The 56,603-nt window shown below is 70.7% G+C and carries 50 protein-coding genes (2 of these 50 running past the window's edge); 17 read left to right on the forward strand and 33 right to left on the reverse strand.

The window, feature by feature from the left end; all coding sequences use genetic code 11:
- Together rfbB and ACFWCK_RS00250 are read left to right on the forward strand one after the other, a co-directional pair.
- Positions 1 to 627 carry the 3' portion of a dTDP-glucose 4,6-dehydratase gene (rfbB, locus tag ACFWCK_RS00245; RefSeq protein WP_378804020.1) on the forward strand. 372 nt of this gene lie to the left of the window's left edge, so only the last 627 of its 999 coding nucleotides appear in the window; the start codon falls outside the window, past its left edge; its stop codon occupies positions 625 to 627.
- Entirely contained in the window at positions 627 to 2,036 is a 1,410-nt protein-coding gene (locus ACFWCK_RS00250) for a sugar nucleotide-binding protein (RefSeq protein ID WP_378804021.1), read from the forward strand. Before rfbB ends, ACFWCK_RS00250 begins: the two co-directional genes overlap by 1 nt.
- On the opposite strand, the gene ACFWCK_RS00255 is transcribed toward ACFWCK_RS00250, so the two are convergent.
- From ACFWCK_RS00255 to ACFWCK_RS00305, 11 genes are all read right to left on the reverse strand, one after another.
- Positions 2,003 to 3,535 (reverse strand): DUF2142 domain-containing protein, encoded by a 1,533-nt coding sequence (locus ACFWCK_RS00255; protein WP_378804022.1) that lies wholly within the window; start codon positions 3,533 to 3,535, stop codon positions 2,003 to 2,005. The genes ACFWCK_RS00250 and ACFWCK_RS00255 overlap by 34 nt on opposite strands.
- Positions 3,536 to 3,589: 54 nt before the next feature.
- Positions 3,590 to 5,752, reverse strand: coding sequence for a hypothetical protein (locus ACFWCK_RS00260; RefSeq protein WP_378804023.1), 2,163 nt, complete (start codon positions 5,750 to 5,752; stop codon positions 3,590 to 3,592).
- A 118-nt stretch (positions 5,753 to 5,870) separates the two neighbouring features.
- Entirely contained in the window at positions 5,871 to 6,944 is a 1,074-nt protein-coding gene (locus ACFWCK_RS00265) for a glycosyltransferase (RefSeq protein WP_378804024.1), read from the reverse strand.
- Positions 6,945 to 7,003: 59 nt separating this feature from the next.
- Complete coding sequence (locus tag ACFWCK_RS00270) at positions 7,004 to 8,392, reverse strand: LCP family protein (RefSeq protein WP_378805028.1); 1,389 nt, start codon at positions 8,390 to 8,392, stop codon at positions 7,004 to 7,006.
- A 68-nt stretch (positions 8,393 to 8,460) separates the two neighbouring features.
- Entirely contained in the window at positions 8,461 to 8,928 is a 468-nt protein-coding gene (purE, locus tag ACFWCK_RS00275) for a 5-(carboxyamino)imidazole ribonucleotide mutase (RefSeq protein ID WP_233310741.1), read from the reverse strand.
- Between the two features lie 150 nt (positions 8,929 to 9,078).
- Positions 9,079 to 10,203, reverse strand: a complete 1,125-nt coding sequence (locus ACFWCK_RS00280) for a 5-(carboxyamino)imidazole ribonucleotide synthase (RefSeq protein ID WP_378804025.1) — start codon at positions 10,201 to 10,203, stop codon at positions 9,079 to 9,081.
- 122 nt (positions 10,204 to 10,325) lie between these two features.
- On the reverse strand, positions 10,326 to 10,889 hold the full coding sequence (locus ACFWCK_RS00285) for a PH domain-containing protein (RefSeq protein ID WP_378804027.1): 564 nt from the start codon (positions 10,887 to 10,889) through the stop codon (positions 10,326 to 10,328).
- A 98-nt stretch (positions 10,890 to 10,987) separates the two neighbouring features.
- Complete coding sequence (locus ACFWCK_RS00290; protein ID WP_378804028.1) at positions 10,988 to 11,656, reverse strand: O-methyltransferase; 669 nt, start codon at positions 11,654 to 11,656, stop codon at positions 10,988 to 10,990.
- Positions 11,657 to 11,687: 31 nt separating this feature from the next.
- Entirely contained in the window at positions 11,688 to 12,812 is a 1,125-nt protein-coding gene (locus ACFWCK_RS00295) for a CPBP family intramembrane glutamic endopeptidase (RefSeq protein WP_378804029.1), read from the reverse strand.
- Positions 12,809 to 13,891: a DUF1648 domain-containing protein gene (locus ACFWCK_RS00300; protein ID WP_378804030.1), complete on the reverse strand. Its 1,083-nt coding sequence runs from the start codon at positions 13,889 to 13,891 to the stop codon at positions 12,809 to 12,811. The genes ACFWCK_RS00295 and ACFWCK_RS00300 overlap by 4 nt, the downstream gene beginning before the upstream one ends.
- A gap of 13 nt (positions 13,892 to 13,904) precedes the next feature.
- Entirely contained in the window at positions 13,905 to 14,252 is a 348-nt protein-coding gene (locus ACFWCK_RS00305) for a GntR family transcriptional regulator (RefSeq protein ID WP_378804031.1), read from the reverse strand.
- A 101-nt stretch (positions 14,253 to 14,353) separates the two neighbouring features.
- Here ACFWCK_RS00305 and ACFWCK_RS00310 point away from each other — a divergent pair, with 101 nt between their 5' ends.
- Positions 14,354 to 14,824: a DUF4442 domain-containing protein gene (locus tag ACFWCK_RS00310; RefSeq protein WP_233310548.1), complete on the forward strand. Its 471-nt coding sequence runs from the start codon at positions 14,354 to 14,356 to the stop codon at positions 14,822 to 14,824.
- Here the strand turns inward: ACFWCK_RS00310 and ACFWCK_RS00315 are convergent.
- Positions 14,805 to 15,806, reverse strand: a complete 1,002-nt coding sequence (locus ACFWCK_RS00315) for a LacI family DNA-binding transcriptional regulator (RefSeq protein WP_378804032.1) — start codon at positions 15,804 to 15,806, stop codon at positions 14,805 to 14,807. The genes ACFWCK_RS00310 and ACFWCK_RS00315 overlap by 20 nt on opposite strands.
- Before the next feature lie 73 nt (positions 15,807 to 15,879).
- On the opposite strand from ACFWCK_RS00315, the gene ACFWCK_RS00320 reads away from it, so the two are divergent.
- The 5 genes from ACFWCK_RS00320 to ACFWCK_RS00340 are packed head-to-tail and all read left to right on the forward strand — an operon-like array spanning position 15,880 to position 22,090.
- Entirely contained in the window at positions 15,880 to 16,881 is a 1,002-nt protein-coding gene (locus ACFWCK_RS00320) for an alpha/beta hydrolase (RefSeq protein WP_378804033.1), read from the forward strand.
- A complete protein-coding gene (locus ACFWCK_RS00325) occupies positions 16,878 to 17,876 on the forward strand; it encodes an alpha/beta hydrolase fold domain-containing protein (RefSeq protein ID WP_378804035.1) in 999 nt (332 codons plus the stop codon). Before ACFWCK_RS00320 ends, ACFWCK_RS00325 begins: the two co-directional genes overlap by 4 nt.
- On the forward strand, positions 17,876 to 19,174 hold the full coding sequence (locus ACFWCK_RS00330) for an MFS transporter (protein ID WP_378804036.1): 1,299 nt from the start codon (positions 17,876 to 17,878) through the stop codon (positions 19,172 to 19,174). The genes ACFWCK_RS00325 and ACFWCK_RS00330 overlap by 1 nt, the downstream gene beginning before the upstream one ends.
- Positions 19,171 to 20,835, forward strand: a complete 1,665-nt coding sequence (locus ACFWCK_RS00335) for a CocE/NonD family hydrolase (RefSeq protein ID WP_378804037.1) — start codon at positions 19,171 to 19,173, stop codon at positions 20,833 to 20,835. The genes ACFWCK_RS00330 and ACFWCK_RS00335 overlap by 4 nt, the downstream gene beginning before the upstream one ends.
- Positions 20,836 to 20,839: 4 nt before the next feature.
- Positions 20,840 to 22,090, forward strand: coding sequence for an APC family permease (locus ACFWCK_RS00340; protein WP_378804038.1), 1,251 nt, complete (start codon positions 20,840 to 20,842; stop codon positions 22,088 to 22,090).
- On the opposite strand, the gene ACFWCK_RS00345 is transcribed toward ACFWCK_RS00340, so the two are convergent.
- Complete coding sequence (locus tag ACFWCK_RS00345; RefSeq protein ID WP_378804039.1) at positions 22,044 to 22,832, reverse strand: helix-turn-helix domain-containing protein; 789 nt, start codon at positions 22,830 to 22,832, stop codon at positions 22,044 to 22,046. The two genes, ACFWCK_RS00340 and ACFWCK_RS00345, sit on opposite strands and share 47 nt — an antisense overlap.
- A 115-nt stretch (positions 22,833 to 22,947) precedes the next feature.
- Here ACFWCK_RS00345 and ACFWCK_RS00350 point away from each other — a divergent pair, with 115 nt between their 5' ends.
- The gene (locus ACFWCK_RS00350; RefSeq protein ID WP_233310540.1) at positions 22,948 to 23,472 is read left to right on the forward strand and encodes a glyoxalase/bleomycin resistance/extradiol dioxygenase family protein; all 525 of its coding nucleotides are present in this window, start codon (positions 22,948 to 22,950) and stop codon (positions 23,470 to 23,472) included.
- Here ACFWCK_RS00350 and ACFWCK_RS00355 read toward each other — a convergent pair.
- From ACFWCK_RS00355 to nhaA, 4 genes are all read right to left on the reverse strand, one after another.
- Positions 23,453 to 24,325, reverse strand: a complete 873-nt coding sequence (locus ACFWCK_RS00355; RefSeq protein WP_378804041.1) for an SGNH/GDSL hydrolase family protein — start codon at positions 24,323 to 24,325, stop codon at positions 23,453 to 23,455. The two genes, ACFWCK_RS00350 and ACFWCK_RS00355, sit on opposite strands and share 20 nt — an antisense overlap.
- A gap of 155 nt (positions 24,326 to 24,480) precedes the next feature.
- A complete protein-coding gene (locus ACFWCK_RS00360; protein WP_378805029.1) occupies positions 24,481 to 25,749 on the reverse strand; it encodes a histidine--tRNA ligase in 1,269 nt (422 codons plus the stop codon).
- Positions 25,750 to 25,797: 48 nt separating this feature from the next.
- On the reverse strand, positions 25,798 to 26,529 hold the full coding sequence (locus ACFWCK_RS00365) for a MazG family protein (RefSeq protein ID WP_378804042.1): 732 nt from the start codon (positions 26,527 to 26,529) through the stop codon (positions 25,798 to 25,800).
- On the reverse strand, positions 26,498 to 27,778 hold the full coding sequence (gene nhaA, locus ACFWCK_RS00370) for a Na+/H+ antiporter NhaA (RefSeq protein WP_378804043.1): 1,281 nt from the start codon (positions 27,776 to 27,778) through the stop codon (positions 26,498 to 26,500). The genes ACFWCK_RS00365 and nhaA overlap by 32 nt, the downstream gene beginning before the upstream one ends.
- Before the next feature lie 199 nt (positions 27,779 to 27,977).
- On the opposite strand from nhaA, the gene ACFWCK_RS00375 reads away from it, so the two are divergent.
- Both ACFWCK_RS00375 and gdhA read left to right on the forward strand, forming a co-directional pair.
- Positions 27,978 to 30,569 (forward strand): phosphoenolpyruvate carboxylase, encoded by a 2,592-nt coding sequence (locus ACFWCK_RS00375; RefSeq protein WP_378805030.1) that lies wholly within the window; start codon positions 27,978 to 27,980, stop codon positions 30,567 to 30,569.
- 152 nt (positions 30,570 to 30,721) lie between these two features.
- Complete coding sequence (gene gdhA / locus ACFWCK_RS00380) at positions 30,722 to 32,092, forward strand: NADP-specific glutamate dehydrogenase (RefSeq protein ID WP_378805031.1); 1,371 nt, start codon at positions 30,722 to 30,724, stop codon at positions 32,090 to 32,092.
- A 66-nt stretch (positions 32,093 to 32,158) separates the two neighbouring features.
- Here the strand turns inward: gdhA and ACFWCK_RS00385 are convergent, their stop codons facing one another.
- Positions 32,159 to 33,046: a helix-turn-helix transcriptional regulator gene (locus ACFWCK_RS00385; RefSeq protein WP_378804044.1), complete on the reverse strand. Its 888-nt coding sequence runs from the start codon at positions 33,044 to 33,046 to the stop codon at positions 32,159 to 32,161.
- Positions 33,047 to 33,147: 101 nt separating this feature from the next.
- On the opposite strand from ACFWCK_RS00385, the gene ACFWCK_RS00390 reads away from it, so the two are divergent.
- A complete protein-coding gene (locus tag ACFWCK_RS00390; protein ID WP_378804045.1) occupies positions 33,148 to 33,909 on the forward strand; it encodes an SDR family oxidoreductase in 762 nt (253 codons plus the stop codon).
- Positions 33,910 to 33,952: 43 nt separating this feature from the next.
- Here ACFWCK_RS00390 and ACFWCK_RS00395 read toward each other — a convergent pair whose 3' ends face one another.
- The 4 genes from ACFWCK_RS00395 to mfd are packed head-to-tail and all read right to left on the reverse strand — an operon-like array spanning position 33,953 to position 41,982.
- The gene (locus ACFWCK_RS00395; protein ID WP_378804046.1) at positions 33,953 to 36,934 is read right to left on the reverse strand and encodes an aminotransferase; all 2,982 of its coding nucleotides are present in this window, start codon (positions 36,932 to 36,934) and stop codon (positions 33,953 to 33,955) included.
- A gap of 35 nt (positions 36,935 to 36,969) precedes the next feature.
- On the reverse strand, positions 36,970 to 37,566 hold the full coding sequence (locus ACFWCK_RS00400; protein ID WP_378804047.1) for a gamma carbonic anhydrase family protein: 597 nt from the start codon (positions 37,564 to 37,566) through the stop codon (positions 36,970 to 36,972).
- A 31-nt stretch (positions 37,567 to 37,597) separates the two neighbouring features.
- On the reverse strand, positions 37,598 to 38,407 hold the full coding sequence (locus tag ACFWCK_RS00405; protein WP_378804048.1) for an NUDIX hydrolase: 810 nt from the start codon (positions 38,405 to 38,407) through the stop codon (positions 37,598 to 37,600).
- Positions 38,404 to 41,982 carry a transcription-repair coupling factor gene (mfd, locus tag ACFWCK_RS00410; RefSeq protein WP_233310531.1) on the reverse strand — a complete coding sequence of 1,193 codons (3,579 nt, stop codon included), beginning with the start codon at positions 41,980 to 41,982 and terminating at the stop codon, positions 38,404 to 38,406. The genes ACFWCK_RS00405 and mfd overlap by 4 nt, the downstream gene beginning before the upstream one ends.
- A gap of 84 nt (positions 41,983 to 42,066) precedes the next feature.
- Here mfd and ACFWCK_RS00415 point away from each other — a divergent pair, with 84 nt between their 5' ends.
- Complete coding sequence (locus ACFWCK_RS00415) at positions 42,067 to 42,705, forward strand: hypothetical protein (RefSeq protein WP_378804049.1); 639 nt, start codon at positions 42,067 to 42,069, stop codon at positions 42,703 to 42,705.
- A gap of 74 nt (positions 42,706 to 42,779) precedes the next feature.
- Here ACFWCK_RS00415 and pth read toward each other — a convergent pair whose 3' ends face one another.
- Positions 42,780 to 43,361: an aminoacyl-tRNA hydrolase gene (gene pth / locus ACFWCK_RS00420; protein WP_233310529.1), complete on the reverse strand. Its 582-nt coding sequence runs from the start codon at positions 43,359 to 43,361 to the stop codon at positions 42,780 to 42,782.
- A gap of 81 nt (positions 43,362 to 43,442) precedes the next feature.
- Positions 43,443 to 44,051, reverse strand: a complete 609-nt coding sequence (locus ACFWCK_RS00425; RefSeq protein ID WP_378804051.1) for a 50S ribosomal protein L25/general stress protein Ctc — start codon at positions 44,049 to 44,051, stop codon at positions 43,443 to 43,445.
- Positions 44,052 to 44,241: 190 nt separating this feature from the next.
- On the opposite strand from ACFWCK_RS00425, the gene ACFWCK_RS00430 reads away from it, so the two are divergent.
- A complete protein-coding gene (locus ACFWCK_RS00430; RefSeq protein WP_258955456.1) occupies positions 44,242 to 44,367 on the forward strand; it encodes a hypothetical protein in 126 nt (41 codons plus the stop codon).
- 64 nt (positions 44,368 to 44,431) lie between these two features.
- On the opposite strand, the gene ACFWCK_RS00435 is transcribed toward ACFWCK_RS00430, so the two are convergent.
- The 5 genes from ACFWCK_RS00435 to ACFWCK_RS00455 form a co-directional block, all read right to left on the reverse strand.
- Complete coding sequence (locus ACFWCK_RS00435; RefSeq protein ID WP_374107813.1) at positions 44,432 to 45,139, reverse strand: ABC transporter ATP-binding protein; 708 nt, start codon at positions 45,137 to 45,139, stop codon at positions 44,432 to 44,434.
- Entirely contained in the window at positions 45,132 to 46,082 is a 951-nt protein-coding gene (locus ACFWCK_RS00440) for an ABC transporter ATP-binding protein (protein ID WP_378804052.1), read from the reverse strand. The genes ACFWCK_RS00435 and ACFWCK_RS00440 overlap by 8 nt, the downstream gene beginning before the upstream one ends.
- The gene (locus tag ACFWCK_RS00445; protein ID WP_374107810.1) at positions 46,079 to 47,281 is read right to left on the reverse strand and encodes a branched-chain amino acid ABC transporter permease; all 1,203 of its coding nucleotides are present in this window, start codon (positions 47,279 to 47,281) and stop codon (positions 46,079 to 46,081) included. Before ACFWCK_RS00445 ends, ACFWCK_RS00440 begins: the two co-directional genes overlap by 4 nt.
- On the reverse strand, positions 47,278 to 48,294 hold the full coding sequence (locus tag ACFWCK_RS00450) for a branched-chain amino acid ABC transporter permease (protein ID WP_378804053.1): 1,017 nt from the start codon (positions 48,292 to 48,294) through the stop codon (positions 47,278 to 47,280). Before ACFWCK_RS00450 ends, ACFWCK_RS00445 begins: the two co-directional genes overlap by 4 nt.
- Before the next feature lie 99 nt (positions 48,295 to 48,393).
- Positions 48,394 to 49,617, reverse strand: a complete 1,224-nt coding sequence (locus ACFWCK_RS00455; protein WP_233310524.1) for a branched-chain amino acid ABC transporter substrate-binding protein — start codon at positions 49,615 to 49,617, stop codon at positions 48,394 to 48,396.
- A 353-nt stretch (positions 49,618 to 49,970) separates the two neighbouring features.
- On the opposite strand from ACFWCK_RS00455, the gene gndA reads away from it, so the two are divergent.
- Positions 49,971 to 51,419: an NADP-dependent phosphogluconate dehydrogenase gene (gndA, locus tag ACFWCK_RS00460; protein ID WP_378804054.1), complete on the forward strand. Its 1,449-nt coding sequence runs from the start codon at positions 49,971 to 49,973 to the stop codon at positions 51,417 to 51,419.
- Positions 51,420 to 51,519: 100 nt separating this feature from the next.
- Here the strand turns inward: gndA and ACFWCK_RS00465 are convergent, their stop codons facing one another.
- Positions 51,520 to 52,164, reverse strand: coding sequence for a bifunctional 4-hydroxy-2-oxoglutarate aldolase/2-dehydro-3-deoxy-phosphogluconate aldolase (locus ACFWCK_RS00465; protein WP_378804055.1), 645 nt, complete (start codon positions 52,162 to 52,164; stop codon positions 51,520 to 51,522).
- Positions 52,161 to 53,081: an SMP-30/gluconolactonase/LRE family protein gene (locus tag ACFWCK_RS00470; RefSeq protein WP_378804056.1), complete on the reverse strand. Its 921-nt coding sequence runs from the start codon at positions 53,079 to 53,081 to the stop codon at positions 52,161 to 52,163. Before ACFWCK_RS00470 ends, ACFWCK_RS00465 begins: the two co-directional genes overlap by 4 nt.
- 109 nt (positions 53,082 to 53,190) lie before the next feature.
- Here ACFWCK_RS00470 and ACFWCK_RS00475 point away from each other — a divergent pair, with 109 nt between their 5' ends.
- Both ACFWCK_RS00475 and ACFWCK_RS00480 read left to right on the forward strand, forming a co-directional pair.
- Positions 53,191 to 54,108, forward strand: a complete 918-nt coding sequence (locus tag ACFWCK_RS00475) for a dihydrodipicolinate synthase family protein (protein WP_378804057.1) — start codon at positions 53,191 to 53,193, stop codon at positions 54,106 to 54,108.
- Positions 54,105 to 54,821 (forward strand): SDR family NAD(P)-dependent oxidoreductase, encoded by a 717-nt coding sequence (locus tag ACFWCK_RS00480; RefSeq protein ID WP_378804058.1) that lies wholly within the window; start codon positions 54,105 to 54,107, stop codon positions 54,819 to 54,821. Before ACFWCK_RS00475 ends, ACFWCK_RS00480 begins: the two co-directional genes overlap by 4 nt.
- Before the next feature lie 62 nt (positions 54,822 to 54,883).
- On the opposite strand, the gene ACFWCK_RS00485 is transcribed toward ACFWCK_RS00480, so the two are convergent.
- Together ACFWCK_RS00485 and ACFWCK_RS00490 are read right to left on the reverse strand one after the other, a co-directional pair.
- A complete protein-coding gene (locus tag ACFWCK_RS00485; RefSeq protein WP_233310518.1) occupies positions 54,884 to 56,191 on the reverse strand; it encodes an ABC transporter substrate-binding protein in 1,308 nt (435 codons plus the stop codon).
- Positions 56,192 to 56,245: 54 nt separating this feature from the next.
- A protein-coding gene (locus ACFWCK_RS00490; protein ID WP_233310517.1) for a carbohydrate ABC transporter permease crosses the window boundary here: on the reverse strand, positions 56,246 to 56,603 show its final stretch. It continues 503 nt past the right edge of the window; only the last 358 of its 861 coding nucleotides appear in the window; the start codon falls outside the window, past its right edge; the stop codon is at positions 56,246 to 56,248.

Here is a 56,603-nt window from a genome sequence, read left to right on the forward strand (position 1 = left end):
TACGGCGACCTGGAGCTCGACGACCCGGAGCGTTTCACCGAGAGCACCCCGTACAACCCGTCCTCGCCGTACTCCTCCACGAAGGCCGGGTCCGACCTGCTCGTGCGCGCCTGGGTGCGCTCCTTCGGCGTGCAGGCGACGATCTCGAACTGCTCGAACAACTACGGCCCGTATCAGCACGTGGAGAAGTTCATCCCCCGCCAGATCACCAACGTGATCCGCGGCATCCGGCCGAAGCTCTACGGCGCCGGGGAGAACGTGCGCGACTGGATCCACGCCAACGACCACTCCTCTGCCGTGCTGACCATCCTGGAGAAGGGCCGTATCGGTGAGACGTACCTGATCGGCGCGGACGGGGAGCGGAACAACAAGGACGTCGTCGAGCTCATCCTCGAGCAGATGGGGCAGGCCCACGACGCCTATGACCACGTGACCGACCGCGCCGGCCACGATCTGCGCTACGCGATCGACTCCACCAAGCTTCGCACCGAGCTCGGCTGGACACCGCAGTACGCGAACTTCGAGTCGGGCCTGGCCGCCACCATCGACTGGTACAGGGCCAATGAGGCCTGGTGGGCGCCGTCGAAGGACGCCACTGAAGCCTTCTACGCCACCAAGGGGCAGTGATGGCCGTCGAGTTCGGCAAGCAGCTCGCAGTGATCGAGACCCCGATTCCCGGGATGATCGTGCTCGAGCTTCCGGTACACGGCGACGCGCGCGGCTGGTTCAAGGAGAACTGGCAGCGCGAGAAGATGACGGCGCTGGGCCTCGCGGACTTCGGCCCGGTGCAGAACAACATCTCGTTCAACGACGCCGTCGGCACCACACGCGGCATCCATGCCGAACCGTGGGACAAGTGGGTCTCGGTCGCAACCGGTCGCATCTTCGGCGCCTGGGTGGACCTGCGTGAGGGCGAGAGCTTCGGCACGGTGTTCACAACCGAGCTGGATCCCTCGCGTGCGATCTTCGTGCCCCGCGGCGTCGGCAACTCCTACCAGACGCTCGAGCCCGACACTGCCTACACCTACCTCGTGAACGACCATTGGTCTCCCGACGCGAACTACTCGTTCCTCAACCTCGCCGATGAGACGGCCGCGATCGACTGGCCGATCCCGCTCGCCGAGGTGGAGATCTCCGAGAAGGACAAGAATCATCCGCGCCTTGCGGAGGTCTCCCCCATCGCGCCGCGCAAGACGCTCGTGGTCGGCGCGAACGGACAGCTCGGCCTCGCATTGCGCGCCGCGCTCGGCGACGCCCTGCATGTCGAGTACGCGACACGCGCCGACCTCGATCTCGCGGACGCCGCGCTCGGCGAGGCGCGTCGGTGGCGGGACTACGGCACGATCATCAACGCCGGTGCCTACACGGCCGTCGACCTCGCGGAGACCCCCGAGGGTCGCCCCGACGCGTGGGTCGCGAACGCCGAGGGCCCGGCACGTCTGGCGCGCATCGCCGCGGAGAACGGCATCACCCTGGTCCACGTCTCGAGCGACTACGTGTTCGACGGCACAGCGGACCGCCCCTACCGCGAGGACGACGCCCTGGCACCACTGGGCGTCTACGGGCAGTCCAAGGCCGCCGGCGACGTCGCCGTCGCGACGGCGCCCCGGCACTACATCCTGCGCACGTCGTGGGTCATCGGCGAGGGCAAGAACTTCGTGCGAACCATGGCGTCCCTCGCCGAACGCGGCATCGACCCGAAGGTCGTGGACGACCAGACCGGTCGACTGACATTCACGGACGACATCGCCCGCGCGATCCTGCACCTGCTGGCCTCGGAGGCGCCGTACGGGGTCTACAACGTCACCGGATCCGGCGAGCCGGCCACCTGGGCGGACATCGCCCGCACGGTTTTCTCCGCGACCGGGCACGATCCTGCCAGGATCACCGGCGTGAGCACCGAGGAGTACTTCGCCTCCGCCGTGGGGCCCGTTGCGCCCCGTCCCACGTGGAGCGTGCTCGACCTCGGCAAGATCGAGGCCACCGGCTTCTCGCCGGCGGATCACGCGGAGGCGCTGGCCTCGTACGTGGGCTGACGCCCGGTTCCTTCGACCGTCGCCGGTTCTGGTCGTCGCGCTGAGATCCTCAGATACGCGACGACCAGGACGACGAGGGCGACGGCGAACGCCGCAGAGCCGATCACAACGGTCGTCATGGGTGAGGGGCCCATAGGCCACCACCACTGGATCGCGTGGTCGAGGAACAGCCGATCCGGTGCGACGTAGCGCCGCATCGCGAAGAGCAGCGCGACCGCATTGCCGACGGCGAGTACGACGGCGCCCACGATGAGCTGCATCGGGGTGAGGAGCGCCCCGGATCGCCTTGCGGGATTCGGCGCCTCCGAGGGGGCCAGCGCGACCGCGATGAAGACCAGGATCAGTGGCAGCAGATACCGTGGCTGCACCTGCGATCCGACCAGCACGCCGGATGCGACGAGGATGTACATCGGGATCGCGACGATCGCACTGCCAACGCCGGCCAGCGCGAGCGCCTTCCGCCAGCCCTGCCAGTGTAGCGCCGCGAAGACGGTGCCGGCGGCGACGAAGATCGCACAGGCCCACACCAGAGGCGGCATGATCGTCTCGAGCCATCCCAGTCCCCACGTCTGCCCGAAGGCGCCGGCGATGAGAGACGGCAGATTGACGAAGTTCTGCACGAAGAGCTCGGAACGCGAAGCAACCGGCTGCGCTGTGCTGAGGCCGCCCATGGCGCTGCCGACTTGTCCGGAGAGTAGCGGCGCGATCGCAGCCGCGGCAATCAGCGCGGCCGGCAGGATCGCCGCGAGGAGGAAGCTCCTGCGCGGTCGAAAGGCGAGAACGAGAGCCGCCATCAGCGATACCGCCGCGTAGATCGCGGCATCGCCACGAGCGGAGAACGCCATCGCTGCGGCGAGCAGCATGAATCCCGCGAGCACGATACGCCGTCGTCCGGTGCTGAGCAGGAATCCCAGTGCAGTCGGGAAAAGAACCGCGAGCGCCGTGATCGCCCACGAACTCGGGTTGATGGAGGCGACGGTGAACATCCCGAGCGGCACCACGGCGGCTGCCGTGGACCATCCCAGCGCCGGACGAACCCGGCGTGGGACCGCGAACCACGCGCCAACAGTCAGGGCTGCAAACAGGAGCGTGTTCACGAGCCTGATCGCGATCGTCGTGACACCGATGTCGGGCCCCACGAAGAAGGAGTACACCCAGTAGTACCCAGGCGGGTACAGCCCCTTCGCGTTGACGCTCTTGGTCGACATCATGTCCGAGCTGTCCGCCTGGAGGTGCCCGATAGTGCAGGTTCCCGGCTTCTGCGGCTGCGCGTCGTAGCAGAGCCCGATGTTCAGGTTGTGCGGAACACGTCGCCAGGCGCTCGAGTCACCTTCCTCGCAGATGCCCTCTCGGAGCCCCTGGCCACACCAGATGCTGGCGAGATGGAAGTTGTCATCCGGCGACGATCCGACCGGCGAAGCGATCGACCATGAACCAAGGGCGAAGAAGATCGCGAGCGTCGCGACAACCCCGCCCACCCAGGAAGGGATTCGTCTCACGAATGACTCCTCGCGTACGGCGGACAACCGCCCCATCATACCGAGCGGCGCGCGTCACACGGTGCGACAGCCCAGCAGCGCGTTGTTCCCCGGGGCGTCGTTGATCGCGTAGGCGCATACGGTGTGGCTTCCCCCGCCTGCCGGGATCAACGCGGAGAAGCCGTGCTGAGACCCTGCCGTGCGATAGGCCGCTCCGACATCCGGCCGTGACAGGTTTGCGCTGATGGGCGTGCCAGCCCCGTCGACGTAGATGTGCACGGCGATCGGGTTCGCGGTGTCCGGATCGATCGCCCAGCCGCTCACCTGGATGCCGCCGGCGACGGCCACGGCGCTCTCGAAATTACCGAAGGGGGCACGTGACAGCACGGGAGCGGCAAACTGGCAGCCGAGCAACGTGTTGTTACCCTTACCACTGTTGATGCCGTAGGCGCAGACCTGCGCTCCGCCGGCGGGCAGCGTCTGAGTCACGGAGAAGCCATGCGCGGCTCCGTATCCGGGATAGGCCGCAGCGACATCCGGTCGGCTCTGGTCCGCCGTGTAGGGAGTACCGGAGGCTCCGACGTAGATGTGCACGGGGATCGATGCCGGCATGTCGGGATCCATCGTCCAACCACGGACCGTCACCTGATCGCCCTGGACGCTCACGGAGTCGAGCCATCCGATCGGCGCCGTCCCCGGATCGGTTGCAGCGATCACGAAGACCTGGGTGCACGAGGCGAGAGCCGTATCGGCCCCCGACTTGACGTTCATCGCGGTGATGCAGACGTTCTGGGGTCCCGATGCCGCCGAGATCGTCGCTTGATAGCCGTGCGCTGATCCGTAGAGCGGATACACGGCCCCCACGTCGGAACGCTGCTGATTCGCCGTCAGAGCGGTCGCGGTGCTGCCGATCGACACGCGCACGCTGATCGGGTCCTTCGTGTCGGGATCGAGAGCCCAGCCCCGCACGCTGACGCTCCCGGGGGCGGTCGTCACGCTGTCCACCGATCCCGTGGGCGATCCGCCGTAGGACGTGATGTTCGTGCAACCCAGAAGCTGATTCGTTCCCGGGCCACTGTTGATCCCGTAGGCGCAGACGGTCGCGGGGCCCCAAACCGGCGGCGGCACGGTGAAGTCGAATCCGTGGTTCGGACCGGCACTCGGATAGTGAGCCGCGACGTCAGGCCGTGCGAGGTTCGCCGTGGTGCGATAGCCGTTTCCGTTCACGTAGACGTCGACCGCGATGGGCCCCGTCGTGTCGGGATCGATCGACCATCCCGTGACGCGGATCGCGCCTGGGGTCGAGGACACCGTGTCGAGGTATCCGAACGGGTTGCTAGCGGTCGAGCCGCCCTGCGTCGATCCGAACCAGTCGGTGAAGTAGTTGTAGAAGTTGCGGTTGCCGTACGCGCCGCAGGCGTCCCCCTCGCCGTAGCCGGCGCGGAGCGCGGAGGCGTTCGGCTGATATGGCGTGTAGTAGTACAGGGCCGAGGTCGCCTTGTTCGCGATGTAGACCGGGCCGCTTCCGCACGCGGTGTTGGGGTTGTACAGGATGTTCCAGGTGTTGCCCGGCGCGTACCAGGTGAACCAGCGGCCCTCCATGTAGATCTGCATCTGGCGCGCGGCGCCGTAGATCTGCTGGAAGAAGCCGACATATGTCGGGTCGCACGGAGCGTCATCCGGGCAGCCCTGCCCGAGAGCGCTGTCGTAGCGCCAGCCGCTCGGCCAGGTGTGGGTGACCAGGCCCTGCTCCTTCTGGAGCATCACGATCAGCACCTGCGGGTTGATGTTGCACGACTGCGACACGCGGTAGATGATGCTCGCGGCGCTCTCGTTCGCGACGCCGGTATACCCCTGGCAGTAGGAGTCGGCCGGACGGTTCTGCGATGTCACGCGGAAGTCCTTGAGGCAGGTGTACCCGCTCTGACACGACGGCACCTTGGCGTTGAAGAAGTCCTGGATCTGCTGCGCCGACATCGTCGACTTGTTCGTGAACACGGCATCGCTGATGATGTTGCCCGCATTCCAGCCGTCCAGCGTCGCGGGACGGATCGCGGTCGCTCCCGCTGTGGACGACGCCGGGACGACCGATGTCGACGAGGGGGCCGCGGCGGCAGGTGCCGCGTCGGCGACAGTCGGGACCAGAACGGCGAGGAAGACGGCGGCGATGGCGAGCATGCCGATCATCCAGCGTCGGGACGCGTGAGCGCGCACAGGACCCGGGGCATGTCCAGTCATGGTGATATTCTGCGGGATCCGCAGGCCGATCGAACCCGGGACACGCACAGTTCCGCGGAAAATCGCGGGACAGCCGCAGGAGCCGTCGATCGCGGCGACCTCCGCGGTGTCTGCATCGTCACAACTCGGCGTGCAACGTCCAGACCCGCTCCGCCGACCCGTTCCAGGAATACGCGCGTGAGCGGTCCGCCGCGAGCACGGAAAGCCGTCGTGCCCCGTCTCCCGCGGCGTCGCGCAGCGCATCGGTGAAGCCGTCCGGCGCCACGAGCAGGCCTCCCTCCGCGACCACGTCGCGGTGTACCCCGCTCTGCGCCGCGATCACGGGAACCCCGAGGGCGAGCGCCTCGACCAGCCGCCAGGGCCACACCGGTGCGGGATCCGCCGCCGTGAAGGCGAGCGCACCGGCGAGCAGTGCGGCCCGATCCGGTGCGTCCAGCCGGCCGACCACGTGCACCCGGGGCGCGGCGAGTCCCGCGGCCGCCGCGACCTCCGCGAATGCGGGAGCGGATCCGTCGGGCGCATCCAGCACGAAGGCGTCCGCATCCCTGTCGACCGCCGCCGCGAACACCGGCGCGAGAGCCTCCGCCGTGCCCGTGGAGACGAGGTATCGCGCGGGGGCGCCGAGCTCGGCACGGCGCTCTGCCGCGTCGAGCGGGATCGCGAAGCCCGTCGGGGCGGCACCGGGGATCACCCGGATGCGGTCGCCGAACCGGCCGAGCGTGGCGAGCTGCTCGGCCATCGCGTGCGTGGGCACCACCACGGCGTCGGCGTGCTTGACGGCGCGCTTGAGCATGCTGCGCTGCCAGAGCACGCTCGCCCGCGACAGCTGCTCGGGCACGGACCAGGCCCGCAGGTCCCATACCGTGGCGACGGTCTGGTCGTAGTCGTTGGCCCTGTCGTGCTTCGCGAGCGGGGCGAAGAGCGTGGGCGCGTGGATCATGCCTCCCCCGACGCCCGCGATCACGCCGAGCTGCCAGGCGGCGCCGAGCTCTCGGCGCGCCAGCACCAGACGGTGCACGGAGTCGGCGCCGTCGACGACGGGCTCCGACCCGCCGCCTGGCACGATGGCCTCGACCGTGCACTTCTGCGGCGCGGTCGCCGCCAGCCCCGAGGTCAGGGAACGGGCGGCCTCGGCCTGATCGGGGTCGACGACGTCGTTCACCTGATCCAGCACAACCCGCAGCACAGCCATGCTCCGACCTTATCCAGCAGGCGACGGTGAGCACCCGAGGCGCTCCACGGTCTGCGGGATCAGCTCGTGGGCGTCGGCGACGGCGACGGGTGCAGAGCGGCCTTCACCATCTCGTGGATCTGATTCCAGTCCGGCTCGAACTCGTCCACGCCGTTCGCGGGAGTGAGATCGATCGTGGTGAGCTTCTGCTTCTTCGCCTTCATCATCAGGTCGAAGAACTCCGGCAGCTTGTCCTGCGGCAGATCGGTGTCGACCGCGGAGGTCCCCGCGGCAGCGATCTCGTTGAAGTGGGTGAGCACATTCTGCGGCGTGAACTGCTTCAACAGGGCGTCCTGCAACTCGCGCTGACGGCGCATGCGGTCGAAGTCGCTCGTCGTGTAGCGCGAGCGCGCGTACCACTGCGCGGTGTCGCCGTTCATGTGCTGCTGCCCGGCCTCGATCCAGCCGGTCGCCCACTCCTCGGCGTTGTCCGGGCCGCCCCATTCGGGCACGTTGCCCTCGGGCAACCGCTCCTTGACGTTGATGTCGACGCCGCCGAGCGCATCGATGAGCTTCGCGAAGTCGTTCATGTCGAGGAACACGTAGTACGGGATCTTGATGCCGAGCACGCCCTCGGCCGCGTCCTTGGTGGCCTCGACCGCGGGGCGGGATCCGTGCTTGGTCGCCTCCGGATACAGCGAGGGACCGGTGTGGCACGTCTCGACAGCGTTGGTGAGCTGGTTGATGCCGCTCCCCCAGCCGCACTCCGCATCATCGTGCGCCTGCAGGCCGTCGGGGTACAGATCGTGCATCGGCCCCGGGGCGAACGGCACGTGCGGCATGTCGCGCGGGATGCCGAAGATCGTCGTCTTCCCGGTGTCGGCGTTCACCGACACCACGGAGATGCTGTCGTAGCGCATCGAATCGCGACCCAGGCCGCTGTCGGCCCCGAGCAGCAGCACGTTGTAGTACCCGTCGCTGGGAGGCAGGCTCGGACCCCCGGATCCGAACAGCGTCGTGATGGCGCTGCGGCTGGATCCGACGACCGTCGCGGCGTACGCGGCCCCCGAGCCGCACAGGCTCAGCACCAGCACCGCCACCAGCGGGATCGCGAGCTTCGCGTAGTTCTTGGTCCGCACGAGACGCACCAGGCGCAGCGTGTCGAAGGTGAGCACGACCCAGAGCACGGCGTACGCGATGCAGAGGATCTGGATGAGCGTCAGCACGAGCCAGCTCACCCAGCCGCCGCCGACGGTGAGCCAGAGCAGTGCCTGGTGCCAGAGCAGCGCGCCGAGCACGCCGAGCACGACCAGCGCCCACATCACGAGCGTCGCCCCGAGACCGAACCGGCCGAGCCGGCGATTGCCCGCGAGCACTTGGGCGGATCCGGGGATCAGCACGTTGAGCACGACGAGCCACCAGCCGCGGCGCGTCATCACCTCGGGAGAGCCGAAGTCGGGGTCGCGCATCGGGCGGGAGCGGATCAGTCCCGCACTCCGCGCCGAGACCCCGCCGGGGTGGGTCAACAGCAGCTGGGTCACAGGCTGTCCTTCAGCCGCCGGTTCTTCTCCTCGACCTGCGCCTCGAGGTCGCGGGCGTAGGACTCGATCCGGTCGGCGAGCGCCGGATCCCCCGCTCCGAGGATGCGGGCGGCGAGGATGCCCGCATTGCGCGCACCGCCGATCGAGACGGTGGCGACCGGGATGCCGGCGGGCATCTGCACGATCGAGAGCAGCGAGTCCATGCCGTCGAGGTAGGCGAGCGGGACTGGCACGCCGATCACGGGCAGCGGCGTGACCGACGCCAGCATGCCGGGGAGGTGGGCTGCGCCGCCGGCGCCCGCGATGATGACCTTGAGCCCGCGCTCACGCGCCTCGGTGCCGTAGCGGTGCAGCTTCTCCGGGGTGCGGTGAGCGGACACGACCTCGACCTCGTGCGGGATGCCGAACTCGGTCAGCGCCTGCGAGGCGTCGCTCATCACACGCCAGTCGGAGTCGGATCCCATGACGACGCCGACGAGGGGCGCGGCGGATGCGTGCAGTGTCCCAGTCACCCGTACAGGCTACGGGCGGGGGCTGTGAGAACCCCGCTGCGGCGCGCCCTCGCCGACGAGAACGCGGCGCCGACGTCCGCCGGGGCCGTGCACATCTCGCTCTCAGGCGAACGCGGCCGCGGCAGCTCTGGCCTCGGCCAGCACGACGTCGAGATCGGACCCGCTCGCGTTCACATGCCCGACCTTGCGACCGGGGCGCGGTGCCTTGCCGTAGGTGTGCACCTTCGCGTGCGGGCTCGCGGCCAGCGCAGCCGGGACGCGGTCGAGCATCCCGGCGCCTTCGGGGCCGCCGAGGATGTTGATCATGACCGACCAGTCCGCGTGCGGGGTGGTCTCCCCGAGCGGCAGATCGGCGACGGCGCGCAGGTGCTGCTCGAATTGCCCTGTCACGGCGCCGTCCTGGCTCCAGTGGCCGCTGTTGTGCGGGCGCATGGCGAGCTCGTTCACGAGGATCCGGCCGTCCTCGGTCTGGAACAGCTCGACCGCGAGCATGCCGGTCACGCCCAGGCCATCGGCGATCTCCCGGCCGATCCGGGCGGCCTCCGCGAGATGCTCCGCATCGACCCCGGGGGCCGGGGCGATCACCTCGGCGCACACCCCGCCCTTCTGCACGGTCTCCACGACGGGATACGACACGGACTCCCCGCCCGGGCGCCGCGCGACCTGCTGAGCGAGCTCGCGCACGAAGGGGACGAGCTCCTCGACGAGCAGGGCGTCCCCGTCGGCGAGGGCCGCGAACCAGTCCGCCGCCTCCTCGGCCGCAGAGACGACGCGCACGCCCTTGCCGTCATAGCCTCCGCGGGGCGTCTTCACGACGCCGCGGCCACCGTGAACGTCCAGGAACGCCTGCAGCTCGGCGGCGTCCGCGACGCGCGCCCAGTCCGGCTGGGGCGCACCGAGCTCGGCGAGGCGGGCGCGCATGTCGAGCTTGTCCTGCGCAAAGCGCAGCGCGTCCGGTCCGGGGTGCACGGCGACGCCGTCGGCGACGAGGGCGCGCAGCACCTCCTGCGGCACGTGCTCGTGGTCGAACGTGATCACATCGACGTCCTCCGCGAAGCGGCGCACGGTGTCGAGGTCGCGGTAGTCGCCCACCGCGGTCGCAGCGAGCTGCGCGGACATGCCCTCGTCCTCCGCGAGCACCCGGATGTCGATGCCCATCTCGACCGCCGGGGCGATCATCATCCGCGCCAGCTGTCCGCCGCCGATCACACCCACACGCAACGCCATCGGATCTCCGTTCCTCGGCATCTATTCTTCCGTACCGGAAGGGCCGGTTCGTCCCGGGGCCCTTCGTCTCGCCTCGCTCGCTCAGGGACCGGCGTCGCTGCGCTCGCTCAGGGGACGGTCCGTCAGGCGGTGTAGGGGTTCTGCGCGGCCTGAGCGTCGCGGTGCGCGAGGATCTGCCCCACCTCCACCTGGTCGGCGAGGGTCTCCTGCACGAGCGCCACGTTCGGCACGTCGCGGATCCGCAGCGGCGCATCCACGCCGTTGGAGAGCAGGATCGTTCCCGCTCCGGCGAGCCTCTGCAGGGGTCCGCGGCGCACCGAGATCGTGTACCCCCGGGCATGGGACATCTCGATGCTGTTGCGGGATCCGATCCCGTCGCGCACGATCACCCGGCGGGTCGTGATGGTGACCCGCCGCGACAGCCACACGAGGAACGGCACGACCGCGAGGAGCAGCACCAGTGCACCGGCGGCGGCCCACAGCATCCAGTCCTTGGCCCACCCGGAGATCGGCGCCGGCAGATTGCTCGTGAAGTACCCGGTCGCCCCCGCGATGACGACGAGCACGAGCGCCGACCAGAACAGGTGGCGCGCATGCGGGTGGAACCGCGCGATGAGACGCTCTTCGGCGGGCACGCCCGGGGGCGGCGTCATCGGCCGCCCGCCCAGACCCATCGGTTGCGTCACGCGTCCATTGTGTCCCGTGAGACCGTGATCCGCACGGCCCGGCACGGGTGTGTCCGGATGCGGAGCGGCTCACCCCCGGCGCCTCCCGAGGGCACCCGTCACATCACGAGGGCGATCGCCACCCCGTCCCACCCCTTCACGCCGACCGTCTGCAGCGCCGTGGCATCGAAGCGGGGGTCGCGGCCGAGCATCTCGAGCCCTTCGCGTGTACCGACCACCTTGGAATCCGCGGAGGCCGGATCGACGATGTCGCCGTCGCGGCCGACGTTGTCCACGATGACCACCGACCCGGGGCGGCCCAGGCGCGCGGCCCAGTCCAGATAGATCGTGTTCGACTCCTTGTCGGCGTCGATGAAGATCAGGTCGAACGGCTCGTCGTCCTCGAGTTGGGGCAGCACGTCGGCGGCACGGCCGATGCGGATCTCGACGCGCTCCCCCACGCCCGCGGCCTCGATGCTCGCACGCGCGACGGCGGCGTTGTCGGGCTCTGCCTCGATGGTGACGACCCGTCCGCCCTCGCCCACTGCCTGCGCCATCCAGATCGTGGAGTAGCCACCGAGCGTGCCGATCTCGAGCACTCGTCGTGCGCCTGCGATCCGCACCAGCAGGTTCAGCAGCTTGCCGCTGACCGGCGCGACCTCGATCGCGGGCATCCCTGCCGTCTGCTGCGCCGCCAGAGCGGCCTCGAGCGCGGGGTCGTGCCCGACCAGGGTCTCGGACAGGTACTCGTCTGCGGCGCGCCAGTTCGCGAGGTTCGGTTGGGCCATGCGCCCAGCTTCGCGCCTGCGGACGCGGCGATCAAGACCGCTGCCGGGTCGGATCCGTCTCGGCGTCCGGGTGCGCCCCCGTGACCGGCCTGCCGGAGACGGACGACTCTGGGAACGGCGCCGGCAAGGTCCTCGGCCGGTCGGCGGCGAGCGCCGGCTGCCGGCGGAACTGCCCGGTGACGATCAGGGCGAGGATGACCACGGCGCCGACGATCCACCCGGAGACGCCGAGCGGCAGGATGAGGGCCGGATCCGCAGTGCTTCCCCATGCGAAGAACCACAGGTACATGGCCGCGGACGCGTTGAGCGCGCCGTGGGCGAACACCGCGGGCCACATCGATGCGGAGCGCAGGCGCAGCCAGCCCAGCAGCACGCCCCACACCACGCATCCGCCGATCATGAAGAGCACTCCTGTGGCATCCGTGCGGGCGAAGTCGTAGCCGAGCAGGATGATCGGCGCGTGCCAGAGCCCCCAGATCACACCGCTGACGAGCAGGGAGGACCAGGTCCCGAAACGACGCAGCGCCGGCACCAGGAATCCGCGCCAGCCGAGTTCCTCGCCGAATGCCGCGACGGCGTTGATCGTGGCGGCCGCGACCGGGATGCTGGCCGCCTGCGCGGCGATCAGCACCGCGGTGGGAGGCAGCGGTGTGCCGGCCGGGACCTGGGATGCCAGCAGGTGGGAGAAGCCGGAGAAGCCGACGAGGTCGACCTGAAGCCAGCCGCAGAGCACCGCGACCGCGGTCGACACCGCGACGAGCAGCGGCGGCGCCAGCAGGCCGATCACGATCATCCAGACGACGCGCTTCGCCGGGCGCAGCGGCCACAGTCCGAGGAACCGCAGCCGGCGCCCCTTCGGGATCGGCCGGAGCAGCAGCAGCACGAGCACGACCGCGACCGCGGGCGTGTACATCATCACCGACATCAGGGGCACGGCGTACGGCTCTTTCAGCCCTTCGCCGAGCCACAGCGGCAGCGCCACCAGCCATGCCAGTCCGCAGGCCAGTACGACGTAGGCGACGATCGACCCGAGGCCGATGCGCACCGTGGCGTCGTACGGAAGCTGAGCACCCGCGTCGTGCGGGAGGTGGGCGCCGGGCGGGAGTGGCGCGTCTGCGCCGCCCACCCGGACCGTGTCGTCGTGGCCGTCGCTCATGAACCGCTCCCCTCCCCGTCGCCGCTGCTCTGCGTCGTCTCGGACGACGCCGCGCGATCCAGGTAGGCCTGCAGCACGCCGGCGCCGACCGCCGCGCCGTCGACCGTGACGACAAGCGGGCGCTTGTCGCGCCGCTCGACCTCGATCGCGGGGCCGCGCCGGAGCACGATCCCCGTGCGGCCGTCGAGGCCGAGCCGCCAGCCGAAGCCGCCGAACTCGCCGAACGGGTTGCAGTCCACTGCACGCACCGACACGATCTCGGCGAGCGGCACGTGGACACGCGGGAGGCCGATCTGCGACCGCACCGAGAGCCCGTCCGGCCCGACGCGCACCCGGAACGACGCCGACGATGCGAACGCGCCGCCGATGAGGACCAGGGTGAGCACCGGCACCCACATCCGGTCGGTGAACCGGATCGCCATGAACGCCGTGATCCCGACCACGACCACCACGAGCAGTGAGATGAGGATCATGGCGCGGCGGGATAGCGACGCGGTCGCCAGCCAGACCACCCGTTCGCCGTTCGTGATCGCGGCGACGTGGGCGGGCTGCAGCGGCGCGGCGGGGGCCGGACGGATGTGCGGCTGCAGCAGCCAGCCGATGCCGATCAGCACGACGAAGGCGCCGAATCCCAGGAGCATCAGGCCACCGAGGTCGTCCGCCTGCTTCGCATCGGCGATCCCCCGCTGCGTGCCGACGGCGCCCAGGTTGATCACGGCGCTGAGCCCGGAGATCCCCAGAGCCATCCCGACGATGAGCCTCGCGCCGCCGCCCCAATGGTCGCGCACGCCGATGACCGTCGTGATCGTGAGCGCCGCGGGCAGCGCGAAGCCCAGGAGGATCGAGAGCCAGACGAAGGTGACCGGCGGTCCGAAGCCGTCGACACCCGAGGGGCCCCAGTGCGTGGCGGCCGGGGACGGCAGCTCCGGCAGCCAGGCGAGGACCAGTCCGAGCACGACGGCGGAGAGCACCAGCGGCACCACGACTCCGAGGGTCAGGGCGATCAGCCGTGCCCGGCGCAGGTCGCGTGCCGGGATCGCGGTCACCTCCTGCGAGGCGGGGGTGGAACGGGCGTTCATGATGGGATCCTCCTCATTCCTGGGCGGCGATCAGCGCGGCGAGCGTCGCCGCGCTGACGCCGAGAGCGGCGCCACGACGGACGAGCGCGCCGATCTCCTCTACGAGGTCGGCAAGGGGCGCCGCAGAGGCGGAGAGCACAGCGCCGCGCCCGCGGCGCAGGTCGACGAGCCCCTCGTCGCGCAGCTCCTGGTAGGCCCGCAGCACGGTGTGCACGTTCACGTCGACCGCTTCGGCGAGCTCACGGGCGGCGGGGAGCCGGTCGCCCGGGCGCAGCCGACCCGCAAGCACTTCGGCGCGCACCGAGGCCGCGATCTGCGCGAACAGCGGCTGGGCACTGTCGGCGTCGATACGGATCAGCATCGAGCTCACCTCCTGTGCACTTATTCTAGGTCAACTAGATCAATTGTGGAAGGGGTCCAGCCGATTCCCTCCCCGCGGCGCACACGGGCGAGACTGGCCGCATGCGCATCACTCCCCGCCGTCTGGCCGTCGGCATGAGCCTGTGGATCCCGAACCTCTTCAGCGGCATCCGGGTGCGCGGGTTCAGCCCCGACTGGACGCGGGCCACGGTCGAGCTGCACGTGAACGTGTTCACCCGCAACTACGTGAAGACGGCGTTCGGCGGCTCCATGCAGGCCATGACGGATCCGTACTTCTTCATGCTCGTCATGCATCAGCTCGGCCGTGACTACGTGGTGTGGGACACCCGTGGCGAGATCGAGTTCCTCAAGCCGGGGCGCGGCGTGCTCACCGCGCGCTTCCACGTGCCGTCCGAGCGCGTGGCCGAGATCCGCACGCGCGCCGCGGGTGGTGCGAAGGTGCTCGAGTGGTTCGAGACGGAGATCACCGACGGCGCCGGCGAGGTCGTGGCGCGCGTGCGGCGCGAGGTCTACGTGCGCGAGAAGAAGCGCGTCACCGCGGCGAAGGCCTGACCGCGCGGAGGCTGGAGGCGCGCTCGACCAGCGTCGGTGCCAGCCGCACGGTGTTTCGCGAGTCCGACGTGCCCGACACCAGACCGAGCGCGAGCTCCAGCGCCGCGCGTCCGCTCTCCTCGAACGGCTGCCTCACCGTGGTGAGGCCGAGTCCCTCGGCCAGCTCGCCGTCGTCGTAGCCGATCACCGGCAGCCTCTCGCTCTCCGGCCGGGAACGCTGCAGGTCGAGGACGGCGGCTGCGAACCGGTCGTGGTTCGCGACGATCGCGGTGGCTCCGGCGTCCTGGGCGGCACGCAGCACCCGCCGATCGATCTCGGCGGGTCCGTCGACCGCCAACCGCGCCACGGAGACATGACGCTCGAGCCCCTCGATGCGCAGCATCCCCGCGGAGACGTAGGCCGGCGAACGCTGCGGCTCGTGCACGAACAGCGCGCTCCGATGCCCCAGCTCGACGAGGTGGCGACCGATCTGCTCGCCGCCGTCCTGGTCATCCACGAGGACGACCGGACCGCCGATGTCGCCCTTCGCCGGTACGACGTCCACATAGACAACGGGGATCCTCGCGGCTCTACTCGCACGGCGGGCGGCGCCGCTGAGCGGCACGCCCATCACGATGAGCCCCGACGCATCGGTGCGCGCCGGCAGCACATCCAGCAGGGGCTCGTCGGCCGCCGCCGCCGAGTCCAGGTCGTAGGGGATGATGTCGACCGCGAGGTCGCGGGCCCGTCGCAGCATCCCCGCCAGTCGGCGCAGATAGGACGGGTAGCTCGTGAAGGGGGCCGCGACCGCGATTCGGGATGCGCCCACCCGACGCCCCTGCACCATCCGATAGCCGAGCGCTGTGGCGGCCGCGACGATGCGCTCCCGCGTCTCCGGGCGCACCCGGTGCGGTGCGCTCACCGCCAGCGAGACCGTCGAGATGCTCACCCCCGCACGCGTGGCGACATCGTAGATCGTGACCCGGCCGGGACGTGCGCGCATGCCTCGATTCCCCTCTTCATCGAAGTACTTCGATTGCTCAGACTAGTCCGCAACCCGTCGAAGGAGATGACCGATGCGAAGCCCGTCCCGCTACCGCCGACCGATGCTCGACCGCACCGTCGCCGCGCATGAGACGCGGATCGCCCCGTTCCTCGCGCCCGAGCCCGGTGACCCCGCAGGGCGACGCCGCGTCGCAGGGGAGAACGACACCGCGGTCAGCACGGCCCTGGGGATCTCGCCTCTCGACACCGCCACCGCGGAGCACACCGTGCCCGTCGCCGGCCACCCCGACGTGCGAGTGCGCGTCTACTGGCCCGGGCCCGACCCGACCCCGCAGGGCGCCGGGCTGCCGATCCTCGTCTACTTCTACGGCGGAGGCTTCACGATCGCCGGGATCGACTGGGTGTCCTGGGACGCACGGTTCCGCGAGCGGGCGCGCGACGCCGGGATCATCATCGTCGCCGCGGACTACGCGCACGCGCCGGAACAGCGCTTCCCCACCCAGCCGGAGCAGTGCTGGAGCGCCTGGGAATGGACACACGCCCACGCGGAGGAGCTGGGCGGATCCCGCGACCGGCTCGCCGTGGGCGGCGCGTCATCCGGGGGCGACCTGGCCGCGGCGGTGACACTCATGAACCGCGACCGCGCCGCGCGCCCGATCGCCCTGCAACTGCTGGAGAACCCGGCGCTCGACCTCACCATCGGGCACGCCGACGCGCGCGGCGTCAGCGCGGGGATGCCCGGCGTCATCGTGCGCAAGGCCGGACGGACGCTGGTGCGTCAGTACGTCGGCGACGACGCGAAGGCGGCCCGCAACCCGTACGCGTCGCCGCTGCTCGCCGACTCCCACGCCGGCCTTCCTCCGGCGCTGATCATCACCTCTGAGCTGGATCCCCTCCGCGGCGACGGCGAGGCGTATGCGCGGGCGCTCTCGGACGCCGGAGTCGCCGTCACGGCGATGCGCTTCATCGGTCAGACCCACGGCTCGCTCGGCGCGACCGGCTTCGTCCCGGCCGCCGACGTCGCTCACCGCCTGATCGTGACCGAGCTGCGCCGACTGCGTGCGGACTCATGAGCACCGCGGACACGCTGCTGCTCGACGCGCCGGTGCGCGCCTGGCTCCGCCGGATCGACGAGATCCTCGTCGACCTCCCCGAGCACGGCTCGCCCGACCCCGCCGCGCATCGCCGGGCGGCCAAGGTCCTGAGCGATCTGCTGGCCGCCGAGTTCACGGAACCGACTCCCCCGGGCGTGGAGACCGAGGAGCTGCGACTCACCGGCGCCGCCGGACCTCTCCGCGCCCGGCGGTTCCGCTCGGCGGGCTCGTCCGGCCCTCTCCCGACCATGCTGTGGCTGCACGGCGGAGGCTGGATCGCGGGGACGATCGACGAGGTGCTCAACGAGAGCACCACCGCGGACCGCGCCCTGCGCTCCGCCGTGCAGATCGTGTCGCTCGAGTACCGCCTCGCCCCGGAGCACCCGTTCCCCGCCCCGGTCGACGACGCCGTCGCAGCGCTCGCAGACTTGCGCGCCCGGGCCGGCGAGCTGGGCGTCGACCCGGCTCGTCTCGGCATCGGAGGCAACTCCGCCGGAGCCACGATCGCGGCCTCCGCCGCCCTTCGTGAGAGGGATGCGGGCCGCCGGCTGCACCATCAGGCGCTCGAGGTGCTGCCCGCCACGCTGCGCCCTCTCGACGGCCCCTCCGAGCGGCAACGCCGCGCCTCCGGCATGGACAGCGCCGAGCTCCTGGCCGGTATCTACCGCGCGGGCGCCCCTCTGGCGGAGTGCTCGCCGCTCGACGCCGCCGATCATCGAGGCCTCGCCCCGGCCCTGATCCTCGCCGCGGAGTTCGACCCGCTCCGCAACGGCGCTGTCGCCTACGCCCGCGCCCTGGAGGACGCGGAGGTCCCCGTGACTCTCCGCATCGGCGCCGGCCACGTGCACGGCTCCCCGGGGCTCACCGCCTGGCAGGGAGCCCGCGACTGGCGCGACGTGTTCGTCGCCGAGGTCGCCGCCGCCTACGCGTCCGAACACCCGCACCCGAACACCGAACCGAGAGGGAGACGATGATGTCCACCCATGCCGCAGACCCCGTGATCCCGCTGCCGTCCGCCCCCTCACCCGCGGACGACTCCGTGCCCGGCGAACGTCAGACCTGGTGGTTCTGGGTCGCGTTCGTCCTCACCTGGCTCGCAACCGGCATCGCCCAGGGCGTCGCCGGGGTCGCCGTGCCGCAGCTCCTCAAGCAGTGGGATCCCGAGCAGGCCACGGGGAATCTCAGCATCGTCCTCACCGCCGGCGGCGCCGCGATCCTCGTCACCACTCCGATCTTCGGGCGTCTCAGCGACCGCTCCCTCTCCCGCCTCGGCGTCCGCCGCCCTTGGATCGCGGCGGGCGTGCTCCTCGCGGCGATCGGCTACCTCCTGCAGGCGTTCGCCACCTCTCTCCCCGTGCTCGGAGCGGGCGTCGTGCTCGTGCTGATCGGGTGGGGAGCCGTGTCGATGACGATCCACACCCTCTTCGCCGATCAGATCCGCCGCCGCATCCGCGCGATCATGTCCGCCGTCACAGGCGCCGCGACGACCATCGGCATCTTCGGCGGTGTCGCGCTGGCCGGCGCGGTCGCGGGCACGGGACAGGTCGGCATGTTCCTCATCCCCGGCGGCATCGCCGTCGTGCTCGCGCTCACGCTCTTCTTCGCCCTGCGCGACCTGCACCGCACGGTCCCCGCTCCCCCGCTCGACTGGCGCGGGGTGATCGAGACGTTCTGGCTGAGCCCCCGCCGCCACCCCGACTTCGCATGGGCTTGGATCTGCCGCTTCTTCATGACCGCCTCGATCGTGTCGGTGACCAGCTATCTCTACCTCACGATCTCCAGCCGCTTCGGCATCGACGATCCGGCGCGCATCGCGGTCGTCCAGACCCAGGCGACCGCGGCGTTCACGATCATGAACCTCGTGCTGGCCTTCGTCTTCGGCGTCATCTCGGACCGCACAGGGCGGCGCAAGCCGACCGTCGTGATCGGCGCGCTGACGAGCGCGGTCGGACTCGTCGTCGCCGTCGCGGGCGGCGACGTCACCTTTTTCCTGATCGGGATCGGCATCGTCGGCGCAGGTCAGGGCGCCTACATCGCGGCCGACGTCGCCCTCATGACCGAGTGCCTGCCCTCGACCGAAGACGCCGGCAAGGATCTCGGCATCGTGGCGCTCGCCTACCTGCTGCCGGGCATCCTGGTGCCGGTGTTCGCGTTCTTCGTGACGCGCATCGGCTCGCCCACGGGTGAGAACTTCGTCGCGCTCTATGCCGGCGCGGTCGTGATGGCGCTGTTCGCCGCCTTCGCCGTCACACGGGTCAAGGCGGTCCGATGAGCAGGGGCGATCGGCTGCCCTGGACGGCGCGCGCCGAGTACCGCAGGCTGCGCTCGGCCCCCGACATTCCGGCGCCGACGCATCCGGTCGTGCACCGGACCTCGGGCATCGCGGTGCCCGCAGACGACGGGGCGACGCTGCTCACCGACCATTGGGCGGCGGACGACGCCGGCCCGCACACCGTGCTCATCCGCACGCCCTACGACCGGAACGGCGTCGCCGCCGTGGCGCGCTTCCTCGCAGAACGCGGGCATCACGTCGTGGTGCAGAGCTGTCGCGGCACCTTCGGGTCCGGCGGACGGTTCCGGCCGCTGCACGACGAGGTCGCCGACGGGCAGGCGACGCTGCGTTGGCTGCGCGCGCAGCCGTGGGCGACCGGCCTCGTGCACTCCTGGGGCGGCAGCTACTTCGGGGTGACGCAATGGGCGTACTGCGACGGCGAGCTCCGGCCCGACGCCATGGGCATCGCGGTGTCGGCCCGACGCTTCGACGAGGCGATCCTCTACCTCGGGCACGGTTTCTCGATCGACACGCCGCTCGCATGGGCGTACGCCCTCGGCGTCCAGGAGCGCGGGCCTGCGGCGCGTCTGTGGAGGCTGCTGCGAGCGCGCAGGGGCCTCGCCCGGGGAGCACGGACGGTGCCGCCGTCCGAGGCCGTTCCGGCAGCTCTCGGCGACGACCCGCAGTTCTTCCGCGACTGGGTCGAGCACAGCGATCCCGGGGATCCCTGGTGGGATCCGCTGCACTTCGCCTCCGATCCCGCTGCGATCCCTCCCGTCACGCTGCTGGCGGGATGGCAGGATCTCTTCCTGGTCGGCCAGCTCCACGACCACGCCGCGCTGCAGGGCGCCGGCGTGCGGACGCGCCTGATCGTGGGCGACTGGATCCACGGCGCTGCGGAGATCACCGTGATCGGCGTGCGCGAGGCGCTGCGGGTGTTCGAGGGCGAGCCCGAGGCCGCCGCCGTGCGCGTCGAGATCAGCGGAGGCGGCGGGTGGCGGGATCTGACCGCATGGCCGCCGCCGAGCGTTCCGCACCGGCTGGAGCTGACCGCGGACGGCCGCCTCGCGGCGCCCGGCATCGCACACGACAGCGGCGCCCTCGCGTCCCGCTACGACCCCGCCGATCCCACCCCCGACGCCGGCGGCCGTACGCTCAACCCGTTCAGCGCGGGGCGTCGGGACCAGCGACGCCGCGAACGCCGGGACGATGTGCTGCTGTTCACGGGCGAGCCTCTCGCCGGCCCGCTGCTGGTCATGGGCTCGCCGGAGATGAGGCTGACGTTCGCCTCCACGAATCCGCGGGCCGACGTCTTCGTGCGCCTCTGCGAAGTCGATCGCCGAGGGGTCTCCCGCACGGTGACCGACGGCTACCTCCGACTCTCCCCGCCCGTCGCTCCCGGCGAGCCGCGCGACGTGGGCGTCGAACTCGCGCCGGTCGCCCATCGCTTCGCCACGGGCAACCGCCTGCGCGTCCAGGTGTCGTGGGGCGCGCACCCCCTGCATCTGCGCAATCCGGGCACGGCCGACCCCGTCCGCGACCATTCCCGCCTCATCGCCAGCATCCAGACCCTTTTCCTGGGAGGCACGACGCCGGCCATGCTCGTCCTCCCGCTCCCCGACGACACGGCGCCCTCCGTTCACCCCACGGTGCCACGATGACGGGATGCCTCTTGCTCGCCGTCTGACGCTCGCCGATGCCGTCGCGATCGGCCTCGGATCCATGATCGGCGCGGGGGTGTTCACCGTCTGGGGCCCGGCTCTGGGCGCAGCCGGCTCCGGCCTGCTCGTCGCGCTGCCCCTGGCGGGCGCCGTGGCGTTCTGCAACGCCACCTCGTCGGCGCAGCTCGCAGCCGTGCATCCGGTCTCCGGCGGCGCGTACGCGTACGGACGCGCCGAGCTGGGACCGTGGTGGGGATTCGTCGCCGGATGGTGCTTCGTGATCGGCAAACTCGCGAGCGGGGCCGCGATGGCCATGACGGTCGCCGCCTACGTCGCCCCCGCGGGATGGCAGAAGCCCGTCGCCGTCGTGGCGGTCGCCACGCTCACCGCCGTCACCTGCGTCGGGGTGACCCGCACCGCGCGCGTCACCCAGATGCTCGTGGCCGTGACGTTGCTCGGACTGGTCGTGGTCCTCGCAGCGGCCGGCGCCGCGCTGCCCCACGCCGCGCCGGTGCCGCTCCCGTCCGGATCCCCGTACGGTGTGCTCCAGGCCGCGGGTCTGCTCTTCTTCGCCTTCGCCGGCTATGCGCGGATCGCGACCATGGGCGAGGAGGTGCGTGATCCGTCGCGCACCATCCCGCGGGCGATCGGCATCGCGCTCGCTTCCGCGCTCGCGGTCTACGTCCTCATCGGCGGTGCGGTCGTCATGACGCTCGGCGGGGGCGCGGAGAGCTCAGCCGCGCCGCTCGCCGACGTCGTCTCCGCGGCCGGCTGGACGGCTGCGGTGCCTGCGGTGCGGATCGCCGCCGCAGCGGCCGCGACCGGGGCGCTGCTCGCCCTGCTGTCCGGGATCGGGCGAACCTCGCTCGCGATGGCGCGGGAGCGCGATCTGCCCCGTTTGCTGGCCGCTGTCGACCGCGGGCATCACGTCCCGCGGCGCGCCCAGCTGGCCGCCGGCGCCGTCGTGGTGGCGGTCGTGCTCGCCGCCGATCTGCGCGGAGCGATCGGATTCTCCTCGTTCGGGGTACTGCTGTACTACTTCGTCGCGAACGCCGCCGCGCTCCAGCAGGCCGGGACCGCCCGTCGATATCCGAAGCCGCTGCAGGTGCTCGGCGTCATCGGCTGCGCAACCCTGGCCGCGTCGCTGCCGCTGCCCTCGGTGCTGATCGGTGCGGCTGTCGTCCTCGTCGGCGTCGGGCTGCGGGCGATCAGGCTCGGCGGGGACCGGCATCGGCGCGATACGCCGACGGGGTGAAGCCGAGCACCGCACGGAAGTCGTTCGCGAGGTGCGACTGATCCGCGTAGCCGAGCTCGACGGCGACCGTCGCGAGATCCGTGTCGGCATGCGAACGGATCCGCTCCGCGGCCTCCTGCAGCCGCCGCCGCCGGATCATGGCTGCGGGCGACAGTCCGACGTGGCGGTGCGCCATGCGCTGCAGCGTGCGCACCGAGACGGCAAGGCGGGCTGCCGCCTGCTCAGGGGTGCGGATGTCTGGATCGGACATGAGCAGCTCCGCCATGGCGTTCGCGTGCCGAGCCGGAGCGGGGACCTCGCCCACGCGCTCGCCCAGCCAGGCGCACAGCACCGCGACGGCCCGCTCCCGATGCCCTTCGCCCGAGGACATCGCCCGCTCGACCGCCTCCGTCAGTCCCGGAGCCGGGTACGCCTCCACCCGGTCCAGCAGCGTCGAGGGCGCCTCGGTCAATGCGGCCACGGCGGCCGGTCGCAGCAGCGCGCCGACGGCCCACCCCCTGCCGGTCAACTCCCGGGAGCTGGCTCGCGTCGTCGCGCCCGACAGCACCGTGCCCCCGCTCTCGACGACCAGGTTCAGAGCAGGGAACGACACGAGGTCCTGACGCGACGAACGGCCCGGCTCGATATCCCACTCGGGGATCCAGCACCACTCCACGAGCTCGGCGACCTGGGCCGGCGGCGGAAGACGGTGGAACTGCGGCAGGCGCGCCGGATAGAGCACGCCACGCGTCGGATCGACCATCCCTCGAGCGTAGATGGCACCCCGGACATCGGACTGCCACCACGGGTCCGCGCCGCCGTCCGACATGGCGCGAATCTGCAAGAACCGCCCTCCGCTCCGGGCCTAGCCTCGGGTCATGAGCGAAGACACCTCCACGACGAACGCCACCGGCATCACCGGCCAGTACACGACGAACGGCCGCCCGAACTCCGCCACCTCCCTCACCCCGTTCCTGGCCATCCCCGATTCCCGGTCCGCGATCGAGTTCTACCGCGAGATCTTCGGCGCGCGCGTCGTCGAGATCACCGAGTTCGGCGGCGTGGTCGCGCACGCCGACCTCGACTTCGGTCTCGGCGTGCTGCAGCTGGGCGATCCCAACCCGGAGTACGGGCTCGTCGCCGCGCCCGCCGGCGACGCCGATTGCTACTCGATGGGTCTCTATGTGCCCGACGTTGACACGGTCGTCGAGCGCGCCGTCGCCGCGGGCGCCACAGTCCGCGAGGCGCCGTCGACGTTCGTCTCGGGCGACCGCTATGCGAGCATCCGGGATCCGTTCGGCGTGCGCTGGTCGATCATGACGCGGGTCGAGGACCTCTCGGAGGCCGAGAGCACAGCCCGCATCGCCGAATGGGCCGCCTCGTTCACCGCGACGGAGAGCTGAGCGCTCCGGGGGTCGCGCCCACCGCGGCCTCCTCGGCCGCTGCCGCGGCAGCGGGCAGCAGCGCCTCCGCGGTGCGCCGGTAGCCGAGGGCGCTGGGGTGGAACCGGTCCAGGCTGAACATCTCTTCGGGCTCGTCGAAGAACATCGGGCCGACCGCACGGCGCAGGTCGACCGCCGTGGCTCCGTGCTCGATGGCGGCCTGGGCCTGCGCCGCCGCCAGTCGCCGCGACATCCGCGAGGCGATCGAGCGCAGCGGCTGCGGAACGGCCCGCAGCGCCCCGAGGTCGGGGCAGGTGCCCACCACGACGCCGGCGCCGAGCGCATGCAGCCAGCCGATCGCATCTTCGAGATGCTGCACAGACAGGGAGACCGGGATCCGATGCGTCACGTCGTTGCCGCCCACGACGATCACGGCGACGTGCGGCAGGTAGTCCGTCGGAAGCGAGGCGAGCTGGGCATCCAGATCCGGCGACTCGGATCCGACGATCGCGACGGTGCGCAGTCGCACCGGCCGTCGCGTCCGCCGGGCGACGCCCTTGGCGAGCCGTCCGCCCAGCGTGTCCTTGCGTCGTTCGGCACCAAGACCCGCCGCGAGCGAGTCGCCGAGAAGAAGCAGTTCGATGGGCTCCCCCGACAGGCGCGGCCGCCACACGCGGTCTGCATCGATCGCTTCCTCGCCCAGCGGCTTGCCGATGCGACGTCGGGCGATCCTGGCCTGGCGCCGCAGGGCGAGCGGCACGGCGACGGCCGATCCCGCGACCGCGAGCCCGGCGGCTCCGAGAAGCCCCTTCGAGCGGTTGCTGAGCCCGGCGGAGCGCGCGGATCGGGTCCTGCGGCGGTCGGCAGCGTCCATACGCCGATCAGACCGCATCGACATGAACGGCGCGTGACGAGCCGCGGTCGCGAAGGCGACGTCCGATCGCGACGGATGCGCGATCCTGCGACGCCGGCAGGGCGCATCCTCGGATCCGGTCGTGCAGGCGTCGCACGATCGTGCAGACGGTCGCGTCAGGACAGCGGCTTGACCTCCAGCGCATCGAAGGAGTCGCCCGCACGGACACCCGCGAACGCCGTGTAGCCGTCGGCGGCGGCACGCTCCAGCAGGGCCTTGAGGTTCTTCGTGCGCCGCTCCAGCCGCACCCGGGCGCCGCCCGCGATGAGCGCCGCCTTGTGGGCGACGAGCTCCGCCACCGGGACGTCGGCGTCGTGCACCAGCACCACGGCCTGGGCCGCATCATCGTCGGCCGACTCCAGCAGATCGACGATGCGCTCGAAGCCGATCGAGAAGCCGACCGCGGGCACCTGCTGACCGAGGAAGCGTCCGATCATGCCGTCATAGCGACCGCCACCACCCAGCGAGTAGGTCACGGAAGGGTGCGCGAGCTCCATGATCGTGCCCGTGTAGTAGCCCATGCCGCGCACGAGGAACGGGTCGAACTGCAGCGGGATCGGGTCGATCCCCTCCGCGGCGGGGCGTGCGGCCGCGACCGCCTCGCCGAGTCCCACGAGGTGCGCGACGAGCTCGTCCGGGGCGTTCTCGGGCAGCGCCTTGCGGATCTGCCGTTCGCCGTAGGGGTTGTACTCGAGCGTCTGCGGGCGGTGCAGGAACGCCTCGAACGCATCCACGGCCGCGGCGGTGGCGCCGCGCTCGCGCAGCTCGGCGACGATGCCGTCCGCACCGATCTTGTCGAGCTTGTCGATCGTGATGAGCACGCCGGGGCGCTCGTCCTGCGCGAAGCCGAACGCGTCGAGCATCCAGTCCAGCGCGCGGCGGTCGTTCACGCGCACCGTGCCCCCGGTGAGGCCCAGGGCGTCGATCGTGTCGAGCGATGCGACGATGAGCTCGGCCTCGGCGCGCGCCGAGTCGTCCCCGATGATGTCGATGTCGCACTGCACGAACTGGCGGTACCGGCCCTTCTGCGGGCGCTCGGCGCGCCAGACCGGACCGATCTGGATCGAGCGGAACACCCCGGGCAGCTGACCGCGGTTCGTCGCGTAGAAGCGGGCGAGCGGGACGGTCAGGTCGTAGCGCAGGCCGAGGTCGCTGAGCGCGGCCGGATCCTCGGCCGCCGCGGCGATGCCCTCGGCGTCGAGACCTCGGCGCAGGATGTTGAACGAGAGCTTCTCGTTGTCGCCGCCGATCCCTGCGTGCAGGCGGTCGTACTCCTCGACGACGGGCGTCTCGATCTCGTCGAAACCATGCGCGCGGTAGCGCTCGCGGATGACGGACAGCACGCGCTCACGACGTGCCTTGTCGGCGGGGAGGAAGTCGCGCATCCCGCGCGGAGGATTGACCGTTGCCACGGAACCATTCTTCCAGGTCCGTCAGACCGACTCGGATCCCTCCGCGGCCCGCACCTCGTCCTCGAGGATCCTGATCCGCTCGCGCAGCGCACGCTCCGCGTCCCAGCCGTGGGTGCGAGCCGCCACGACGAGAGTCAGCAGCTGGTCGCCGAGCTCGGCCTCCGTGAGCGCAGCGGGTTCCGCAGGAGGCGCGGGAGTCGGGCCGACGATCGCCGGCGGCTCCTCCTCATGCCCGGACGCGGACGGATCCTCGGGGACCAGGACCTTCGCCTTCGCGGCCCTGCCCAGGATCTTCTGCGCGCGGGCGAGGGCGGGCATGCCGGGCGGGATGCCGTCCAGCACGCTGCGGCGCTCGCGCTTCTCGGCGGCCTTGGCCGCGTTCCAGTGCACGAGCACCTCTTCCGGCGTGCGCGCGATCGCATCGCCGAACACATGCGGGTGGCGCCGCGTCATCTTCTCGGTGAGCGTACGGGCGACGTCGTCGATGTCGAACGGATCCGCCGGATCCTGCGCCGCGATCGCCGCATGGAACAGGACCTGCCAGAGCAGGTCGCCGAGCTCTTCGCGCAGCTCCGTACGGTCGCCGCGCTCCACCGCGTCGATGAGCTCGGCCGACTCCTCGACGAGGTACGGCACGAGTTCGCGGTGCGTCATGGCCTGCGACCACACGCACTTCTCTCGCACCTGTCGCATGACCTCGGCGGCCGCGCGGAGCGGATCCTCAGTGCTTCCCGGGTCCATCGTGCCGCTCATCGAAGAGCTCCTCTCGAGCCGTCGGGGTCCGCACCTCGTCCGTGTGCGCCACCCAGAGGTCGTCATCGTCGCCGAAATCCTCATCGGAGGCGCCCGCGGCGCGGTGCACCTTCGCCCGCCATGACACCAGCACGGCGCCGACGAGGAGAGAGACGATCGATCCGAGCAGCACCGCCAGGATCGCCTCGTCGCGGACCTCAGCCTGCTTCGCGAACGCGAGATTGGCCAGCAGCAGCGACACGGTGAATCCGATGCCGCCGAGCGCACCGGCCGCGAGCAGGTCGGGGAACCGGATCGCCGGCGGCGTGCCGCGCGGACGGATCCGCTGCGCGACGAGCCCGAACAGTGAGATGCCGAGCAGCTTGCCGACCGGCAACGCGACGAGGATGCCGAAGAAGGCGGGCGACAGCGCCGACAGCGGCACCTGCGGGATCACCACGAAAGCCGCGACGAACGCGAACAGCGGCAGGACCAGGCCGTTCACCCACGGCTCCAGCGCGTGCCGGGTGCGCTCCGATGCGCGCGGCGCCATCACGAGCCCGAGCATGACTCCGGCAATCGTCGCATGCACGCCGGAGAGGGCGAACAGGGCCCACGCGACGACGCCGACGACGATCATGAGCGCCACGATGAGCGGATCCAGGCGCCGGCGTCGCTGCAGCGTGCGGCTGAGCACCGCGAACACGATCACCGCCACGATCCCCAGTCCCAATCGCAGCAGATCCAACCCGTCGGCGAACAGCACCGCGATGAAGACGATCCCGACGATGTCGTCGAGGATCGCGAGGGCGAGCAGGAACACGCGCACCGCGGACGGCAGACCGCGCCCGAACACGGCGAGCACGCCGAGCGCGAAGGCGATGTCGGTCGCGGTGGGGATGGGCCAGCCCGTGGCGCTCGGCCCGCCACCCGCGATCACCAGATACACGGCGATCGGGACCAGGATGCCGCCGGCCGCGGCGATCGCGGGCTGGACCGCCGCGCGCAGGCTGTTCAGCTCGCCGCGGGTGAGCTCGAACTGCAGCTCCAAGGCGACGACGAAGAAGAAGATCGCGAGGACCCCGTCGGAGACCCAGTGCTCGACCGAGAGGTCGAGTCCGGTGCCGGGCACGGCGAGGTGCGCGTCGAGGATCCCGGCGACCGCATCATGCGAGGGCAGGTTGGCCAGCAGAAGTCCGAGCCCCGCGGCCAGGAGCAGCAGGATCGCGGGGAACTGGGCGGAACGGAGAAGGCGAGTCGTGCGGCTCATCCCTCCCACCGTATCGCGCGCCCATGACGGCGACGAGAGCCAGGGCGCGCGGGATGGCATACCGCTCCCCGCGGAACGTCACGCGGTCGTCGCGCCGACGGCATCGGTTTACGCTCGAACCGTGACCCCCGACACAACCCATACTGAAGCCATCCGCATCGTCGGCAGGTTCGAGGCAGGGCGCGAGCTGCCCGAGGCGATGCGCGCCGATGTGCGCATGCTCGGCGCGCTGCTCGGCCAGGTCCTGCGCGAATCCGGCGGCGACGATCTGTTCGACGACGTCGAGCGCCTGCGCCAGGCCACGATCGAGGCCTACACCGACGAGTCCGCCGAGGCCTTCGACCGCGCGACCCGGATCGCCGAGGAGTTCTCGGTGCAGCGCGCAGACGAGGTCGCCAGAGCCTTCACCGCGTACTTCCACCTCGTGAACCTCGCCGAGGAGCACCAGCGCGTCCGCGTGCTCCGCGAGCGCGGCGACGACCCCACGTCCACCGACACCGTCGCCGGAGCCTTCGCGCAGCTGAGCGCCGAGGTCGGCGAGGACGAGGCCCGCCGCCGCCTCGGCGCGCTGCGGTTCCACCCCGTGTTCACGGCGCATCCCACCGAAGCCCGCCGCCGCGCGGTGTCATCCAGCATCCGGCGGCTCGCCGACCTGCTCAGCGCGCATGACGCCGCGGCCGAGGGCGGCCCCGAGGCGCACCGCGCACGTCGGCGCATGCTCGAGGAGGTCGACACCCTCTGGCGCACGGCGCCGCTGCGCGCCCAGAAGCCGGCGCCGACCGATGAGGTGCGCACGGTCATGAGCGTCTTCGACGAGACGCTGTTCACCACGGTGCCGCACGTGTACCGCCGCATCGACGACGTGCTGCGCGGCGACGAATCCGGTTCCTCCGCCCCCATCGTCCCCGCCTTCGTGCGCATCGGCACCTGGGTCGGCGGCGACCGCGACGGCAACCCGTTCGTCACGGCCGCCGTGACCCGCGAGGCCGCGGCGATCGCGGCCGACCACGTCCTGCGCGGACTCGAGCGCGCGATCGAGCGGATCGGCCGCACGCTGACCCTCGACGCGGAGGGCACGCCGCCCTCCGCGGAGGCGACGGCGCTGTGGAGCGCGCTGCAGACCGCCCACCCCGACGTCGCGGGCGAGATCGCCACCCGCTCCCCCTCCGAGCCGCATCGTCGGATCCTGTTGCTGCTCGCGCACCGCGTCGCGGTCACCCGTCGCGGGGACGAGGGCGGATACGAGGATCCGGAGCAACTCCTCGCCGAGCTTCGCACCGTGCAGTCGTCGCTCGTCGCAGCCGGCGCGCACCGGCATGCGTTCGGCGGGATACAGCACCTCATCTGGCAGGTGGAGACGTACGGCTTCCACCTCGCCGAGCTGGAGGTGCGTCAACACTCCCAGGTGCACGCGCGCGCGCTCGCGGAGCTCGACGCCGCGGGCGGATCCGGATCCCTCAGCGCCGAGACCGAGGAGGTGCTCGCGGTCTTCCGCACCGTCCGCGAGATCCAGCGCACCTATGGCCCCCGCGCCGCAGGTCGCTACGTCGTCTCGTTCACGCAGTCCGCGCAGGACCTCGCGAACGTGCATCGCCTCGCGCAGTACGCGTGCGGAGACGACGGGCCCGTGCTCGACGTGGTGCCGCTGTTCGAGACGTTCGCCGACCTGCAGGCCGCCCCCGGGATCCTCGCCGAGATCGTCACGCACCCTGCCTTCGCGGCGCGGCTTGCTGCGACCGGCCGCCGCCTGGAAGTCATGCTCGGCTACTCCGACTCGTCGAAGGACGTCGGTCCGGTCGCGGCGAACCTCGCCCTCTACGAGGCGCAGGCGGAGATCGCCGCCTGGGCGCAGCGCGAGAGCATCGAGCTCACCCTGTTCCACGGCCGCGGCGGCGCCCTCGGCCGTGGCGGCGGGCCCGCGAACTCGGCGATCCTCGCGCAGCCGCCGCACTCGGTCGACGGGCGGTTCAAGCTCACCGAGCAGGGCGAGGTCATCTTCGCCCGCTACGGCGAGCCCGCGATCGCGATGCGGCATATCGACCAGGTCACCGCCGCGACCCTGCTCGCCTCCTCCCCCGGCGTCGAACAGCGCAACAGCGCCGCCGCCGAGCGGTTCGCCGACGTCGCCGCGACCATGGACCTCGCCTCACGCGAACGCTTCTTCTCCCTCGTGAAGGCGCCGGGCTTCGCGCCCTGGTTCGCCACGGTCACACCCATGGAGGAGGTCGGCCTGCTGGCCCTCGGGTCCCGCCCCGCGCGTCGTGGGCTCTCCGTCGAATCCCTCGAGGACCTCAGGGCGATCCCGTGGGTGTTCGCATGGACGCAGGCGCGGATCAACCTCGCCGGCTGGTTCGGTCTCGGCACCGCGCTCGACGCCGTCGGAGACGAGGAGCTGCTGCGCACCGCGTACCAGGAGTGGCCGCTGCTGCGCACTATGGTCGACAACGTCGCGATGAGTCTCGCGAAGACGGATCCGCGCATCGCCCGCCGCTACCTGGGCCTCGGCGACCGCGACGACCTCGCTGGTCTCGTCCTCGAGGAGATGGAGCTCACCCGCTCCTGGGTGATCCGCCTCACCGGTGGCGAGCGTCTGCTGGAGAACAAGCCCATCCTGCAGCGCGCGGTCGCGATGCGCAGCCCCTACGTGGACGCGCTGTCGCTCCTCCAATTGCGGGCGCTGCGCGGCCTCCGCGATGCGGATGAGCAGGCTCCCGCGCCGGATCCGGAGCTGCAGCGTCTGCTGCTCCTGTCGGTCAGCGGCGTGGCCGCGGGCCTGCAGAACACGGGCTGATCCGGGCTTCTCGCGGGGGGTTCACACGGCGCAGGGCGGGCGGCGTGCCGGGTTAGAGTGAGGAATCCGCCGCATCCGGCTGTCTGCGCACGACACGATCACCCGCGCTCCTCTCCGCATCCCCCTCTGAAAGCACCCGAGTGACCGACACCATCAGCGACCCCGTCAACACCGACTTCCATCCCCTCTCGACGCTCGCCCAGCCCGTCTTCGACGACGTCCTCACCCTGAACCCGCACGAGCCGGAGTTCCATCAGGCCGTGCACGAGGTGCTGCATTCGATCGGGCCCGTGCTCGAGCGGCACCCCGAGTACGTCGACGCCGGGGTGCTGGAGCGCCTCGTCGAGCCGGAGCGCCAGGTGATCTTCCGTGTGCCATGGGTGGACGACAACGGCAAGCTGCAGGTGAACCGCGGCTACCGCGTGCAGTACTCCTCCGTGCTCGGTCCGTACAAGGGCGGCCTGCGCTTCCACCCGTCGGTGAACATCTCGATCATCAAGTTCCTCGGCTTCGAGCAGATCTTCAAGAACGCGCTCACCGGTCAGGGCATCGGCGGCGGCAAGGGCGGCTCGAACTTCGACCCGCACGGCCGCAGCGACGCCGAGATCATGCGGTTCTGCCAGTCCTTCATGAACGAGCTGTACCGCCACCTCGGCGAGCACACCGACGTCCCCGCGGGTGACATCGGCGTGGGCGGCCGCGAGATCGGTTATCTGTTCGGCCAGTACCGCAAGATCACCAACCGTCACGAGTCCGGCATGTTCACGGGCAAGGGCATCGGCTGGGGCGGCGCTCAGGTGCGGACCGAGGCCACCGGCTACGGCGCGGTCTTCTTCGCGCAGGAGATGCTGGCCGTGCACGGCGAGTCGCTCGACGGCAAGCGGGTGGGCGTCTCCGGATCCGGCAACGTCGCGATCTACGCGATCCAGAAGGCCGCGCAGCTGGGCGCTGTCGCGGTGACCGCGTCCGACTCCTCCGGATACGTCGTCGACGACGCCGGCATCGATGTGGACCTGCTGCGCCAGATCAAGGAGGTCGAGCGCGGCCGCATCGTCGAGTATGCGAACCGCCGGCCGAGCGCCCGTTTCGTCGAGGGCGGATCCGTCTGGGAGGTGCCGGTCGACATCGCGGTGCCCTCCGCGACGCAGAACGAGTTGGACGGTGCGAGCGCCACCGCCCTGATCGCGAACGGCGTGCGCGCCGTCTCCGAGGGCGCCAACATGCCGAGCACCCCGGAGGCCGTTGCCGCCTTCCAGGACGCGGGCGTGCTGTTCGCGCCCGGCAAGGCCGCGAACGCCGGCGGCGTCGCGACGTCCGCGCTGGAGATGAGCCAGAACGCGGCCCGTCAGCGCTGGGGCTTCGACGACAGCGAGCAGAAGCTCCGCGACATCATGGCGGACATCCACCACGCCGCGTTCGACGCCGCCGAGCGCTACGGCGTTCCCGGCGACTACGTCGCCGGCGCCAACATCGCCGGCTTCGAGCGGGTCGCGAACGCGATGCTCGCCCAGGGCGTGATCTGAACCGCACTCCGATCGGGGAAGCGCCGGCCCGCCTCGAGCGGACCGGCGCTTTCGTCTCGGACGCGCTCAGCGTTCCGCAGACGGTGCGCGATCATGCCCGTCGGCGACGGGCGGGCGCACCGCACGGTCGCCGGTCGACCGGCTCGCCGCCCAGGATCCCAGCGTCCGCAGCGCGTCGGATGTCCTCTCGTCGGCGGCCGTGTACGTCACGAGCATGAGTCCGGGCTCATCGGGAAGGGTGAGCGTCTCGTAGTCGAGGGAGAGGCGCCCGACCTCCGGGTGGTCGACGAGCTTGCGACCGTGGGTCTTCACGACCACCTCCTGCCGCGCCCATTCCCGCACGAAGTCATCGCTGCCGATGGTGAGCTCACCGATCAGCGCCGCGATCTCCGGGGCGTCGGGGAGCAGACCCGCCATGCGGCGCAGGTGGGCAGCCGTCTCGCGGGCGACCTTCGCCCATTCGGGATAGTACGAGGGTGAGGTCGGATCCAGGAAGACGTGACGGGCCATGTTCCGTGGCTCGTCGGGGAGCGCGATGAGGGCCTCGCCGAGGAGGTTCGTCGCCAGCACGTCCATGGCCGGCCCCAGCACGAACGCCGGCACCTGGGGCATCGCCTCGAGCAGCGCGCGCACCCCGGGCCGTGCGGCGGGAGCCGAGGGAGCCCGGGGCGCCGGCGCCACGGCATCCGGCCGCGCGAGAACCCGGAGATGATCGCGCTCCACCTCGTCCAGGCTCAGCACGCGCGCGATCGCGTCGAGCACCTGGTCCGACGCCGCCCGCGCCCTGCCCTGTTCCAGACGAACGTAGTAGTCGGGACTGATCCCCGCCAGCAGCGCGACCTCCTCACGACGCAGCCCCGGCACGCGCCGCCGGCCACCCGCGGGGAGACCGCGCTTCTCCGGTGCGACCCGTTCGCGCTTCGCGCGGAGGAACTCGCCGATCTCCGATGTCATGGTCCCAGTATCGCGGCCGCGCGCCGGGCGAGGGGGGTCCTGTCAGACCCAGGTTCATCGGAGCGTTCCCACCCCGGCGCCGCCTTCGCAGGCTGGTGCTCATGAACACCGAATTCTCCCTCCCCCTGTCCGGACGCACCGCTCTCGTCACCGGTGCCGGCAGCGGCATGGGCGCGGCCGTCGCCGCGCACCTCGCCGCCCTCGGCGCCTCCGTCGCCGCCCTCGGCCGCCGCGAGGATCGACTCGTCGCCGTCGCCGAGGCCTCCGCAGAATCCGCCGGACACGTGCTGGCCGTGCCGGCCGACATCACCTCGGATGCCGACGTCGAAGCCGCGGTCACGCGCATCCATGCGGAACTGGGGCGCGTCGACATCCTCGTCAACGCCGCCGGCGTGATGCTGCCGAACCCTCTCGCCGACGGTCGCGCCGACGAGTGGGGTCGCATGATCGACACGAATCTCACCGGCCTGCTCCGAATCACCCGCGCCGTGCTGTCGGACCTTGTGGAGGGAACCGGATCCCGCGACATCGTCAACATCTCGTCGATCGCCGCGCACGCGGTGTTCCCCGACTACGCCGTCTACGCCGCGACGAAGGCCGCCGTCACCGCACTCTCCGCCATGCAGCGCACCGAGATGGCCCGGCACGGCGTGCGGGTCACCAACGTCGAACCCGGTCTCACCTCGACCGAGCTCGGCACCCACATCGCGAACGAGCGGCTGGGGGCCGAACTCGCCGCCATGTTCGACGCGATCGAGGCGATCTCCGCCGATGACATCGCCGATCTGGTCGACTTCGTCGTGACCCGCCCCGCGCACGTGAACCTGCGCCAGGTCGTCGTCCTGCCGACGCAGCAGGCATGATCCCGGCCCGTGCGGTCTCCGCACCGGCGGGGACCGCACGGACTCACCAGCCCTCGGAGAGCACCCGGTCCAGCGCTGCCACGACCACATCCGCGCTGGACGCCGTCAGGCACAGCGGAGGCTTGATCTTGAGCACGTTCGAGCGCTCGGAGGTCGTGAGCACGACGACGCCCAGCTCGCGGAGCCGCTCGCAGATCGCCGCGGCCTCGGCCGCCGCGGGCACCATGCTCTCCCGGTCCCGGACGAGCTCGACTCCGAGATAGAGCCCTTCGCCGTGCACCGGGCCGATCAACGGATGGCGCTCGGCCAGCGCGCGGAAGCCTGCAGCCAACTGCGCCCCCACGACGCGGGCGTTCTCCTGCAGCCCCTCGGCCGCCATCGCGTCCAGCACCGCGATGCCGACGCGGCAGCTGAGCGGGTTCCCTCCGGCCGATGAGAAGAACTGCCCCTGGGCGGACAGCGCGTCGGCCACCCGCGTCGACGTGATCACCCCGCCGATCGGGAAGCCGTTGCCCATCGGCTTCGCGATCGTGATGACGTCCGGCACGACGCCGGACTGCTCGAAGCCCCAGAACGAGGATCCCATCCGCCCGAACCCGACCTGCACCTCGTCGGCGATGCAGAGACCTCCCGCCGCGCGCACCCTGGCGTAGGCGTCGACGAGGTAGCCGTCCGGCAGCAGCACACCGCCCGCGTTGCCCAGCGCCGACTCGCAGATGAAGCCCGCGACGGGACGCCCCTCCTCGGCGAGCCGGTCCAGGTCGGTCCCCAGGTCGGCGGCATACCTCGGCCCCGTGCCCTCCCCGCGGTAGGTGCCGCGGAAGCGGTTGGGCACGTCCGCGACGTGCACCCAGTCCGGACGCGTGGCGAGCGCATCGGGGTTGTCGTAGGCGCTCGTCGTGACGGCATCGCTGGCCATCGTCCACCCGTGATAAGCCTCACGCAGCGACACCACGGTCTTCCGTCCCGTGGCGGCCTGTGCCAGCCGCAGCGCCAGGTCGACGGCCTCGGAGCCGCTGTTCACCAGCAGCACCGTGTCCAGAGCGTCCCGGTCGGCCCCGCCGCGGCGCGCCTCGTCCGGCAGCAGGGCGAGCAGACGCTCGCTGTATTCGGCGAGCTCGCGGTACAGGAATCGGGAGTTGGTGTTCAGGATCCGGATCTGCCGGTTCACCGCGTCGGCGACGCCCGGATGACCGTGCCCGAGACCGGTGACGTTGTTCACCATGTCGACATAGGCGCGCCCCGTGGTATCGACGAGATGGTGCCGCCAGCCGCGCTCGATCTGCGGCGGGCGCTCGTAGTACCGTTCCTGGGCGCTCGCGAAGATGCGCGCCCTGCGCGCGAGCTCGGCGGGCGCCTCATCCGACTGCGCGAGGGCGGGCAGACCGAGCCAGGGCGCCGGGTCGGTGCTGAACCGGCGCCAGGCGGGCACCACGTCCGGGACGACGAGCGCAGCGTCACCGGCGTCCGGGATCGTCCCCGGGGCGTCGCGGTGCAGAATCGAGACCACGACGGCTCTGGCCGTCGTGCCGTCCGGGACCCAGCTGAGCCCCTGCCCTGCGACGACCTCGGTGCCCTGGTCGGGAGCGGATTCCGTGCCGCGGATCTCACAGACCCACCCGTCGCCGAACGCGATCCGCACCGTGCCGTACCCGGAGCCGTCGATCCGTCCGGACACCGGAGCGACGAGCAGCAGCCGTCCGCCGGCAGGCAGGTGGATCGTCGTCCCGATCGGCCAGGTCGGCGCGGCGTCCGCACTGTCGACGCGCGAGCGGGTGAGCCGGTAGACGCCGTAGGGCATGACGGCTGCGGCGGCGCCGCCGTCGAGGGCGGTGCGGACGAGGGTCTCCTCGGCGTCGGACGAGAGCCATGCCCCACCGGCCAGGTCCTCGGACTCGACGCCCGGATCGAGGATCACGACCTCGCCGTCGAGCCCCGGCAGCAGCGATGCCAGCGGCGCTGCTCCGGCCTTCGCCGGCGCGGGCGCCGGAACGTCTGCTGGGACATCGAGACGGTCCTGCACCAGCTCGACCACGGTGGCCAGTCCGATGCGGGTGGCCGCATCGAAGATCGCCTGTTCTCCGGCGATGCGCTCGCGGGCGTAGTCGTTGCCCCCGTCGATCTCGAGCTGACGCCAGCCGCTCGCCACGAGCAGCGCGGCGCGCAGCACGACGAGCGGCCAGACCGCGCGCGCTTCTGCGTCGCTGAGCGGTGCGGTGGCGTGGAAGGCCGCGATGGTCTCGAGCACGCGCAGCGGCCGCTCCGGCTCGTGATGCAGCATCGATGACGCGCACACCGCGAGCTCGGCGACGCGCCAACCGAGGCCCAGATCGCCGAGGTCCAGCACGGTGCGCGGGTGCAGCCGGGAATCCGCGCCGCGCTCCCCCATGACGTTGTCATCGGTGAGGTCGCCGTGGATCGGCTGCACGGGCAGGTCTGCGGCGACGGCCCCCAGGAGGCGTTCGGCCTGCGCGATCGCCCCCTCGACGCGCCGACGCAGCTCCGGCTCCCCGATCGACGGCAGCAGACCGCGTGCCTCCTCGGCCGCGACCCGCATGTCCCACATCTGCGGACGGTCGAGGCCCGGATGATCCAGCGCGGCGAGCGCGTTCACCGACGCGGCGGCGAGGGATCCGAACTCCCGCAGCACCACCGGCGCGAAGTAGCCGGCGTCGACCATCGCCTCGCCCTCGGCGAAGGCGCTGCGCCGTACGGAGAACCCCCGCCAGCGCTGGGTGAGAGCGCCGTCGAGGCCCGGCAGCACGGCGGGCACCGCGACACCCGCCGCACGGTAGGCCTCCAGCGCGGCATGCTGCGCATCGCGGGCGCTGTCCGGGAAGACGGGGTTGTCGACGCGCAGCACGCTGCGTGCGCCGTCCGCGGCGGTGAGCAGGAAGTTGCGGTCCTGATTGCTGCCGAGCTCGGAGGCGGTGACGGTGATGCCCCAGAGCTCGCGCGCGATCACGACGGCGTCGGGCGCGGTGACATCGGGGCGCACGAGACCCCGGGCCTGCTGTTCTTGCACGGCGTTCCTTCGTCGAGAGTGGGAGGAGGATCCGGTCAGAGCGCGTGGTCGTCCACGTGCCGGGCGAGCGAGCGGGCGTAGCGCTCGGTCAGCTGCACCATGAGATCCGGCGTCGAGCGGTCCACGCCGAAAACGTAGCCGGGGAAGTCCAGCTCGTGCTGGGCCTCCCAGATCTGCTCGTGCCGTTCCGGCGAGAGGATGCGCACCGGATCTCCGACCGCGACCCAGCCGATCGGCACCACGGTCTCCGGTGGCAGCGTCGTGCGCAGGTGCACGACGGCGTTGATGCGCACCTCGCTGCGCTCGCCGATCACCGCGCCGTTGAAGATGCGGGTGCCGGTGGCGAGGAACACCTCGTCGGCGATCGTCGCGCCCGAGATGCTCGCCATCGGACCCACCAGCACGTGATCGCCGAGGTGCACCGGGTTGGCGGCTGTAGCGCGGATGAGCGCGTTCTCCATCACGATCACGTGCTCGCCGAGCGTGATCGGGCCGCCCTCCGCGGTGATGACGGCGCCGTGCAGCACCTGGCAGTTCTCGCCGATGGTGACGTCACCGGAGATCACGGCGGACGGTGCCACGACAGCCGTGTCGTGGATGCGGGGCCGAGCCCCGAGGTGCTCGTAGATCATGTGACGAGCGTAGTGCTGCGGCCGCCGATCGTCAGGCTCCGACGGGCGGGAGCAACCCCTTCGCCGCGGCCATCGTACGGGCGACGAGCAGCGCCGGATCCAGGATCTCGCCCTCGGCGATGAGACGGTCGAGTTCGGAGAGCGGGATGCGGACGGCCCGCACCTGCTCGCTCGGGTCGCCTGCGGACGCGCGGCCCGCGTGCACTCCGGGTGCGAAGAACAGGTGCGTCGCCCAGACGCTCCGTCCGGGATTGGCGAAGAAGGTGTGCAGCGGGATCAGCTCGGCCGCGACGACGCCGAGCTCCTCCTCGAGCTCGCGTCGTGCCGCCTGTTCCGGGAACTCGCCGAACGCGCCTGCGCCGCCGGGAAGATCCAGGATCCAGCGATCGATCGGATAGCGGTACTGCCGGGCCAGCAGCAGTTCGGCGCCGTCCTGCACGAGCACCGCGACCGTGAACGGCACGCTGCGGTCGACCTCGAACGTGGTGTGCTCGCCCGTGGGCAGCTGCACGTCGTCGACGTCGATGCGCACCCTGCCGCGATGCGCCTCGCGGGTCGAGAGCCAGCGCCAGCGGGGATCCGCGGCCGGTTCCGGGCGCACCCGCGAGCGCCGCGTGGGCTCGGGCGCCGAGGCGGAGCCCACGACCAGGACGGGATCCGTCTTTCGCGCCTTGGACCGCGGACCGCCGACGTCCGCGGGCAGCGCCGATGCCACGGCGGGCGCACCCGCGGGCTGCACCTCCTGCCGGCCCCGCATCAACTGCTCCCGGACGAGGGCGCGCCCCTCTGCCGCCGACAGCGCGCGGTCGCGCCGCCGCGGCGCGGAGAGCTCGGTGCTCACGACGCAGCTCCCGCAGCGACGGCCGCCTCGGCCGGTGCGGACGCCGGGAACAGCGCCGTCAGCAGCTGGCCCGTCCACTCGACCGGATCCGCCTTGTCCGCACCCGGCATGGGCACCACGAGCGCCTCTCCCCCGCCGACGAGCTTGGCCTGCGGATAGAGCCGCTGCAGGCGCACCTTCATCGAGTCCTCGAAGCGCGCCGGCGCGACCCGCAGGTTCGACCCCATCGCCACCACGTCGGTGAGCCCGGCGCGCGCGGCACGACGCCGCAGCCGCGCGATCGCGACGAGGCCCTCGACCTCCGCCGGCGGTGCGCCGTACCGATCCGTGAGCTCCTCGACGACGTGGTCGATCGCATCGTCCGCCGCGGTCGCCGTCGCCGCGCTGGACAGCTTCTGATACGCCTCGAGTCGCAGCCGCTCGCTGTCGATGTACGAATCGGGGATCCGCGCGTCCACGGGCAGCTCGAGGCGCAGCTCGGCGCCGGTCTCGGTCTCCTCGCCGCGGAACGTCGCGACGGCCTCTCCGATCATGCGCAGGTACAGGTCGAAGCCGACGCCCGCGATGTGGCCGGCCTGCTCAGCGCCCAGCAGGTTGCCGGCGCCGCGCAGCTCGAGGTCCTTGAGCGCGACCTGCATGCCGGATCCGAGGTCGTTGTTCACCGCGATCGTCTGCAGCCGGTCGGCCGCGGTCTCGCTCAGCGGCTTCATGTCGTCGTAGAGAAAGTACGCGTAGGCGCGCTCACGGCCGCGGCCCACGCGCCCGCGGAGCTGGTGCAGCTGGCTGAGGCCGTAGCGGTCGGCCCGATCGATGATGATCGTGTTGGCGTTCGAGATGTCCAGGCCGGTCTCGATGATGGTCGTCGAGACCAGAACGTCGAACTTGCGCTCCCAGAAGTCGTCGACCACCTGCTCCAGTTGGTGCTCGCCCATCTGTCCGTGCGCGACGGCGATCCGCGCCTCGGGGACGAGCTCGGCGAGCTCGCTCGCGATGCGCTGGATCGACTGCACCCGGTTGTGCACGTAGAAGATCTGCCCCTCGCGGAGGATCTCGCGCCGGATCGCCGCGGCGACCTGCTTGTCGCTCTTCGGCCCCACGAACGAGAGGATCGGATGTCTGTCCTCCGGCGGTGTCTGCAGCGTCGACATCTCGCGGATGCCGGTGACCGCCATCTCGAGCGTGCGCGGGATCGGCGTCGCGCTCATCGCGAGGATGTCGACGTTGGTCTTCATCTTCTTGAGGGCGTCCTTGTGCTCGACGCCGAAGCGCTGCTCCTCGTCGATGATCATGAGGCCCAGATCCTTGAACATCACCTGGTCGGTGAGGATCCGGTGCGTGCCGATCACCATGTCGACGGAACCCTCCAGCAGACCGTCGAGCGTGAGCCGAGCCTCCTTGTCGGTCTGGAAGCGCGACAGCGGACGCACCTTGACCGGGAAGCCGGCGAAGCGCTCCGTGAAGGTCTCGAGGTGCTGCTTGACGAGCAGCGTGGTCGGCACGAGCATGGCGACCTGCTTGCCGTCCTGGATCGCCTTGAACGCGGCGCGCACCGCGACCTCGGTCTTGCCGAAGCCGACGTCTCCCGAGAGCAGCCGGTCCATCGGGATGGGCCGCTCCATGTCGGCCTTGATCTCGTCGATCGTCTGCAGCTGGTCGGGGGTCTCCGCGAACGGGAAGGCCTCCTCCAGCTCGCGCTGCCACGGGGTGTCCGCGGCGAACGCGTACCCCTTGGCCGCCATCCGCGCCGAATAGAGCTTGACGAGCTCGACGGCGATGTCGCGTACGGCCCTGCGCGCCTTGCCCTTGGCGGCGGCCCAGTCGCTGCCGCCCATCTTCGACAGCTGGGGCGCCTCCCCGCCGACGTACTTGGAGAGCAGATCGAGCTGATCGGTGGGCACGTAGAGCTTGTCGCCCGGGTAGCCGCGCTTGGACGGCGCATACTCGAGCACGAGGTAGTCCCGCGTCGTCTTCACGGCGTTCCGCCCGCCCGACGAGACCTCGCGCTGTGTCATCTCGACGAAGCGCGCGATGCCATGGGTCTGGTGCACGACGAAGTCGCCGGCCTTGAGCTGCATCGGATCCACGACGTTCTTGCGCCGTGAGGCGAGCTTCTTCACGACGCGGGTGTCCCCGCCGATCGTGCGCCCGTAGAACTCGTTCTCGGTGATGACCGCGATCTTCGCGCTGGCGATCTGGAAACCGGACTCGATGGCCCCCGTGACGAGGGTCGCCACGCCGGGATCGGGGGCGTCCGGGAGCGTCTCCACGACCCGGGCCGCGATGCCGCGGTCGGCGAGCACGTCGCGCGCACGATCGACCAGGCCTGCGCCGGAGGACACCAGCACCACCCGCCAGCCGTCGGCGACCCGGCCGGCGGTGAACTCGATCGCGCCGTCGACGTTGCCGTGGAACGACGGGATGGGTGCGGCGCTCACGCCGTCGGCGCCCTGATCGAACGCCGCGTCCTCGGCGCCCGCGTCGAACGCGCTCAGCCGCCACCACACGCCGTCGCGGGCGTGCGCGGCGCTGCGCAGCTCGGCCACGGAGAGGAAATCGCCGGTCTGCAGGTCGATCGGCGCCGAGGCTCCCGCCGTCGCCGCGCTCCAGGCGGCATCGAGGAACTCGCGATTCGTCTCGCCGAGGCTCGCCGCACGGGCGCCGGACCGCTCCGGATCCACGAGGGCGACCGCCGCGTGCTCGGGCAGGTAGTCCGTGAGCGGCACCACGGGACCGGCGACGACCGGCAGGAGCGACTCCATGCCTTCGACCGGGATCCCCTCCGCCATCTTCTGCAGCATCCCGGCGATGCCGGGGAACGCATCGACCAGCGCACCCGCGCGCTCGCGCACCTCCGCCGTCAGCAGCAGCTCGCGGCTGGCCGGCAGGGCGACGCTCGCCGGGGCCGCGGGCAGCGAGCGCTGGTCCGCGACCGAGAAGAGCCGGATCTGGTCCACCTCATCGCCGAAGAACTCCACCCTCGAGGGGTGTTCTGCTGTCGGCGGGAAGACGTCGAGGATGCCGCCGCGTACGGCGAACTCTCCGCGGCGGGACACCATGTCGACACGCGAGTAGGCGCGTTCCACCAGGGAGGCGGCGACGCCGTCGAGATCGTAGCCGCGTCCGCCGACCGCGAGCTCGAGCGGTTCGACGTCGCCGAGTCCCGCCGCGACGGGCTGCAGCGCCGCGCGCACCGACGCGACGACGACGAGCGGGCGCTCCCCCGACCAGATCCGCATCCGGCGCAGGACCTCGAGGCGGCGCCCGACGGTGTCCGGGCTGGGGCTGAGCCGCTCGTGCGGCAGCGTCTCCCAGGCGGGGAAGGACAGGATCTCGGCATCGGGAAGATAAGAGCCGAGGGCCGCGGCGAGGGACTCCGCGCGACGCCCGGTCGGCGCCACGACGAGCAGCGCCGCCGGCTTGCCCGCGGCGGAGCGACGCTCGAGGAGCCCCGCGAGCATCGGCGCGTCCATCCCGGCGCTCGCGAGCAGGTCGGCGTCGGTCTGCGCCCAGGTCAGGGCGTCCCGGAATCCGGACGCCTCCTCTTCCAGAGCGCGGATGATCCCCTGCACAGTCACCGGAAGAGTCTACGTGCCGTCGCCGACACGGGAGCCTTCGATCGCTTCTCGTCGTACGTCGGGTGCCGACCCTAGGATGAACGCGTGACCGATCCGCAGCAGCCCGCCCCCGTTCCGCCGCCCGCCGCGCCGGGATACCCGGCGCCGCCGGTCGCACCGCCCGCCTACGGCGCACCACCTGTCCCGCCGTCCGCGTACGGCGCGCCGCAGCCCGGCCTGCCCACCGGGCAGGCCCCGGCGGGCGCACCCGCCTATCAGGCGCCGCCCGGAGCCTTCGCCGGCCCCGCCGGTGGCTACACCGCCCCCTACGCGCCGCCCTCGCAGCCGGCGAGCGGTGCCGGAATCGGTCGCGTGGCTCTGCTGCTCGCACTCGTGGCCACCGTCGTGCTCACGATCGTCGGCGCCGTGCTCGCGGGGATGATCGGACACGGCATCGGCGCCTCGACGGATCTGACGAGCCTCGAGAACAGGGTGTCCGCCGACGATCTTTCCATCCTGACCCCCGTGCGCGATCTCGTGCTGTGGGTCGAGATCACGTCGTGGACGGCGACCGCGCTGGGCGTCTGGGCGCTCATCCAGGGCATCGTCGCGATCGCCAGACGTCGCGGGCGCGGCCCCGGCATCGCCGCGGTCGTCATCGCCGCGATCGGGCCGTTCGTGTACGGCCTCGTCGGCTACGTGGCCTTCGTCGTCGCGCTCGGCCTCGCGGCCTCGCAGAAATGAGGCACGACCGCCTGCGCCCTCCGGCCCGCGGATCACAGGATCCGGTCCGGGGCTGAGGCGGCGGATCGCGCCCGTCAGCGCGGGGCGTGATGCTTCTGCTGGGCGGCGAGCAGACCGTCCTCGACCAGCTGCTCCACGGCGTCCGCCGCATCGGCGATGAGGATCGGCAGGTTCGGCCGCTCGGTCGCGCCGAACGGCGAGAGCACCCAGTCCGCGGGGTCCTGGCGTCCCGGAGGGCGACCGATCCCGACCCGCACCCGCGGGAAGTCGGGCGTGGTCAGCACCCGCGCGACGTCGCGGATGCCGTTGTGCCCGCCGTGCCCGCCGCCGACCTTGAGCTTGATCGTGTCGAACGGGATGTCCAGCTCGTCGTGGACCAGCACGATCCGCTCGGGATCGACCGAGTAGAACCGCGCGAGCGCACCGACCGGGGCACCGGAAACGTTCATGAAGCTGTTCGGCTTCGCGAGCACGAGCTTGTCGCCGCCCGGGCGCACCCAGGTCTCCACGACCCTGGCTCCCCCCTTGTGCTCGCGGAACGTCTCACCGCGGCGGGTCGCGAGCTCGTCGACGACCATCTGCCCGACATTGTGCCGGGTCGCCGCGTACTTCGCGCCGGGATTGCCGAGCCCGACTACGAGCCATGTCTGCGCCATGCGTCCATCCTCCCGGAGAGAAAGAAGAGAAGGGGGCGCGATCGAATCGCGCCCCCTTCTCGGAGTTCTAGAACCTGCGGATCACTCCGACTTGGACTCGACCGCGTCCGCCTCGAGAGCGTCGCCCTCGGCCTCGGCGAGGGAGTCGGCGACGACCTGTGCGGAGACGGCCACGATGAGCAGCTCCGGGTCGGCGACCAGCGTGACGCCCTTGGGCAGCTTCACGTCGGCGGCAGTGATGTGCGCACCCTCTTCGAGACCCTCGACGGAGACCTCGACGTGCTCGGGGATGTGGGTGGCCTCGGCCTCGACGGCGAGGTGCGTGTTCTCCAGCTGCACGATCGTGCCGGCGAAGGCCTCGCCCACGACGACGACGGGGAGCTCGATCGAGACCTTCTCGCCCTTCTTCACGACGAGCAGGTCGATGTGCTCGATGATCTGGTGCACCGGGTCCTTCTGGACATCCTTGACCAGCGCCAGCTCGGCGCGACCCTCGATGTCGAGCTCGAGCAGCGCGTTCGCACGACGGATGAGCAGGCCGACCTGGTGGCCGGGCAGGGCGACGTGCACCGGGTCGGTGCCGTGGCCGTAGATGACGGCGGGGATCTGGCCGGCGGCGCGCAGACGGCGGGCGAAGCCCTTGCCGAAGCTGGAGCGGAGCTCCGCGACGACCTTGTTGTCTTCAGTCATGATGTTCTCCTTGTTCACACGCTGCACGAAGGCTGCGCGGGGGTCTGGGTGCGTCGTCTCGACACGACGGAAGGAGAGCCAGAGCTCGCCGCGTCGATCACGGATGTACGCGCACGCGCGCCATCCCTCGCCGAGGACCACCCCATGCTACCCGAGTTCGGCGCATTCTTCTGACGGTAGGCTGTACGGCATGACCGATGGTGCATTCCTCTCCGAAGCGCTCGCCTGGCTGATCGGCCTGATGGCCGTGGGCGCGACGGTGCTCTGCTTCGGCGCGCTGTTCTCGCTCGGCCGCTCCGGCTACCGCAAGGACTGACGAACCACACGAAGAACCGCGCCGCCCATCCGGACGACGCGGTTCTTCTCGTGTGCGGCGCGAGTCACCCCACGCCGAGATAGGCCTCCTTGACGGCCGGATCGGCGAGCAGCTCCTTGCCGGTCCCGGTGCGGGTAATCGCCCCGGTCTCCAGCACGAAGGCGCGGTGCGCGCGGGCGAGCGCCTGGTTCGCGTTCTGCTCCACCAGCAGAACGGTCGTGCCCTGTGCGTTGATCTCGGTGATGATCTTGAAGATCTGCCGGATGAACTGCGGCGCGAGACCCATCGAGGGCTCGTCCAGCAGCAGCACGCGCGGCTGGGACATCAGCGCACGGCCGATGGCGAGCATCTGCTGCTCGCCGCCGGACATCGTGCCTCCCAGCTGCTTCTTGCGCTCGTCCAGCCGTGGGAACAGCGAGAACACGCGCTCATAGGACTCGGCGACGCCCGACTTGTTCTTCAGGCCGAAGGTGCCCATGTCGAGGTTCTCCAGCACCGTCATGCCGGGGAAGATCCCGCGGCCCTCCGGCGACTGCGAGATCCCCTTGACGACGCGCAGGTGCGCCTTCATCTTGGTGATGTCCTCGCCGTCGAACGTGATGGATCCCGAGGACGGCTGCAGCAGTCCCGAGATCGTGCGCATGGTCGTGGTCTTGCCCGCGCCGTTCGCACCGATCAGCGAGACGATCTCGCCCTCGTCGACCGAGAAGGAGATGTCGTGGATCGCCTTGATCCGTCCGTAGTGGACCGAGACGTCCTTCAGTTCAAGCAACGTCATCTTCGGGCACTCCCAGGTAGGCGGCGATCACACGGGGATCGTTGCGGATGGCGGCGGGCAGGTCGTCGGCGATCTTCTTGCCGAACTCGAGCACCACGATGCGGTCGGTGACGCCCATCACGAGCTTCATGTCGTGCTCGATGAGCAGCACCGTGTAGCCCTCGTCGCGGATGGACCGGATCAGGGCCATCAGGTCCTCCTTCTCGGCCGGGTTGAAGCCGGCGGCCGGCTCATCCAGGCAGAGGAGCTTCGGATCCGTTCCGAGCGCGCGGGCGATCTCGAGGCGACGCTGGGACCCGTAGGACAGATCCCGTGACCGCTTCTGCGCATGCTGCGCGATCCCGACGAAGTCGAGCAAGGCCATCGCCCGGTCCACCGACGACTTCTCCTCGCGCACGTGCCTCGGCAGCCGCAGCAGCGCTCCCGGCACCGAGGTGCGGTGCCGCGCGTCCAGCCCGACGACGACGTTCTCCAGCGCGGTCATCTCGCCGAAGAGGCGGATGTTCTGGAAGGTGCGCGCGAAGCCCAGACGTGTGATCTGGTGCTGCTTGCGCCCCTTGACCGACTGTCCTTCCAGCAGCACGTCGCCGCTGGTGGGCTTGTAGACGCCGGTCATCGCATTGAAGCACGTCGTCTTGCCGGCGCCGTTCGGTCCGATCAGGCCGAGGATCTCGCCTCGCTTGATGTCGAAGGACACGTCGTCCAGGGCCGTGAGACCGCCGAAGCGGATGGTGAGGTTCTTCACCTCGACCAGCTTCTCGCCGACCTCGACCTCGATCTCGCGCTCGGACTCCGCACCCTCGACGAGCGGCGGATCCTCTCCCGGCACGATGTCGGACTGTGCACCCTCGGGCACCTCGACGGATGCCGCATCGTCCGTGACGATCTCCTCTCCAGGCGCGTCGGCCGGAACCCGGTTCTCGCTCGCATCGGTCATGACGCACCTCCCTCGGTGCTCGGCGTCGACGTTCGCGGCGGCTCCGCCCGGGGCGGTTTCGGCGGCGCCACCCAGTCGAGCGCCTTGCGCGAGTACGCCATGAGGCGCATCTTCGCGGGGATGAGGCCCTGCGAACGGTAGATCATCAGGATCACCAGGGCGACGCCGAAGATGAGGTACTTGTACTCGGCGATCGCGGTGAAGCGCAGCGGGATGTACGCGACGATCGCCCCGCCCAGGATCGCACCGACCTTGTTGCCCGTGCCGCCGAGGACGACCGCGGCGAGGAACAGGATCGAGGTCTGCACGTCGAACTTCTGGTTGTTCACGAAGCCGATCTGGCCGGCCATCAGCGCGCCGGAGAGGCCGCCGACGCTCGCGCCGATCGCGAACGCCCACACCTTGTACTTGAAGGTGGGCACGCCCATCGTCTCCGCGGCATCCTCGTCCTCGCGGATCGCGATGAACGCACGGCCGACGCGCGAGCGCTCCAGGTTGCCCACCAGGAGCAGCACGATGATCAGGATGGTGATGGTCAGCCAGTACCAGGGCATGCCGTTCGAGTTGGAGAAGATCGGCACCCCGGAGGCGGTCTCCCCCGGCGGGCGGCCGATGTTCTGGAAGCCGACCTGCCCCTTCATCGCCGGGATGATCGTCGCGAGGATCCGCACGATCTCACCGAAGCCGAGAGTCACGATCGCGAGGTAGTCGCCGCGCAGCCGGAGCGTGGGAACGCCCAGCACGACGCCGAAGATCATCGCGACGATCATGGCCGCCGGCAGGGTCCACAGGTAGGGGATCTTCAGGTACGGCGAATCGGGGCTGGTGAACATCGCCGCGGTGTACTGGCCGACGGCGAAGAACGCGACGTAGCCGAGATCCAGCAGTCCCGCGTAGCCGACGACGACGTTCAGCCCGACCGCGACGAGCGCGTAGACCGCCATCGAGAACAGTGCGATCGACCAGTTGTTGCCCGGCGAGGTGCTGAGCGGGAAGAAGTCCAGGAACGGCAGCGCGTACGCGATCGCGACCACGGGCAGCATCCACGCCCACTGCATGGGACGCGACATCTCGTTCCAACGCTCGCGGAGCCCGCGGAACGGACCGCGACGCACCGTCGCGATCGACTCGGTCTCGATCACCTCGCGGGCTGCCTCGGCCGTGGGCAGCGGGCGGGGACCATCGGATGAGGTGCTCATGCCTTGCTCCTTCCGAGCGTGGTGCCCAGGATGCCGGTCGGGCGGACCAGCAGCACGAGCACGAGGATGACGAAGGCCACGACGTCGGCCCACTGGGCGTCCCCGAGGAGGATCTGCCCGTAGTTGCCCACGATGCCCAGCAGGATGCCGCCGAGCAGCGCGCCCCGGACGTTGCCGATGCCGCCGAGGACCGCGGCCGCGAAAGCCTTGACGCCGAGGATGAACCCTCCGTTGTAGATGACGCCCGAAGGCACCAGCATCACGTAGAACAGGGCGGCGGCTCCGGCGAGGAGGCCGCCGATGATGAACGTGATCACGATGGTGCGCTCCTTCGAGACGCCCATCAGGGTCGCGGTGTCCGGATCCTGCGCGACGGCGCGGATTCCGCGTCCGGTGCGGCTGCGACGGATGAACATGTCCGTTCCGACCATGAGCAGGATGGCGGCGACCACGATGATGATCTGCTGGTTCGTGATGATCGTGCCGAAGACGTCGAAGATCGGCTCCGGGATGAACATCGTCACCGCGGGTTGCGCGTTCGCCCCGCCGATGAACGGCAGGAAGATGAGGTACTGGATCGCGAACGAGACGCCGATGGCGGTGATGAGGAACGCGAGCCTCGGGGCATTGCGTTTGCGCAGCGGTCTGTACGCCACGCGTTCCACGAGGAAGGCGGTGACCGCCGAGGCGAGCATGCCGACCACGAGCGCCAACAGCAGATCCATGATGATCTCGAGCGGGCCGATCGTCGGGGCGCTCGGGCCGAAGCCGAGAGTGGTCAGGGTCACGACCACGCCGTACGCGCCCACGATGAAGACCTCGGAGTGGGCGAAGTTGATGAGGCTGAGCACGCCGTAGACGAGCGTGTAGCCGACAGCGATGAGGCCGTAGACGGCCCCGAAGGTCAGGCCGTCGAACGTCGCGCTCCAGAAGTTCTGGAAGAGGGCGTTGACGTCGAAGTTGATCCAGGAGTTGTCCGCGTGCACGACGGACAGGGCGAGGAGATCCAGCATTCGGGTTCGCTTCCACAAGGGGGCCGGCGCATCGTCGCGCCGGGAAGGAGCAGGGAAGAGAGCCCCGCGACGCGGTTCGCGCGTCGCGGGGCTCGTGGATCACTTGCCGATCTGGCCGACGTACACGATCTTTCCGTTGTCGACCTTGTAGCCGTAGACCGCCGGGGCCTGCAGCTCACCGGTCGCATCCCACTTGTAGTGCTTGCTCAGTCCGTCCTTGTCGTAGTTCTTCACCCAGTCCTTGAGGTCGGCGCGGGTCTGCTTGCCCGCGTCGATGCCGGCCAGCAGCACGGTGGTCGCGTCGTAGCCCTCGATCGAGTAGGTGCCGGGAGCCGCGTTGGACGCCGCCTGGTACTGCTTCGCGAAGTCGGTCAGCAGCTCGCCCGGGATGCACGGGCAGGTGAAGTACGCGTTCTTCGACGCGTCACCGGCGAGCTTGATGAACTGGTCGTCCTTCACACCGTCGGGACCGACGAACGCGCCCTTGTAGCCCTTGGAGACGAGCTGCTGGTCGAACGGCGCACCCTCGGCGTAGTAGCCGGCGTAGTAGACGGCGTCGGGCTTCGCGTTCATGATCTTCGAGATCGTGGCCGAGAAGTCCTTCTGGCCCGTGGTCACCTTGTCCGTGCCCACCAGCGCCGAGCCGAGCGCATCGCTGGTCGCGGTGCCGAGGCCGATGCCGTAGTCGGAGTCGTCCTGCACCAGGTAGACCTTCTTGGCCTTCAGCGTGTCGGTGACGAACTTCGCCGCCGCGGGACCCTGCTGCGAGTCGTTGCCGAGGGCGCGGAAGAAGGTGGTCCAGCCGTTCTTCGTCAGGCCGGGGTTGGTGGCCGACGGCGTCAGGTGCACGAGACCCTGCTGCTCGAAGATGTTGCCGGTCGCCTTGGACTCGCCCGAGAACGGCAGGCCGATGACGCCGACGATGTCGGCCTCGCCGACGGCCTGGGTCACAGGTCCGGTCGCCTTGTCCGGGGTTCCCTCGGTGTCGAACTTCTTGAACTGCACCTGGCAGTCGGGGTTCGCCTTGTTGTGCTGGTCGATGGCGAGCTGCACGCCGTTGAAGATGTTGATGCCGAGCTGGGCGTTCGCGCCGGTCTCCGCACCGATGTAGGCGATCGTGGTCGTCGCGGCGCACTTGCCCTTGCCGTCGCCCGCGGGAAGGACCGCGTCCTTCGGGGTGTCGACCGAGGTGACGGTCGGAACGTCGATCCCGCCTCCTCCGCTCGTGGAGCTCGGGCTGCCGGCCTTGTTGGCACAGCCTGCGAGCAGGAGCAGTGCCGCAACTGCTGCGACGCCCGCGGTGAGGGCCTTCTTTCGCATCATTGTGATTGCCTTCCGATTCGGGTCCACCGACCGCCCCTTTGCGAACGTCGATGTCATCAAGGTGTGGTGAGCGTACCTCGGTGTACGCGCTCCGCGCACGACATTAGTCCGACACCGTCCAGTTTTCGTCCGATAACGCGGAACGTCTGCCCGGATCGTTACACGCCGGACACGCGACCGTCACCTGCGTGCAACCCGGCCGCCTGTCACTCACCTCGTGGTCGCGGGCGGCGGTCCGTCGCGCATCAGCCGGGCGCGCCGGCGCGCGCGAGGGCGCAGACGCACAGCCCTGCGCCCTCCCGCAACAGCGATACCCTGAGACCATCCCCCAACGGACACACGAGGAGATCACCGTGCCCACTGCCGCTGCCAACATCGGAGTCGTCGGACTCGCCGTCATGGGCTCGAACCTCGCCCGCAACCTCGCGAGCCGCGAGGGCAACACCGTGGCGATCTTCAACCGCAGCTACGAGAAGACGCAGGGCGTGCTGGATGCGCACCCCGAGGCGGGCTTCATCCCCGCCGCCACCTACCAGGACTTCGCCGACGCGCTGCAGAAGCCGCGCACCGCGATCATCATGGTCAAGGCCGGTGCGGGCACGGATGCGGTGATCGATGAGCTCGTCAAGGTGTTCGAGCCCGGCGACATCATCGTGGACGGCGGCAACGCCTACTTCCCCGACACGATCCGCCGCGAGAAGGCGGTGCGCTCCACCGGGATCAACTTCGTCGGCGCGGGCATCTCCGGCGGCGAGGAGGGCGCGCTCACCGGACCGTCGATCATGCCGGGCGGATCCGACGAGTCCTGGGTGACGCTGGGGCCGATCCTGCGCTCCATCGCCGCGATCGCCGAGGGCGAGCCCTGCGTGACGCACGTGGGCCACGACGGCGCAGGACACTTCGTGAAGATGGTGCACAACGGCATCGAGTACGCCGACATGCAGCTCATCGCCGAAGCGTACGACCTGATCCGTCGCGGCACCGGCAAGACCCCGGCCGAGATCGCCGAGATCTTCGCCGAGTGGAACAAGGGCGAGCTGGAGTCGTACCTCATCGAGATCACCGCCGAGGTGCTCCGCCAGGTCGACGCCTCCACAGGCAAGCCCCTCGTCGACGTCATCCTCGACCAGGCCGGCGCCAAGGGCACCGGCGCCTGGACCGTGCAGACCGCGCTGTCGCTGGGCGTGCCGGTCTCCGGCATCGCCGAGGCCACGTTCGCACGCTCGCTGTCGTCGCACCCCGAGCAGCGCGCCGTCGCCGGAGCCCTGCCCGGCCCCGACGAGGAGTTCGTCGTGACGGATGAGGCCGCGTTCATCGAGGACGTCCGCCTCGCGCTGTACGCGTCGAAGATCGTCGCGTACTCGCAGGGCTTCGACGAGATCCGCGCGGGTGCGGCCGAGTACGGCTGGAACATCGACCTCGGCGCGATCAGCAAGATCTGGCGCGGCGGCTGCATCATCCGCGCGCAGTTCCTGAACCGGATCGCCGACGCCTACGCGGAGACCCCGGATCTGCCCGTCCTGATGACCGCTCCGTACTTCGCCGAGGCGTTCGCCCGGGCACAGGCCGCCTGGCGCCGCGTCGTCGTCTCCGCCGCGCAGGCCGGCATCCCCTCGCCCGCGTTCTCCTCCTCGCTGTCGTACTACGACGGGATCCGTGCCGACCGCCTCCCCGCCGCGCTCGTGCAGGGCCAGCGCGACTTCTTCGGCGCGCACACCTACAAGCGCATCGACAAGCCCGGCACCTTCCACACCCAGTGGTCCGGCGACCGCACCGAGATCGAGGCCGTCGACACCCACTGACGCGGTTCCACAGACGGGTCGTCCCCGTCAGCGCGCCCTCAGGGGTCCGCTGGCGGGGACGACTCGCAGATAGCGGGGCTTGCGCCGGGCTGGCGCGCCCTCAGAGGCGAGCCGTGGCGCGCCGGAACGCCGCGGCGCGCACGGCGAGGGCCGCGAGGTCGCCGCCATGCGTCGCGGCATCGCCGAGGAGCGGCCCTCCGACGCCGACCGCGAACGCACCGGCCTCGAGGTACTCCCCCACCGTCCCGACGGACACTCCGCCCACTGGGATGATCCGCGCATCCGGCAGGGGCTCCCGGACGGCGCGGAGGAATCCGGCTCCGAGTCCCGAGGCCGGGAACAGTTTGACGGCGGCGGCGCCCAGATCCAGACCGCGCTGGATCTCGGTGGGCGAGTAGACGCCGGGGAGCACGCCGATGCCCTCGCGGATCGCGTACGCGACCGACTCGCTCAGCGTCGGCGTGACCATGAACTGCGCACCGGCCGACAGCGCTCTGTCGACGTCTGCCGGGGTGAGAGCCGTCCCCGCGCCGATCATCGCGCCGGCGGGGGCGTCCTGGACGACCTGCGCGATCGCCTCCTCCGCTCCGTTCAGGGTGAGCGCGATCTCCAGCGTCAGCACCCCGGCATCGAGCAGCGCCATCGCGGCCGCGACCGTGGCATCGACCTCGCTGCCACGGAGAATCGCGATGAGCCTGCTCTCGCCGAGGCGCTCCTGCAGGCGGGCGTTGTCCACGATGCTCACGAGTCGCTCCTGCCGGCCGACGCGTCGCGGTGACGGCCCAGCGGGATCGCTCCACCCCACGGCAGCGCGGGCGCACCGCCGACCTCGACCCGCACGCCCAGGATCGCACCGTCCGCGGCGGCGGGACGCGGCAGTCCGATACTCGCTGTCGTGATCACCAGCAGGCCGTCGACGAGCGCGACCGCGGTCGGCCTCGTCGCGGGGAGCGGGATCGTCTCGTCGAGCGTCCCGTCAGGCGAGTAGCGGCGGACCTCGCCCGCATCCCAGACCGCGACCCAGAGCATCCCCTCGTCGTCGATCGCCATGCCGTCCGGGTTGCCTCCGCCGACGGCGCACACGGTGCGCCGGTGCGACAGCCGTCCATCCGGCGCCACGTCGAACGCCTCGATGCTGCGGTGCGGAAGAGTGTCGATGTAGTACATCGTGGATCCGGTGCGGTCGAAGACGATGCCGTTGGACACCGTGACCCCGCTGAGGCGTTCGACTGCGACCCCGTACTCGTCGATGCTCCACAGGGCGCTGTGCGGATCCCGCGGCATCGACTGGCTTCCCACCCAGAAGCACCCTGAGGGATCGCAGACCCCATCGTTCATGTAGTCGCCCGGTGCGGCGAGATCCGTGACGACGGGGGTGATGCCGCCCTCATCGGCCACGTGGACCACCCCGCGCTCCGCGGCGACGATCCACCCCGCCCCCGCCTCGACGAGGGGCGCCGGCGCGCCGATCTTCGCCCCGACGACGACCGACACACCGGGAACCAGTCGTCCGTCCTCGATCCGCCCCCGGTGAAACCGACCGGTCGCCATGTCGATCCAGCCGAGGCTGCCGTCACGGCCGTCCCAGCGCGGCGACTCCGCCTGCACGTATCTCTCGTCGGAGATGATCTCGACGGTTCGTGAGCGACCCGAGCGCGACATGCTTGCCCTCTTTCACTGGTAGGCGATAACCGTTATGTGGCAGACTATCTCACAATATGCATACCTCTTGCGCGAAATGCGATCCGATGATGAAGCGGGGAACCTGCCGATGACTTCCACCCTCCACGGCTTGATGCCGATCCTGGCGACGCCGTTCGATGAGACGGGCGCGCTCGATCGCGCCGGCCTTCGGCGACTGGTCGAGTTCGAGCTCGCCTCCGGCGTCGACGGCGTGGCCGTGTTCGGGATGGCGAGCGAGGGCTTCGCGCTGACGACGGAGGAACGACGCGCGATCCTCGACGATGTGACCTCGGTCGTCGGCGGACGCGTTCCCGTCGTGGCCGGCGTCAACGGCACCTCGACGGCGACGTCGATCGAACAGGCACAGCTCGCCGAAGAGGGCGGCGCCGATGCGCTCATGGTGCTTCCCCCGTTCATGGTGAAGCCGGCGGCGACCACGCTCGTCGACTTCTACGGCGAGGTCGCCGGATCCACCTCCCTCTCGGTCATGGTGCAGGACGCCCCCGGCGTCACGGGCGTCGCCATGACGCCGGCGCTCATCGCAGAGCTCGCCCGCCTCGAGGGCGTCGACTCCGTCAAAGTCGAGGCGCCGCCGACCGCACCCAAGGTCGGGGCCGTCATCGACGCGCTCGGCGGGGCCGACTTCGCCGTGCTCGGAGGCCAGAACGCGCAGTTCTGCCTGGAGGAGTACGCGCGCGGCGCCATCGGCACGATGCCCGCCTGCGAATTCCCCGATCTGCTCGGCCCGGTGCTGGCCGATTTCGTCGCGGGGCGCGTCGAAGAGGCGCGCGCGGGCTTCCGTCGTATGCTCCCTCTCGTGCTGATCGGGCTGCAGGGCGGCATCGCGTGGGCGGTGCACAAGGAGGTGCTCGTGGCGCGCGGGATCATCGAGCACGCGACCGTCCGCTACCCGGCGGCCCGCCTCGACGCCGGCAGCCGTGCCGCGGTGCATCTCGTCCTCGAGGAGCTCGCCCTTCCTCCGCTGCCGGCCGCGGTGCGCGCGTGATCAGACGTGTGCTGCTGATCGGCGGCGGCTCCGACATCGGCATCGCGATCGCCCGCGCCTTCGCGGAGCGCGGCGACGCCGTGGTCGGCGTCGGGCTGGAACCGACCGTCGATCCGGCGTTCGCGAGCTATCTCGTCGCCGACTGCAGTCGGGCTGAGGGCGCCGAACAGGCCGTCTCGAATGCGACGGAGGCGCTCGGCGGCATCGACGTCGTCGTTCTCGCAGCTGCGCGCATGCCGATCGGCCGCGCCGAGGCGACGAGCGACGAGGATTGGCGCGGGGCACTCGGGGCGACCCTCGACTCGGCGTTCTTCGTCGCCCGAGCCGCCTTGCCGCTGCTCGCGCGCGGCTCGTCGATCGTGGCGGTCACCTCGGTCAATGCCACACTCGCAGCGCCCTCCCTGCCCGCGTATGCGGCGGCCAAGGCAGGTGTCGAGGCCCTCATGCGGCAGCTCGCGCTGGACTACGGCCCCCGCGGGATCCGTGTCAATGCGGTGCAGCCCGGGAGCATCTCCGCGATCGACACCGGTGAGACCGAGGGCTACCCGCTGGGCCGGATCGGACGCCCGGAGGAGGTCGCATCCGTCGTCGCCTTTCTCGCCTCGGAGGGCGCCTCCTTCATCACCGGCGCGACGATCCCGGTCGACGGGGGGCTCTCGATGGCCTCCCCCGCCGCGTGGCTGAAGCCGGTGTTGCGCGACCGCTGGCTCTGACCCCCTGACCGAACAGGAATGCCGCGCCGGAGATCCTCCGGCGCGGCATTCGTGTTCGAGACTCAGGAGTTAGCGTCGAGCAGCCCCTGCACCTCCTTCTTCAGGGCGTTGAGACCCGCCTGGACATCCACCTGACCGGCGAGGATGGTCGCGACGCCGCCGCCGATCGCCGCGTCGATCTGCGCCGTCACGGCGACACGGTCCCAGGCAGCAGCCCGCGCGTGCTCCGACACCTGGGTGCGGAACGTCCCCTGGAACTTGTCCGCGGCGAGCGCGGGGATCTTGTCCGCGACGCTCTTCGCCGCCGGTGCCACGGCGGAGCGCTCGTAGAGGGCCGTCGCCGCCGCGACATCGGTCGCCGCGTAGGTGATGAACTCGCGGCTCGTCACCTCGCCCTCGCCGGCCGTCGCGAACAGGCCGCTGCCCCAGGCACGGTTGTACGACTTCTTGCCGTCGACCGTGGGGCGCGAGATCGCGCTGACGTTGTCGACGATGTTCTGCGCTGCGCCGTTCTTCTTGAGGAAGGTCGGCACGAGCGGGGCGTCGTCGTACAGAGCCGCCCGTCCGCTGGCGAAGAGGATGCGGGCGTCGCTGCGCGCGACGTTGGTCTGCGTGAGTCCCGCATCCATGAGGGACTTGTACCAGGTGATGGCCTTGACGCTCGCCGCGTCGCCGATGGTGCATTTCAGGTCGTCCGTGACGACCTCGCTTCCGAAGCCCCACATCCAGTGCACGGCGTCCTTCAGGTCGGGGTTCTTCGTGACGGCCGCGTACGGGATCAGCGCAGAGTCCTGCGCCTTGATCTTCTCGAGCGCCGTCGCGAACTGCTCGACGGTCATGCCGGACTTGATGCCGACGCTCTTGGCGATCTCGCCGTTCGTGGCGATGCCGATGCCCGATGCGGTGAGGGGCAGCACGAGCAGCTTGCCGTCCTTCGTGTAGGAGTCGAGGACGCCCTGGGGGATCCCGAGCCCCTTCGCCAGGTCTGTCAGATCCGCGAGCAGGTCCATCGGCGTGAGCACCTGCCATCCGCCCGACTGGCCGACGCCGAGCAGTTTGCCGGAGCGACCGGTGAGCGCCAACTGGGTGGCGGCCTGGTCGTACGGGTAGATCACCGGTGCGACGGTCACTCCCGCGTCTTTGGAGAATCCGTCGATGATCCCCTGCCAGGCGGGCTTGAGCGCCTCCTCCCCGAGCGAGTTGCCGTAGAAGTTGATGGTCTTGGCCTTGGTCGCGGCGTTGGCCGTGGCGCCGGGCGGCGTCGCGGCCGGCGTCGCGCAGCCGGCGAGCGCGAGGACGCCGAAGGCGGCCAGGGCGGTGCCGCCGCCGAGGAAGGCGCGACGACTCAACTGCGAGTTCGGGATGTTCATGGGCACAGCTCCTTCAGGGACAGTTCGGGAATCGAGGTGTATCGGGACAAGCCACTAGCCCTTCACCGCACCGGCGGCGAGGCCGGAGACGAAGTAGCGCTGGAGGACGACGAAGATGATGACGAGCGGGAGCGAGGTGATCAGCGAGGCCGCCATGAGCGCCGGCCAATCCGCTGTGCCCTCGTGGATGAACGCCTGGGTGAGCCCGGCCGGCAGCGTCTGCTTGTCTGGGCCGGCGAGGGTGAGCGCGAACAGGAGGTCGCTCCACCCGCGCATGAAGGCGAACATCGCCGCGGTGATGAGCCCCGGTACGACGAGCGGGAAGACGATCCGGAACACCGTGGCCGTCCGGGAGAGCCCGTCGACCTTCGCGGCCTCGAGGATGTCGTCCGGCAGGCCGTCCATGATCCCC

Origin of the sequence: Microbacterium sp. NPDC060117, assembly GCF_042729315.1 — a bacterium.
GTDB lineage: Bacteria > Actinomycetota > Actinomycetes > Actinomycetales > Microbacteriaceae > Microbacterium.

What these genes read in the sequence shown, in the direction of transcription:
- ACFWCK_RS00250 (WP_378804021.1), top strand. Translation starts at nt 627, where the DNA reads ATGGCCGTCGAGTTCGGCAAGCAGCTCGCAGTGATCGAGACCCCGATT.
- ACFWCK_RS00260 (WP_378804023.1), bottom strand. Translation starts at nt 5,752, where the DNA reads ATGACTGGACATGCCCCGGGTCCTGTGCGCGCTCACGCGTCCCGACGC.
- ACFWCK_RS00265 (WP_378804024.1), bottom strand. Translation starts at nt 6,944, where the DNA reads ATGGCTGTGCTGCGGGTTGTGCTGGATCAGGTGAACGACGTCGTCGAC.
- ACFWCK_RS00270 (WP_378805028.1), bottom strand. Translation starts at nt 8,392, where the DNA reads ATGCGCGACCCCGACTTCGGCTCTCCCGAGGTGATGACGCGCCGCGGC.
- purE (WP_233310741.1), bottom strand. Translation starts at nt 8,928, where the DNA reads ATGGGATCCGACTCCGACTGGCGTGTGATGAGCGACGCCTCGCAGGCG.
- ACFWCK_RS00280 (WP_378804025.1), bottom strand. Translation starts at nt 10,203, where the DNA reads ATGGCGTTGCGTGTGGGTGTGATCGGCGGCGGACAGCTGGCGCGGATG.
- ACFWCK_RS00290 (WP_378804028.1), bottom strand. Translation starts at nt 11,656, where the DNA reads ATGGCCCAACCGAACCTCGCGAACTGGCGCGCCGCAGACGAGTACCTG.
- ACFWCK_RS00295 (WP_378804029.1), bottom strand. Translation starts at nt 12,812, where the DNA reads ATGAGCGACGGCCACGACGACACGGTCCGGGTGGGCGGCGCAGACGCG.
- ACFWCK_RS00300 (WP_378804030.1), bottom strand. Translation starts at nt 13,891, where the DNA reads ATGAACGCCCGTTCCACCCCCGCCTCGCAGGAGGTGACCGCGATCCCG.
- ACFWCK_RS00305 (WP_378804031.1), bottom strand. Translation starts at nt 14,252, where the DNA reads ATGCTGATCCGTATCGACGCCGACAGTGCCCAGCCGCTGTTCGCGCAG.
- ACFWCK_RS00310 (WP_233310548.1), top strand. Translation starts at nt 14,354, where the DNA reads ATGCGCATCACTCCCCGCCGTCTGGCCGTCGGCATGAGCCTGTGGATC.
- ACFWCK_RS00315 (WP_378804032.1), bottom strand. Translation starts at nt 15,806, where the DNA reads ATGCGCGCACGTCCCGGCCGGGTCACGATCTACGATGTCGCCACGCGT.
- ACFWCK_RS00320 (WP_378804033.1), top strand. Translation starts at nt 15,880, where the DNA reads ATGCGAAGCCCGTCCCGCTACCGCCGACCGATGCTCGACCGCACCGTC.
- ACFWCK_RS00325 (WP_378804035.1), top strand. Translation starts at nt 16,878, where the DNA reads ATGAGCACCGCGGACACGCTGCTGCTCGACGCGCCGGTGCGCGCCTGG.
- ACFWCK_RS00330 (WP_378804036.1), top strand. Translation starts at nt 17,876, where the DNA reads ATGTCCACCCATGCCGCAGACCCCGTGATCCCGCTGCCGTCCGCCCCC.
- ACFWCK_RS00335 (WP_378804037.1), top strand. Translation starts at nt 19,171, where the DNA reads ATGAGCAGGGGCGATCGGCTGCCCTGGACGGCGCGCGCCGAGTACCGC.
- ACFWCK_RS00340 (WP_378804038.1), top strand. Translation starts at nt 20,840, where the DNA reads ATGCCTCTTGCTCGCCGTCTGACGCTCGCCGATGCCGTCGCGATCGGC.
- ACFWCK_RS00345 (WP_378804039.1), bottom strand. Translation starts at nt 22,832, where the DNA reads ATGGTCGATCCGACGCGTGGCGTGCTCTATCCGGCGCGCCTGCCGCAG.
- ACFWCK_RS00350 (WP_233310540.1), top strand. Translation starts at nt 22,948, where the DNA reads ATGAGCGAAGACACCTCCACGACGAACGCCACCGGCATCACCGGCCAG.
- ACFWCK_RS00355 (WP_378804041.1), bottom strand. Translation starts at nt 24,325, where the DNA reads ATGGACGCTGCCGACCGCCGCAGGACCCGATCCGCGCGCTCCGCCGGG.
- ACFWCK_RS00360 (WP_378805029.1), bottom strand. Translation starts at nt 25,749, where the DNA reads ATGCGCGACTTCCTCCCCGCCGACAAGGCACGTCGTGAGCGCGTGCTG.
- ACFWCK_RS00365 (WP_378804042.1), bottom strand. Translation starts at nt 26,529, where the DNA reads ATGAGCGGCACGATGGACCCGGGAAGCACTGAGGATCCGCTCCGCGCG.
- nhaA (WP_378804043.1), bottom strand. Translation starts at nt 27,778, where the DNA reads ATGAGCCGCACGACTCGCCTTCTCCGTTCCGCCCAGTTCCCCGCGATC.
- ACFWCK_RS00375 (WP_378805030.1), top strand. Translation starts at nt 27,978, where the DNA reads ATGCGCGCCGATGTGCGCATGCTCGGCGCGCTGCTCGGCCAGGTCCTG.
- ACFWCK_RS00385 (WP_378804044.1), bottom strand. Translation starts at nt 33,046, where the DNA reads ATGACATCGGAGATCGGCGAGTTCCTCCGCGCGAAGCGCGAACGGGTC.
- ACFWCK_RS00390 (WP_378804045.1), top strand. Translation starts at nt 33,148, where the DNA reads ATGAACACCGAATTCTCCCTCCCCCTGTCCGGACGCACCGCTCTCGTC.
- ACFWCK_RS00400 (WP_378804047.1), bottom strand. Translation starts at nt 37,566, where the DNA reads ATGATCTACGAGCACCTCGGGGCTCGGCCCCGCATCCACGACACGGCT.
- pth (WP_233310529.1), bottom strand. Translation starts at nt 43,361, where the DNA reads ATGGCGCAGACATGGCTCGTAGTCGGGCTCGGCAATCCCGGCGCGAAG.
- ACFWCK_RS00425 (WP_378804051.1), bottom strand. Translation starts at nt 44,051, where the DNA reads ATGACTGAAGACAACAAGGTCGTCGCGGAGCTCCGCTCCAGCTTCGGC.
- ACFWCK_RS00430 (WP_258955456.1), top strand. Translation starts at nt 44,242, where the DNA reads ATGACCGATGGTGCATTCCTCTCCGAAGCGCTCGCCTGGCTGATCGGC.
- ACFWCK_RS00440 (WP_378804052.1), bottom strand. Translation starts at nt 46,082, where the DNA reads ATGACCGATGCGAGCGAGAACCGGGTTCCGGCCGACGCGCCTGGAGAG.
- ACFWCK_RS00445 (WP_374107810.1), bottom strand. Translation starts at nt 47,281, where the DNA reads ATGAGCACCTCATCCGATGGTCCCCGCCCGCTGCCCACGGCCGAGGCA.
- ACFWCK_RS00450 (WP_378804053.1), bottom strand. Translation starts at nt 48,294, where the DNA reads ATGCTGGATCTCCTCGCCCTGTCCGTCGTGCACGCGGACAACTCCTGG.
- ACFWCK_RS00455 (WP_233310524.1), bottom strand. Translation starts at nt 49,617, where the DNA reads ATGATGCGAAAGAAGGCCCTCACCGCGGGCGTCGCAGCAGTTGCGGCA.
- ACFWCK_RS00470 (WP_378804056.1), bottom strand. Translation starts at nt 53,081, where the DNA reads ATGTCGCGCTCGGGTCGCTCACGAACCGTCGAGATCATCTCCGACGAG.
- ACFWCK_RS00475 (WP_378804057.1), top strand. Translation starts at nt 53,191, where the DNA reads ATGACTTCCACCCTCCACGGCTTGATGCCGATCCTGGCGACGCCGTTC.
- ACFWCK_RS00485 (WP_233310518.1), bottom strand. Translation starts at nt 56,191, where the DNA reads ATGAACATCCCGAACTCGCAGTTGAGTCGTCGCGCCTTCCTCGGCGGC.